This window comes from Streptomyces sp. NPDC088097 (genome assembly GCF_044741845.1).
Lineage (GTDB): Bacteria > Actinomycetota > Actinomycetes > Streptomycetales > Streptomycetaceae > Streptomyces.
The window spans coordinates 336,927-394,597 of the sequence record NZ_JBIUTJ010000004.1; the positions used below are offsets into that span (position 1 = coordinate 336,927).

36 protein-coding genes (2 of these 36 cut by a window edge) are annotated in these 57,671 nt (G+C 73.9%); 24 read left to right on the forward strand and 12 right to left on the reverse strand.

Annotated elements, in window-relative coordinates; translation table 11 throughout:
- Positions 1-788, reverse strand: partial view of a glutamate 5-kinase gene (gene proB, locus ACIOD1_RS15555; RefSeq protein WP_401903068.1) — the 5' portion only. 352 nt of this gene lie to the left of the window's left edge; the window shows 788 of its 1,140 coding nt (coding positions 1-788); it begins with the start codon at positions 786-788; its stop codon lies off the left edge, out of view.
- A 352-nt stretch (positions 789-1,140) separates the two neighbouring features.
- Here proB and ACIOD1_RS15560 point away from each other — a divergent pair, with 352 nt between their 5' ends.
- From ACIOD1_RS15560 to ACIOD1_RS15590, 7 genes are all read left to right on the forward strand, one after another.
- Positions 1,141-2,361, forward strand: a complete 1,221-nt coding sequence (locus ACIOD1_RS15560; RefSeq protein ID WP_401902676.1) for a Glu/Leu/Phe/Val dehydrogenase dimerization domain-containing protein — start codon at positions 1,141-1,143, stop codon at positions 2,359-2,361.
- On the forward strand, positions 2,358-3,818 hold the full coding sequence (locus tag ACIOD1_RS15565; protein ID WP_401902678.1) for an adenylosuccinate lyase family protein: 1,461 nt from the start codon (positions 2,358-2,360) through the stop codon (positions 3,816-3,818). The genes ACIOD1_RS15560 and ACIOD1_RS15565 overlap by 4 nt, the downstream gene beginning before the upstream one ends.
- 104 nt (positions 3,819-3,922) lie before the next feature.
- A complete protein-coding gene (locus ACIOD1_RS15570; RefSeq protein ID WP_401902680.1) occupies positions 3,923-7,912 on the forward strand; it encodes an amino acid adenylation domain-containing protein in 3,990 nt (1,329 codons plus the stop codon).
- Positions 7,909-9,216, forward strand: a complete 1,308-nt coding sequence (locus ACIOD1_RS15575) for an MFS transporter (RefSeq protein ID WP_401902682.1) — start codon at positions 7,909-7,911, stop codon at positions 9,214-9,216. The genes ACIOD1_RS15570 and ACIOD1_RS15575 overlap by 4 nt, the downstream gene beginning before the upstream one ends.
- A 92-nt stretch (positions 9,217-9,308) precedes the next feature.
- Complete coding sequence (locus ACIOD1_RS15580; protein ID WP_365627550.1) at positions 9,309-9,605, forward strand: phosphopantetheine-binding protein; 297 nt, start codon at positions 9,309-9,311, stop codon at positions 9,603-9,605.
- On the forward strand, positions 9,605-10,546 hold the full coding sequence (locus ACIOD1_RS15585) for a hydroxyacid dehydrogenase (protein ID WP_365627547.1): 942 nt from the start codon (positions 9,605-9,607) through the stop codon (positions 10,544-10,546). The genes ACIOD1_RS15580 and ACIOD1_RS15585 overlap by 1 nt, the downstream gene beginning before the upstream one ends.
- 227 nt (positions 10,547-10,773) lie before the next feature.
- Entirely contained in the window at positions 10,774-11,655 is an 882-nt protein-coding gene (locus tag ACIOD1_RS15590) for a helix-turn-helix transcriptional regulator (protein ID WP_365627544.1), read from the forward strand.
- 84 nt (positions 11,656-11,739) lie between these two features.
- On the opposite strand, the gene ACIOD1_RS15595 is transcribed toward ACIOD1_RS15590, so the two are convergent.
- From ACIOD1_RS15595 to ACIOD1_RS15610, 4 genes are all read right to left on the reverse strand, one after another.
- Positions 11,740-12,048 carry a hypothetical protein gene (locus tag ACIOD1_RS15595; RefSeq protein WP_365627541.1) on the reverse strand — a complete coding sequence of 103 codons (309 nt, stop codon included), beginning with the start codon at positions 12,046-12,048 and terminating at the stop codon, positions 11,740-11,742.
- Positions 12,039-12,257 (reverse strand): hypothetical protein, encoded by a 219-nt coding sequence (locus tag ACIOD1_RS15600; RefSeq protein WP_365627537.1) that lies wholly within the window; start codon positions 12,255-12,257, stop codon positions 12,039-12,041. Before ACIOD1_RS15600 ends, ACIOD1_RS15595 begins: the two co-directional genes overlap by 10 nt.
- A 177-nt stretch (positions 12,258-12,434) precedes the next feature.
- A complete protein-coding gene (locus tag ACIOD1_RS15605; protein WP_401902686.1) occupies positions 12,435-13,100 on the reverse strand; it encodes a response regulator in 666 nt (221 codons plus the stop codon).
- Entirely contained in the window at positions 13,097-14,059 is a 963-nt protein-coding gene (locus tag ACIOD1_RS15610) for a sensor histidine kinase (RefSeq protein WP_365627531.1), read from the reverse strand. The genes ACIOD1_RS15605 and ACIOD1_RS15610 overlap by 4 nt, the downstream gene beginning before the upstream one ends.
- 309 nt (positions 14,060-14,368) lie before the next feature.
- On the opposite strand from ACIOD1_RS15610, the gene ACIOD1_RS15615 reads away from it, so the two are divergent.
- On the forward strand, positions 14,369-14,839 hold the full coding sequence (locus tag ACIOD1_RS15615) for a TrkA C-terminal domain-containing protein (protein WP_365627528.1): 471 nt from the start codon (positions 14,369-14,371) through the stop codon (positions 14,837-14,839).
- Positions 14,840-14,847: 8 nt separating this feature from the next.
- A complete protein-coding gene (locus ACIOD1_RS15620; protein ID WP_401902690.1) occupies positions 14,848-16,101 on the forward strand; it encodes a cation:proton antiporter in 1,254 nt (417 codons plus the stop codon).
- Between the two features lie 77 nt (positions 16,102-16,178).
- Here the strand turns inward: ACIOD1_RS15620 and argG are convergent, their stop codons facing one another.
- The 4 genes from argG to ACIOD1_RS15640 form a co-directional block, all read right to left on the reverse strand.
- Positions 16,179-17,603 (reverse strand): argininosuccinate synthase, encoded by a 1,425-nt coding sequence (gene argG / locus ACIOD1_RS15625; RefSeq protein WP_365627522.1) that lies wholly within the window; start codon positions 17,601-17,603, stop codon positions 16,179-16,181.
- 150 nt (positions 17,604-17,753) lie between these two features.
- On the reverse strand, positions 17,754-19,853 hold the full coding sequence (gene fusA / locus ACIOD1_RS15630; protein ID WP_401902691.1) for an elongation factor G: 2,100 nt from the start codon (positions 19,851-19,853) through the stop codon (positions 17,754-17,756).
- A 403-nt stretch (positions 19,854-20,256) separates the two neighbouring features.
- On the reverse strand, positions 20,257-21,000 hold the full coding sequence (locus tag ACIOD1_RS15635; RefSeq protein WP_365627516.1) for a tyrosine-protein phosphatase: 744 nt from the start codon (positions 20,998-21,000) through the stop codon (positions 20,257-20,259).
- 108 nt (positions 21,001-21,108) lie between these two features.
- Complete coding sequence (locus ACIOD1_RS15640; protein WP_365627513.1) at positions 21,109-21,456, reverse strand: nuclear transport factor 2 family protein; 348 nt, start codon at positions 21,454-21,456, stop codon at positions 21,109-21,111.
- Positions 21,457-21,655: 199 nt separating this feature from the next.
- Between ACIOD1_RS15640 and ACIOD1_RS15645 the strand changes: the two genes are divergently transcribed.
- Positions 21,656-25,162 carry an AfsR/SARP family transcriptional regulator gene (locus ACIOD1_RS15645; protein WP_401902694.1) on the forward strand — a complete coding sequence of 1,169 codons (3,507 nt, stop codon included), beginning with the start codon at positions 21,656-21,658 and terminating at the stop codon, positions 25,160-25,162.
- Between the two features lie 19 nt (positions 25,163-25,181).
- On the opposite strand, the gene ACIOD1_RS15650 is transcribed toward ACIOD1_RS15645, so the two are convergent.
- Positions 25,182-25,403: a hypothetical protein gene (locus ACIOD1_RS15650; RefSeq protein WP_365627507.1), complete on the reverse strand. Its 222-nt coding sequence runs from the start codon at positions 25,401-25,403 to the stop codon at positions 25,182-25,184.
- A 289-nt stretch (positions 25,404-25,692) separates the two neighbouring features.
- On the opposite strand from ACIOD1_RS15650, the gene ACIOD1_RS15655 reads away from it, so the two are divergent.
- From ACIOD1_RS15655 to ACIOD1_RS15680, 6 genes are all read left to right on the forward strand, one after another.
- Entirely contained in the window at positions 25,693-27,204 is a 1,512-nt protein-coding gene (locus ACIOD1_RS15655; protein ID WP_401902697.1) for an AAA family ATPase, read from the forward strand.
- A 234-nt stretch (positions 27,205-27,438) separates the two neighbouring features.
- Positions 27,439-33,849: an amino acid adenylation domain-containing protein gene (locus ACIOD1_RS15660; RefSeq protein WP_401902699.1), complete on the forward strand. Its 6,411-nt coding sequence runs from the start codon at positions 27,439-27,441 to the stop codon at positions 33,847-33,849.
- Positions 33,846-34,652, forward strand: a complete 807-nt coding sequence (locus ACIOD1_RS15665; RefSeq protein WP_365616833.1) for an alpha/beta fold hydrolase — start codon at positions 33,846-33,848, stop codon at positions 34,650-34,652. The genes ACIOD1_RS15660 and ACIOD1_RS15665 overlap by 4 nt, the downstream gene beginning before the upstream one ends.
- Before the next feature lie 129 nt (positions 34,653-34,781).
- On the forward strand, positions 34,782-35,837 hold the full coding sequence (locus ACIOD1_RS15670; protein ID WP_365616831.1) for a TauD/TfdA family dioxygenase: 1,056 nt from the start codon (positions 34,782-34,784) through the stop codon (positions 35,835-35,837).
- Between the two features lie 5 nt (positions 35,838-35,842).
- Positions 35,843-37,765, forward strand: a complete 1,923-nt coding sequence (locus tag ACIOD1_RS15675) for an amino acid adenylation domain-containing protein (protein WP_365616829.1) — start codon at positions 35,843-35,845, stop codon at positions 37,763-37,765.
- An 11-nt stretch (positions 37,766-37,776) separates the two neighbouring features.
- A complete protein-coding gene (locus tag ACIOD1_RS15680) occupies positions 37,777-43,077 on the forward strand; it encodes a condensation domain-containing protein (RefSeq protein ID WP_401902702.1) in 5,301 nt (1,766 codons plus the stop codon).
- A gap of 415 nt (positions 43,078-43,492) precedes the next feature.
- Here ACIOD1_RS15680 and ACIOD1_RS15685 read toward each other — a convergent pair whose 3' ends face one another.
- Positions 43,493-44,029, reverse strand: coding sequence for a TetR/AcrR family transcriptional regulator (locus ACIOD1_RS15685; RefSeq protein ID WP_365616825.1), 537 nt, complete (start codon positions 44,027-44,029; stop codon positions 43,493-43,495).
- A gap of 26 nt (positions 44,030-44,055) precedes the next feature.
- Complete coding sequence (locus ACIOD1_RS15690; RefSeq protein WP_401902704.1) at positions 44,056-44,529, reverse strand: nuclear transport factor 2 family protein; 474 nt, start codon at positions 44,527-44,529, stop codon at positions 44,056-44,058.
- A gap of 743 nt (positions 44,530-45,272) precedes the next feature.
- Between ACIOD1_RS15690 and ACIOD1_RS15695 the strand changes: the two genes are divergently transcribed.
- The 8 genes from ACIOD1_RS15695 to ACIOD1_RS15730 form a co-directional block, all read left to right on the forward strand.
- On the forward strand, positions 45,273-52,367 hold the full coding sequence (locus ACIOD1_RS15695) for an amino acid adenylation domain-containing protein (protein WP_401902706.1): 7,095 nt from the start codon (positions 45,273-45,275) through the stop codon (positions 52,365-52,367).
- On the forward strand, positions 52,364-52,570 hold the full coding sequence (locus tag ACIOD1_RS15700) for an MbtH family protein (RefSeq protein WP_365616821.1): 207 nt from the start codon (positions 52,364-52,366) through the stop codon (positions 52,568-52,570). Before ACIOD1_RS15695 ends, ACIOD1_RS15700 begins: the two co-directional genes overlap by 4 nt.
- Before the next feature lie 172 nt (positions 52,571-52,742).
- The gene (locus ACIOD1_RS15705) at positions 52,743-53,171 is read left to right on the forward strand and encodes a cobalamin B12-binding domain-containing protein (protein ID WP_401903070.1); all 429 of its coding nucleotides are present in this window, start codon (positions 52,743-52,745) and stop codon (positions 53,169-53,171) included.
- A complete protein-coding gene (locus tag ACIOD1_RS15710) occupies positions 53,168-54,496 on the forward strand; it encodes a methylaspartate mutase (protein WP_401902708.1) in 1,329 nt (442 codons plus the stop codon). Before ACIOD1_RS15705 ends, ACIOD1_RS15710 begins: the two co-directional genes overlap by 4 nt.
- Before the next feature lie 104 nt (positions 54,497-54,600).
- Positions 54,601-55,584 carry an asparagine synthetase A gene (locus tag ACIOD1_RS15715; RefSeq protein WP_365616817.1) on the forward strand — a complete coding sequence of 328 codons (984 nt, stop codon included), beginning with the start codon at positions 54,601-54,603 and terminating at the stop codon, positions 55,582-55,584.
- Positions 55,581-56,858 (forward strand): glutamate synthase-related protein, encoded by a 1,278-nt coding sequence (locus tag ACIOD1_RS15720; RefSeq protein WP_365616815.1) that lies wholly within the window; start codon positions 55,581-55,583, stop codon positions 56,856-56,858. The genes ACIOD1_RS15715 and ACIOD1_RS15720 overlap by 4 nt, the downstream gene beginning before the upstream one ends.
- Positions 56,855-57,175: a hypothetical protein gene (locus tag ACIOD1_RS15725; protein WP_401902711.1), complete on the forward strand. Its 321-nt coding sequence runs from the start codon at positions 56,855-56,857 to the stop codon at positions 57,173-57,175. Before ACIOD1_RS15720 ends, ACIOD1_RS15725 begins: the two co-directional genes overlap by 4 nt.
- Positions 57,176-57,327: 152 nt before the next feature.
- Positions 57,328-57,671, forward strand: partial view of an MFS transporter gene (locus ACIOD1_RS15730; protein ID WP_401902714.1) — the 5' end (the start) only. Its footprint extends 952 nt past the window's final position; 344 of the gene's 1,296 nt are visible here — the first part of the coding sequence; its start codon is at positions 57,328-57,330; its stop codon lies off the right edge, out of view.

Genomic DNA, 57,671 nt, shown 5'->3' on the forward strand with positions numbered 1-57,671 from the left:
GTCAGACCGTCCGTCGCGGTCACGGGCATCAGGGGTCCTGTCGTCCCGCGCGGATGGAAGAGGGTGCCGCACGGCCTGCCCGCCAGGGCCTCGGCCGCGCGCGCGGTGGAGGTAACCCGGACGGCGATGCCGGCGTCGGCGGCGGTCCGGGCGGCTGCGATCTTGGTGGCCATGCCGCCGGTCCCGAGCCCGGATCCCGGCGAGGACAGGTCGAGGCCGTCGAGGCCGGCGCCGTGGCGGACCTCGGTGATGCGCCGACTGCCGGGCAGCCGCGGATCGGCGTCGTGGACCCCGTCCACGTCGGACAGCAGGATCAGGCGGTCCGCCCGCACCAGCCCCGCGACGAGACCGGCGAGCCGGTCGTTGTCCCCGAAGCGGATCTCGTCGGTGGCGACGGTGTCGTTCTCGTTGACCACCGGCAGCACCCCCAGCCCCAGCAGGGCGTCCAGGGTGCGGCGGGCGTTGCCGAACCGGCCGTCGTGGGCGACGTCGTCGTTGGTGAGCAGGACCTGACCGACGCGGATGCCGTGGCGGGCGAACGAGGCGGTGTAGCGGGCGATCAGGAGTCCCTGGCCGACACTGGCGGCGGCCTGTTGGTGGGCGAGGTCCGCCGGTCGGGTGCGCAGCCCCAGGGGGGCCAGGCCCGCGGCGATGGCCCCGGAGGACACCAGCACCAGGAGCTCTCCCCGGCCCCGCGCGGCGGCGAGGGCGTCGACCAGGGCGTCCAGCCGTTCGGCGTCCAGACCGCCGACGGCGGACGTCAGGGAGGAGGAACCCACCTTGACCACGGTGCGCGTCCGCTCCGGAGCCGGAACCCCACCGCGGTCCGGATCCGGGCCCCGACCGCGGTCCGGATCCGGGTCCCGTGCGTCCCCGGTCCGCGTGGTCGTCCGTACGACTGTCTGCACGACTGAGCCCCCTCAAGGGTGTTTCGTTTCGGTGGAGTTGGCCTGAACCCGGCCCTGCCGATTCTTTCTACCAGCGCACGCGCGACGGGCCCGGACGGCGGCTGACAGGAAACTGCACGGCCGGTGCAGCTTCCTGATCCGGCCGGATCTGTTTCCTTCGACCGGCCGGTGCGAGATTTCTTCCGTCGGCTCGACCGGCCGCCACATCCGGTGCGGAGGAAAGAGGGAAGTCGTGTCCACCACCATTCAGTACACCGACCCTGTAGAAGGCTTCAGCGGCTGGCTCGTCTACGACGGCCGCACCGCCGACATCTCGGCCGGCGGGTTCCGCGTCCAGCCCGGCGTCACCGAGGAACTGGTGGCTTCCCTGGCCTCCCGGATGACCCTCAAGCAGCGCGTCCTCGGCCTCGGCGTGGACGGCGCGAAGGCGGGCATCGACTACGACCCGGCCTCCCCGGGCAAGGCCGCCGCCGTCCGCCGCTTCCTGGACTTCCTGCGCGAGGAGCTCGCGGGCCGCTTCAGCATGGGGTGCGACATGGGCACCCGCTGGCACGAGCTGGAGGAACTGGCCGCCCTGGAGGGCATCCCCTCCATCAAGTACGTCGTGAAGAAGGCCCAGGGCCTCGACGACCGGGACTTCTTCGACCGGCTGCGGGCCCTGGACGCGCCGGTCGGCGCGCTCACCCTGGGGCAGCGCCGCGCCGGTCACGCCCTGGCCCACGCGGCGCTGGCCACCGCCCGCCGGCAGGGCCTGGAGGCATCCGCCCTGACCTGCTCCCTCCAGGGCTTCGGCAACATGGGCCGGGCCGCCGCGTACTCCCTGCTGGAGCACGGCGTGCGCATCACCGCGGTCGCCGACGCCCACGCCTGTGTCGTGGACCCCCGCGGCCTGGACATCGCGCGGATGTTGGACAGCGACCAGAACAGCGCCGTCGACACCCTCGCGCCCGGCGCACTGCGGCTGCCCCGCGAGAGCCTGTTGGACCTTCCCGCGGACGTGCTGGTCCTGGCGGCCGGGGAGAACGCCGTCAGCGCGGAGCAGGCCCGCGTCCTGCCCTGCCCGGTGGTCGTGGTGGGCTCCAACCACGGGCTGAGCGCCCCGGTCGAGGAGGAACTCGCCGGCCACGGGGTTCTGGTGGTACCGGACTTCATCGGCGGGATCGGCGGCTCCGCCTCCATCGACGCGCTGTTCGGCCCCACGGCCACCCCCACGCCCCAGGAGGTCCTGGACAGCGTCGCCGCGATGATGGACGACCTCCTCGACGACCTCCTCAGCCGTGCCCGCAACCTGCGCACCACCCCCCGGCAGGCCGCCCTCGACTTCGCCTCGGTGGCCGTCGACAAGCGCGGCCAGCGCCCCTACGGCACCGGCCCGTACTCCCAGAGCGCGCTGCGCCGCACCGCCCGTACCCGCCGCAGCGTCATCGGCGCCACCCTCGGAGAGAACCGTTGAGCACTCCCACCCTTCCCGCCCTGGACACCACCGGCCTCATGGACTTCACGGACGCCGACGACGTGCCCTGTACGCACGAGCGGGGTCACATCACCGACTCCCGCTTCTACGGACACATCTACGCCACCGAGACCAGTCGGGAGATCTTCTGCGACGTCTGCCGCTTCCAGAGCTGGCTGGACGTCGAGGCCCAACTCGCCCTCGCACAGGCCGAACTCGGCATGATCCCGCAGTGGGCTGCGGACCGCATCGCCGCCAGCGCCCACGTGGAACTCCTCGACCTGGACGGCGTCCGCGCCGAGATCCGCCGGACCGCGCACTCACTGGTCGGGCTGCTGCGCGCCTTCCAGACCGTGTGCGGTCCGGAGGCCGGCGAGTTCATCCACTTCGGGGCCACCACCCAGGACATCCAGGACACCGGTCAGGTGCTGGCCATGAAGCGGGTGCTGGACAACCTGCTCCAGCTGATCGCCGGCCTGGTGGAACGGCTGGTGGAGATATCCGAGGAGCACGACGCCACGGTGGTGCTCGGGCGCACCCACGCCCAGCCCGCCCTGCCGATCGGCTTCGGCCTGAAGGCCGCCGGCTGGATCGACGAGCTGCTCCGGCACGCCGAGCGCGTCGAGGCGATGCGTCCGCGCGTGCTGGCGCTCCAGCTCTTCGGCGGCGCCGGTTCCATGGCGGGCTTCGAGGGCCGCGGTCCCGAGCTGTTGGAACGGCTCGGGGAACGGCTCGGCCTGTCGGTGCCGAACACCGGCTGGCACGCGGCCCGCGACCGGATGGTCGAGTACGTCTCCACCCTCGCGATGGTCGCCGGCACCCTCGGCCGGATCGGCGACGAGATCCGCACGCTTGGCCGCCCGGAGATCGGCGAGGTGCGCGAGGCCTGGTACCTGGGCAAGGTGGGCAGCTCCACGATGCCGCACAAGCGCAACCCCGAGGGCTGCGAGCAGATCGTGGTGATGGCCCGGCTGGCTGCCGCCCAGGTCGGCACGGCGCTCACCGCGATGGGCGGCGACCACGAGCGCGACGGCCGGACGCTGCGCATGGAGTGGGTGTGCGTGCCGGACGTCTCGCACTACACCCTGACGGCCTGCGAGATCATGACGCGTGTGCTGAAGGGTCTGACCGTACGGTCCGACCGCGCGCTGGCCAACGTCCTGTCCGTACGCGACCAGGTCGCCACCGAGAGCCTGATGCTCGCCTTCGCCGGGCACGTCGGCAAGCAGAGCGCCCACGAGCGGATCTACCAGCTGATCCAGCGGGGCATCAGCGAGCAGCGGTCGCTGCGCGAGCTGATCGAGGCCGACGAGGAACTCGGCGGGGTGCTGTCCGGGCCCGAACTCGACGTCCTGTTCGACCCCGCGCGCTACCTGGGCGACTCCGTCCTCCTGACCCGGCGGGTGACCGAGCGGGCCCGCGCGTGGCTGGGCGGCCGGGCCGACGCCGCCGCCTGACACCCGGGGCCGTCCGACACCCGGGCCCGGCCCGCCGGCCCACGCCCCCACCGTCCCTTCCCCGCGGTCCGGCCGCGCCCGCTTCGCCTCCGAGGAATGATCCGATGAACCCCGTTTCCGCCACCGTCCCCCTCTCCCCCGGCCAGCAGTCGCTGTGGCTCGACGAATCGCTGCGCGGCGAGTCCGCCGTCTACAACGTCCCCGTCGCCTACGAGATCCACGGCGCCCTGGACACCGACGCCCTCGCCCGTTCCCTGAGCGCGCTCGTGGCCCGCCACCCGACGCTGCGCAGCCGCGTCCGGGTGAGCGAGGGCCGGCCCGAGCTGGTCACCGCCGGGGCGTCCGCGGTGCCGTTGGAGGTGCGGGACCTGCGGGACCGGCCCGACCGGGAGGTGGAGGCCGCCGCGCGGGAGTTCGCCGCCGAGCCGCTGTCGCTGTCCGCGCTCCCGCTGCTGCGGGCCCGGCTGCTCCGTACCGGCGACCGGGCGTCGCTGCTCGTCCTGGTCGTCCACCACGGTTGCTTCGACAGTTGGTCGTCCGAGGTGCTGCGCGGGGAGCTGACCGCGGGCTACGAGGCCGCCCTGGCCGGCGCACCGCTGCCCGAGGGGGAGCTGCCGGCCCACGCCGAGCAGCACCGGATCGCCCTCGCCGAGGCGGCGGCCGACCACGAGGAGGAACTGGCCTACTGGGCACAGCGGTTGGCGGGGGCGCCCGGGGAGAGCACCTGGCCGCACGAGCTGTCCCGCCCCGAGGTCGCCACCCAGCGGGGTGCGACGATCGGCTTCGAGATCCCGGGCGAACTGGGCTCCGCCCTGCGCACGGTGGCCCGCAGGCAGCGCACGACGCCCTTCGCCCTCTTCACCGCCGCCGTCCAACTGCTCCTGGCCCGGGTCTCGCAGGAGCCCGCGCACGACGACGGCACCGTCGACGTGGCGATCGGGACCCCGGTGGCCCGGAGGGAGAGCGCGGCGGCCGAGGAGCTGATCGGCTATCTGGCCAACACGGTGGTGCTGAGGCGCCGGATCTCGCCGGAGGAGTCCTTCGCCGCACTGGTCGCCCGCACCGGCAAGGAGCTGCGCGCCGACCTGGCCCGCTCGGCCCTGCCCTTCCCGGCCGTGGTCAAGGCGCTGGCGCCGGGGCGCGATCCGGCCCGTTCGCCCTTCTTCCAGGTGATGCTGGTGGTGGAGGACGCGCCCGAGGCGGAACTGCTCCTGGGCGCGGCGACCGGCCGCGCCGTGCCCCTGCACTCGGGCACCGCCAAGTTCGACCTGACCCTGACCCTGGTACCGGACGCGGCGGACGGCTACCGCGGCACGCTGGAGTACTCCACCGACGTCTACGGCCCGGCCGCAGCCGGGGAGTTCACCCGGGCGCTGCTCACCCTGCTGCGCGGCGGCGCGGCGGACCCGCTCGCCCCGGTGGGCGGGCTCGCGCTGACCCGGCCCGCGCCGCGGGAGGACCGTACGGACGAAGCCGGGAGCGGGGCCGTACGGCAGGCTCCGGCGCACGAGCTGTTCGACCGGACCGCCGAGCGGATCCCGCAGGCTCCCGCGCTGCGCTGGGACGGCGGCGAGCTGAGCTACGCCCGGCTGCGGCTGGCCGCGGACCGGCTGGCCCGCCGGCTCGGTTCCCACCGGGCGGTGGCCCTGTCCGCGCACCGTTCGCCCCAGCTGGCCGTCGCCCTGCTGGCGGTCCTCAAGAGCGGCGCCGGCTACGTGCCGCTGGATCCGGCCTACCCGAGCGAGCGCCTGGACTACATGCTCGCGGACAGCGGGGCCGAGCTCCTGCTGGTGCACTCCGACGTGGCCGGGACGATCACGGTGCCCGAGGGCGTGCACGTCCTGCTGCTGGACGACGTCCTAGACGGGCTCGACGACCTCGACGAGGACCTCGACAGCGGGGTCCCCACCGAGGTCCACGCGGGAGTCCGCGACGGGCTCGACGCGAGCGCCCCGGACGACGGCCTCGGCTACGTCATCTACACCTCGGGCTCCACCGGGCTGCCCAAGGGGGTCGAGATGCCGCACGGGCCCCTCGCCAACCTGATCGACTGGCAGGTGCGCCGTTCGGGCTCCGGGCCGGGCTGGAACACCCTCCAGTTCGCCGCGTTCAGCTTCGACGTGGCCTTCCAGGAGCACTTCTCCACCTGGGCGAGCGGCGGCACGCTGGTCCTGGTCGACGAGGCGGTGCGCCGCGACCCGGCGCGTCTGCTGGGCTACCTCGACGCCCAGCGCGTGCACCGGGTCTTCGCCCCCTTCGTCGCGCTCCAGCAACTGGCCGACGCGGCGGCCGAGACCGGGATCCACCCGGAGTCGCTGCGCGAGGTCGTCACCGCGGGAGAGCAGCTCCAGGTGACGGACGCGCTGCGCGCCTTCTTCACCCGGGTGCCCGCCTCTCTGGAGAACCAGTACGGGCCCTCGGAGACCCATGTGGTGACGGCGGAGCGCCTGACCGGCACCCCGGACACCTGGCCCGACCTGCCCCCCATCGGCGTGGCCGTGGACCGCACCCGGGTGGTGGTCCTCGACGACCGGCAGCAGCCGCTGCCGGCGGGCGTGCCCGGGGAGATCTGCGTGTCCGGAGCGGCCCTGGCCGACGGCTACCGGGGCAAGCCGGAGCTGACGCGGGAGCGGTTCGTGGTCCGGGACGGTCTGCGCCTGTACCGCACCGGCGACTTCGGCCGGACCCTGCCGGACGGGCGCGTCCAGTGCCTGGGCCGCCGCGACGGCCAGGTCAAGATCCGTGGCTACCGGATGGAGCTGGGGGAGATCGAGGCGCAGGTGCGCCGCCAGGACGGGCTGGTCGACGCGGTGGTCGTGGTGGACGACTCCCCCGGCCGGGCCAAGCGGCTCATCGCGCACTGCCTGCCCGCCCCGGGCGCCGACTGGTCCCCGCAGCGGCTGCGCCGGGCCCTGGGCGCGGTGCTGCCGGACCACATGCTGCCGTCGGCGTACGTCCGGGTCGACGGGTTCCCGCTGACACCGAGCGGCAAGGTCGACCGCAAGGCGCTGGCCGCCCGCCCGCTGCCCGGGGCGGCGACCGCGGCGGCCGGCGCGGGGGCCCGTGACGGGGTCGAGTTCGAGATGTGCGACCTGTGGGCGAAGGCCCTGGGCCGGGCCTCGGTGGGCATCGACGAGGACTTCTTCGACCTGGGCGGCGACTCCCTCACGGCGGTCCGTCTGATGGCCTCGGTGCGGGCTCACTTCGGATCGCCCCTGGAACTCAACGAGTTGTTCCGCGCGCCCACCGTGGCGGCGCTCGCCCGCCGGGTCCGTGACGGCTCCGACGCCGAGCCCGCCGGTCCGCTGGTGCGGCTCCAGGCGGGGGACGGGACGGCTCCGCTGTACCTGTTCCCGCCGCTGGCCGGCACCGTGGTGCGGTACGCTCCCGTCGCGCGTGCCCTCGGCGCCGGACGGACGGTGTACGGGTTGCAGTCGCCGGGCATGCAGCCGGGCGAAGAGGCCTGTTCCACCCTCGCGGACATGGCCCGCGTCTACATCGAGCACATGCGCAAGGTCCACCCGGGCGGCCCCTGGCACCTGGGCGGCTACTCGATGGGCGGGGTGATCGCCTTCGAGGCGGCCCGGCAGCTGAAGGCGGCCGGCGAGGAGATCGGGCTCGTCGCCCTGCTGGACACCAACCCGCGGATGGACCTGGACCCGACCGAGGACTACGCGACCCGGATCCTCGTCACGATGGGGCTCAAGCTCGACCTGGACCTCGTCGCGCTCGGGGAACTGCCCGAGCCGGAGCGGATCCGGCTGTTGCTGGAGCGCGGCATCGCCTCCGGGGCCCTGCCCGCGGACTACGACGAGGACCGGCTGCGGCGGATGCTGGAGGCGTACCGGCACAACGGCGACGCCCTGGAACGGCACGTCATCGAGCCCTTCGACGGGGACGTGGTGCTCTTCCGGGCCGAGGACCGCAGCGCGGACGTGGTCGAGGAGCCCTACGACCTCGGTTGGGACGCACGGTGCGGCGGCCGGCTGACCGTCCGGGACACACCGGGCACCCACTTCACGATGCTGGACGCGGGCGGTCCGCTGGAGACCCTGTGCGTCCTGGTCAACGCCGAGCTGGACGGCGGCCGATGAGCGCCGCGACCGACCCCGACACCGGTACGGGGACGGTGTCCCCCGCCGCGCCTGCGGTCGAGGAGGTCGCGGGATCCGGGAACGGTCTGCGGGCGCCGCTGCGCAGACGCCGGTTCCGGCTGCTGTACGCGGGCCAGTGCCTCTCCCGTACCGGCGACCTCGTCTTCCAGGTCTCCCTGGCCGGGTACGCCATCACCTCGGGCAGTCCGGCGCTGCTGGCCTACACCCTGTTCGGGCAGGCCACGGGCACGGTACTGATGCTGCTGGTGGGCGGCGCCCTCGCGGACCGCTTCGGCGCCCGCAAGGTGATGCTCTGGGCCGACCTGGCCCGGGTCCTGGCCACCGCCGGGGTGGCCGCCCAGGTGGCGGCGGGCGGGCGGAGCGTGTGGGCGATCGCCGCGTGCGGGCTGCTGCTGGGCATGGGCGACGGGGCGTTCGAGCCCGCCTTCACCCTCGCCTTCACCGAGTTGCTGCCCAAGGCGGAGCTGCTCGCCGCGAACTCGCTCCAGGCGATCGCCCTGCGGACGGCGGGCATCGCGGGGGCGGCGCTCGGCGGGGTGCTGTTGGCCACGGTCGGCGCCACCGTCTCGCTGGGCCTGGGCACGGCGGGGTTCGCCCTGGCGCTGGCTCTGGTGTTGCTCGCCGGGGCCTGGCCGGTGGCCCACCGCGCCGCGTCGGGCGACGGCCTGTTCAAGGAGGCCACCGGGGGGATCCGGTACGTCTTCGCCCACCCCTGGCTGTGGGTGTCCATCGCCAGCTTCGGCGTGAGCGTGGCGCTGGTGGTCGCCCCGGCGAAGGCCCTGCTGCCGTTGGCCTCGGCCGACGTGCTGGGCGGCGGCGCGAGCACCTACAGCCTGCTGGTCGGCAGTCAGGCCGCCGGCGCCCTGGTGGGCGGCCTGCTGGTGGGCCGGCTGCGGCGGATCCCGCCGGGCCTGCTGATCTTCGGCGGGATGGCCGTGGTCTGCGGCGGCTTCGTCGTGCTGGGGCTGTCCGGGTCGGTCCTCGCCTCCGTGGCGGTGGCCACCGTGGTGGGAGCCGTGTTGTCGGCCGCGACCGTGGCCTGGGCCGCCACCCTGCAGAGCCGGGTGCCCGGCGAGCTGATCGGCCGGGTCTCCAGTGTCGACTGGCTGATCTCGCTCGGCGTGTCCCCGCTGGCCCTGGTGGCGGTGCCGCAGTTGCTGGCGTACGGGTCCCCCGCGACCGTCCTGGTCACCGCCGCGGCGATCGCCCTGGTGGTCAGCGCGGCGACACCGCTGGTCCCGGCGGTGCGGCGGCTGGCCTGGCCCGCCGCCCGCGCCGCCTGAGCCCGGAGCCGGGCCCGCCCGCTCCCCCGCCCACCTCGCTCCCCCGCTCGATTTCGTTCACGTACGCATCCACATCTTTCCCGGAGGAATCCATGGACGACCGCATGCTGTTCACCGACGCGCCCGCCGTGCCCGCGGCCGACGAGACCGAGGCGGCCGTGGTCCGGCTGTGGCAGGAGGCGCTCCAGGTCCGTCCGGTCGGCCGCGAGGACAACTTCTTCGAGCTGGGCGGCACTTCGATGCTCGCCGTGCGGATCTGCGCCGGGGTGGAACGGTTCACCGGCACCCGGCCCTCCGTCCACGACCTGTTCGACACCGACACGCTGGCCGAGTTCGCGGCGCGCGTCGGCTCCCCGGCGCTCGCCCCGAGCCTGGTGCCGGCCGCGTGATGGCCCGGGTGCTGATGGTGGACCCGATCCACCCCGACGCGCTCCGTGACCTACGCCTGCGCCACCAGGTGGCCCTGCACCCCAAGCCGACGCCCGCACGCCTGGTCTCGCTCGTGCGGACCGCGGACGCGCTGGTGCTGCGGGCCGGGGTGCGGGTGACGGAGGAGGTGATCGCCGCCGCGCCGAGACTGCGCACCGTGATCCGGGCGGGGGTGGGGCTGGACAACATCGACCTCACGGCCGCCGCCCGGGCCGGCGTCGAGGTGCGCAACGTGCCCGGTGGCTCCGCGGACTCGGTGGCCGAGTTGGCGCTCGGGCTGATGCTCGCGGTGTGCCGCCGGATCGTGGTCGGGGACCGGCACACCCGCTCGACGGTGTGGCACAAGCGGGGGCTGGTGGGCAGTGAGCTGCGGGGCAAGACCCTCGGGCTGGTCGGCTTCGGCTCCATCGGGTCGCGGATCGCCTCGCTGGCCCAGGGGTTCGGCATGGAGGTGGTCGTGGCGGTGGCCCGGCCGGGCGGCGATCGGGCCCGGCAGCTCGCGGAGCGCGGGATCCGGCTGGCGCCACTGGAGGAGTTGCTGCCCGCCGCCGACGTGGTGTGCCTGTCGGTTCCGCTGACGGCGGCCACCCGGGGGCTGATCGGCCGGCGCGAACTCGCCCTGATGAAAGCGGACTCCTACCTGGTGAACGTGGCCCGGGGCGGGACGGTCGACGAAGCGGCCCTGCTGGAGGCCCTGCGGTCCGGGGCCCTCGCGGGCGCCGCGACCGATGTGCTCGCCCGCGAGGGCGTCCCGACCGAACTGGCCTCGCTGGACAACGTGGTGCTCACCCCGCACATCGGGGCGCTCACCGCGGAGGCCCAGCGGCGGATCGGGGAGCGGGTGGTGGAGCTGTTGGACGCGGCGCTGCTGCCGCGGGAGCGACTGCGCCTCTCGGCTTGAGGCCTCGACCGAATGGAATTCCACGATATGGAATTCCATCATGCGGAAATACTTATCCGAAAGAGACCCCCTGAGGTAGCCTTGCGGCTGAATTCTCAGACGTACCAGGGGGAGAACGCATCGTGAGTCTGATGAGTCTGGGGCTGAGTCGAGACGAGGAGTCGGTCTACCGGCATTTCCTTCGCACTCCGCACTTTCGTCCCGAATCGGTGGAACAGAAATTGGGAATGAGCCGGGAGGAAGCGGACTCCGCGCTGCTGAGCCTGTCGCGGCACAAGCTGGTCCGCGACACGGGCGAAGGGCAATGGGTCGCCATCGATCCCGCCCTCGGCGTGGAGCGACTGATCGAGCAGCGTCTCGGCGAACTCAACGAGCAGCTGAGGCTGGTGTCTTCGGCGCGCTCGATGATTCCCGAGTTGATGGAGGACATCCGCGCCGCCGAGCCCCGGGAGGGCCCGACGGGCGGGATCGAGCGCATCGACGGGCTGGGGGAGATCCGCGCCCGTCTCGATGACCTCGCCTTCTACGCCCGCGAGGAAATGTGCGCGCTTCAGCCCGACGGTCCGCTCACGCCCGCCTTCATGGAGGCCGCACGTCCCCTCGATCTCCGATGTATCAGGCGCGGAATCACCATGAGGACGGTGGTTCTGCGCACAGCCCTCGAAGATCCCGCCACCCGCGCCTATCTGTACGAAATGGCCGAGCTGGGCGCGGAATTCCGTACGGTCGAGAAGGTCATGGACCGGATGGTCATCTACGACGGCGCCACGGCCGTCGTACCCCTCGACCCCTCCGACAGCGCGCGCGGGGCGCTGCTGGTCCGCCAGAGCGGACTCCTCTCCAACATGGTCGCCCTCTTCGAGAAGGTGTGGACCTCGGCGGAACCCCTCCCCGGCAGGAGCGAGGACGCGACCGAGGCGGCCATCACCGGGATGGACCGCGAGGTGTTGACGCTCCTGGCCCGGTTCGACAAGGACGAGGTCGCCGCCCGCGAGATGGGGATCTCCATCCGCACCTTCCGTCGGCACGTCGCCGACCTGCTGCTGCGCCTGGGCGCCTCGAACCGCTTCCAGGCTGCGATGCTCGCCAAGGACCGCGGCTGGATGTAGCCGCTGCCACCGCATGACGAAAAGGGCCTGTCCACTGCGTTCAGTGGATCAGGCCCTGCCGTGCGCGCCGCCCCCGCCGCCGGCTCATTCGACCTCGCGGCAGGTCAAGAACTCCCAGCCGTTCAGGGCGGGATCGCTCAGGGCGCGCCGCGCCTGCGCGCAGGCGCGCGTCACCGGCACCTCCCGCTCCCGCGAGATCCGCAGGACGATCGAGAGACCGTCGTCGGCCAAACCGTGGAACTCCGTCCGCCACGCGGCGGGCAGCAGCGCGAGCCAACGCACCGCGCTCAACGCCGCGGCCTCGGCGACGGCCTCCGAACCGGCCCGTGCCACCAACTCGATCTGCCGGCTGCCCACGGACACGCGGTGGTCCAGGCCGGCGGTCACTGCCACCCGTTCTCGGGCTTGTCGAGGGGGGCCGCCGCCTGCCAACCGTTGTCCGCGAGGACCACCGTGGTCGGCGCCGTCTGCCAACCGTTGTCGGTCTTCGCCACGGACGGGCCGGCCGTCCCGCCGCCGAGCGTCACGCCGAGCGCGAGGGCCGTACAGAGGCCGATCAGGGCCGAGGCGGTCTTGGCGCGGTGGGTGAGCTGGGCGTTCATGGTGTCCTCCGAAGTGGCGGTCGTGCTGGTGACAGGTAGAAATCTGTCATCCGGACGACCCCGCACCAATGGCCGGCGCCGCCAGCAAACTGCCGTCGGCCCGGCAGTTTGTTGCCACGGGCCGCGCACGGGGGCGCGGCCGGGGCCACGAACCCGGCAAGATCCGAAAGAGACGGCCTAAGGCTCGATCAGGCCCACGCGGATCGCGTAGCGGGTCAGCTCCAGCCGGTCGCGCATGCCCAGCTTCCGGAGCAGGTTCGAGCGGTGGCGTTCGACGGTCTTGGCGCTGATGACGAGGATGTCCGCGATCTCCTTCGAGGAGTGGCCCTCGGCGACGAGCTTGAGGATCTCCTCCTCGCGGTCGGTGATCGTCCGGGCGGGCAGCGGTTCGCCGCGGCGGATCCGGTCGAGGTGGTTGCGGATGAGAGTGGTCTCGGCGCCGGGGTAGATGAACGGTTCGTCGCGGATCGCGGCCCGGCAGGCTTCGACCAGATCGCGGTCGGCGACGGACTTGGGGACGTAGCCGGCGGCCCCGGCCCTGAGGGCCTCGAAGAAGTACTGCTCGTTGTCGTACATGGTCAGGATGAGGATGCGCAGGCCCGGTCGCAGGCGCGACAGTTCGCGGGCGGCCTGGAGTCCGGTCATGCGGGGCATGGCCACGTCCAGGACGGCGAGGTCGACCTCCGTCGTACGGGCCAGGGCGACGGCCTCGGCGCCGTCCCCGGCCTCGGCGACCACCCTCAGGTCGGGTTCGGCGTCGAGGATGAGCCTGACCCCGCGCCGTACGAGTGCGTGGTCGTCGGCGAGCAGGACGCGGGTGGGCGCCCGTCCGGATGTGGTCACCGCCGCCCCCTTCCCTCGGGGGCGGTGGCCGGTACGTCCAGCCGTACGTCGGTACCGCCCCGCGGGGCGGGTTCGAGGGTGAGGGCGGCCCCGATCAGCAGGGCCCGTTCGCGCATGCCCTGGATGCCGGCGCCCTCGACGGCCCGGCCGGGACCCCGGCCGTCGTCGCGCACCAGCAACCGGATCCCGCCGCCGGGCCGGCGGGTCAGGCGCACTTCCACCGCGCTCGCCCCGGCATGGCGGGCGGCATTGGTCAGGGCCTCCTGGGCGACCCGGTACAGCACCAGTTCCGCGGCCTCGTCCAGGGCGGGCAGGCCCGGCTCGATGGAGTGCCGTACCGCCAGCGACCCGGTGGTGAACTCCGCGGTCAGCGCCCGCACGGCGCTGTGCAGGCCCAGTTCCTCCAGGACTCCGGGGCGCAGCCTGCGGGCGATGCGGCGGATCTCCTCCAGGCCGCCGCGGGTGGTCTCCTGCACCTGGAGGAGTTCCTCGCGCAGGGGTTCCGGGGCGCCGCCGGCGGCGTGCTTGAGCTGGAGGAGGACCGCGGTCAGGGTCTGGCCGACCTCGTCGTGGAGTTCTCGGGCGACGCGCCGCCGTTCTGCCTCCTGCGCGGAGAGGGCGCGGGCGCTGCTGGTGGCGCGCTCCGCTTCGAGGCGGCCGACCATGGTGTTGAACGCGGTGGTCAGCTCGGCCACTTCGCCGGGCCCCTCCACCCGCGGTCTGCCGCCGGGGCGCAGCAGGTCGACCGTGCCCATCGCCCGGGTCAGCCGGCCGAGCGGAGCCAGGCCGACGCGGAGCAGGACGGCGTTGGCGATCAGCATGGCGGCCAGTCCGGCGAGCAGGACGACGGCCTCCCCGAAGAGGACGGGAGTGGAGACGGTGACGGGGCCGAAGAGCAGCAGGACGGCGGTGACGAGGACGGCCGCGTTGAGGAGGAAGATCCGCCAGTACAGCGACACCGCGCCCCTCCCTCTCCCTCGTCCCGCATCCGGCCCGACACCCGGCGCGTCCGACACCCGGCGCGCCTGACGTCCGCCGCGTCCGACACCGGCCGTGACCTGCGGCGGGACCGGTGTCCCCGGTTCACCCTGTCGACTGTACGGGGCCTTGTCCATCCGTGCCGACACCCATGTCCGGGGCCCTCGCGGACGTGGCAGCATGACCCGCGCCGGAGCCGATCCCGCCACCCGGCGACCTCGCGCCGGCGCCCCGCGCCGTTCGACGGTCCACGCACGAGCAAGGAGGGAAAGGCTGTGCCCGCTCCACGGATGAGCACCACACCGCTGCCCGGTATCGGTGTCCAGTACGACCTCACCACGCGGGAGCACCGGCACCTGTCGGTGATCGCGCACCGGGACGGCACCCGGACGGTGAACGTCTACCGCGCCGACGATCCCGACGCCTGCGCCCGCTCCCTGCACCTGAGCGGCGCGGAGGCCGCCTCGCTCATCGACGCGCTGATGCCCGCGCACCACAGTCCGAACGTGCTCCACACGACGGACCTCGGGCTGGTCGCCGAACGGATCGTGCTGTCGGCGCACTCCCACTGGAACGGTCGCCTGTTGGGCGAGACCCGGATGCGGACCGAGACCGGCGTCTCGATCGTGGCCGTGCTGCGCCGCGCCGAGGCCCGGCCCTCCCCCGCGCCCGATTTCCGGCTGGCCGGCGGTGACACGCTCATCGTGATCGGGACCCGCGAGGGCGTCGACGCGGCGGCCTCGATACTCGGAAGGGAGTGAGGCGGCCCGTGCACTCCGCTGTCTTCCTGATCGAGTTCGGCGCGATCATCCTCGGCCTGGGCCTGTTGGGGCGACTGGCCGGCCGCTTCCACTTCTCCCCCATCCCGCTCTACCTGCTGGCCGGTCTCGCCTTCGGCACCGGCGGTCTGCTGCCGATGGGCGCGAGCGAGGAGTTCGTCGCGATCGGCGCCGAGATCGGCGTCATCCTGCTCCTGCTGATGCTGGGCCTGGAGTACACGGCGAGCGACCTGGTCTCCAATCTGAAGACCCAGTACCCGGCCGGTCTCGTCGACTTCGCCCTGAACGCCGTGCCGGGCGCGGTGGCGGCGCTGTTGATGGGCTGGGGGCCGGTGGCCGCCGTGGTCCTGGCGGGCGTCACCTGGATCTCGTCCTCCGGGGTCATCGCCAAGGTCATGGGGGACCTGGGCCGGGTCGGCAACCGCGAGACACCGGTCATCCTGAGCGTCCTGGTTCTGGAGGACCTGGCGATGGCCGTCTACCTGCCCATCGTCACCGCGCTGTTGGCCGGGGTCGGTCTCGCTGCGGGCAGCCTCACCCTGGCGATCGCGCTGGGCGTGGCGGGCGCGGTGCTGTTCGTCGCCGTCCGCTACGGGCGGCTGATCTCGCGGTTCGTCTCCAGCGACGACCCGGAGAAGCTGCTGCTGGTGGTGCTGGGGCTGACGCTCCTCGTCGCGGGCATCGCCCAGCAGCTCCAGGTCTCGGCGGCCGTCGGCGCGTTCCTCGTCGGGATCGCCCTGTCCGGCGAGGTGGCCGAGGGCACGCACACCCTGCTCAGTCCGCTGCGCGACCTCTTCGCCGCGGTGTTCTTCGTCTTCTTCGGCCTGCACACCGATCCGGCCAGCATTCCGCCCGTCCTGGTGCCCGCGCTGGCGCTCGCCCTGGTGACGGCGGGCACGAAGATCGCCACCGGGTACTGGGCGGCGCGGCGGGCCGGGATCGGCGTCAACGGCCGGTGGCGGGCCGGGGGGACCCTCGTCGCCCGCGGCGAGTTCTCCATCGTCATCGCGGGTCTGGCCGTCACGGCGGGCATCGAGCCCGCGTTGGGGCCGCTGGCCACCGCGTACGTGCTCATCCTGGTGGTGATCGGACCGCTCACCGCCCGCTACACCCAGCCGGTGGCGGCCTGGTGCGCCGCCCGGCGCGCGCCGGCCGAGCCCGTACGGGCCGCCGTACCCCCGCCGACGAACGCCCCCGAGCCCACCGGGACGGCCCCCGAACAGGACCCGGCCGGCCGGACTTGAGGGGCCCGGGACAACGCACCGGGCCGCGACGCGTGGTGACGCGCCGCGGCCCGGGATCGTGAGGCGGGACCGTCGGATCAGTCGGTGCCGGACTCGATCGCGGCGTGGTCCAGGGCGTTGGAGTCCACCGGTACGGACTCCGCACCGCCGCCGATCGCGGCGATGGTCTCGGCGCCGCCCGGGGGCAGTTCGCCGATGACGCTGCTCCAGGCGGCGAGGCGGCCACCGGCGGCGTACTGCTCCAGCTTGCTGCGCGAGTCGGCGATGTCGAGGTTGCGCATGGTCAGCTGGCCGATGCGGTCGTCCGGGACGAACGCCTGGTCCTGGCTGCGCTCCATCGACAGCTTCTCGGGGTGGTAGCTGAGGTAGGGGCCGGTGGTGTCCACGACCGAGTAGTCGGCGCCGCGCCGCAGGCGGACGGTGACGCTGCCGGTGACCGGGTAGCCCACCCAGCGCTGGAGGCTCTCGCGGAGCATCAGCGCCTGCGGGTCGAACCAGCGGCCCTCGTAGAGGAGCCGGCCCAGGCGGCGGCCCTCCACGTGGTACTGCGCGATGGTGTCCTCGTTGTGGATGGCGTTGAGCAGCCGCTCGTAGGCGATGTGCAGGAGCGCCATGCCCGGAGCCTCGTAGACACCGCGGCTCTTGGCCTCGATGATGCGGTTCTCGATCTGGTCGGACATGCCGAGGCCGTGCCGGCCGCCGATGGCGTTGGCCTCGCGGACCAGGTCGACCGCGGAGTCGAAGGAACGCCCGTTGACGCGTACGGGGCGGCCCTGCTCGAACTCGACGGTGACGTCCTCCGTCGCGATCTCGACCTCGGGGTCCCAGTAGCGGACGCCCATGATCGGGGAGACGATCTCCAGCGAGGTGTCGAGGTACTCCAGGCGCTTGGCCTCGTGGGTGGCGCCCCAGATGTTGGCGTCGGTGGAGTACGCCTTCTCCGCCGAGTCGCGGTACGGCAGGTCGCGCTCCGACAGCCACACGGACATCTCGTGGCGTCCGCCCAGCTCGGCCACGAAGGACTGGTCGAGCCACGGCTTGTAGATGCGCAGGCTCGGGTTGGCGAGCAGACCGTAGCGGTAGAACCGCTCGATGTCGTTGCCCTTGTAGGTGGAGCCGTCGCCCCAGATGGAGACCTCGTCCTCGCGCATCGCGCGGACCAGCAGGGTGCCGGTCACGGCGCGGCCGAGGGGGGTGGTGTTGAAGTACGTCTGCGCGGCCGACCGGATGTGGAAGGCGCCGCAGGCCAGGGCCGCGAGGCCCTCCTCGACCAAGGCCTCCCGGCAGTCGACGAGGCGCGCGCGCTCGGCGCCGTACGCGAGACCGCGTTCGGGTACGTCGGCCAGGTTCGGCTCGTCGTACTGACCGATGTCTGCTGTATAGGCATACGGGATGGCCCCGCGCTCACGCATCCACGCGACCGCGACAGATGTGTCCAAACCGCCCGAAAAGGCGATACCGATGCGCTCACCGACTGGAAGCTTATTCAAGACCTTCGACATGCATGCATTCTAGACCCCTCCTCCACGGGCCGAGAATTCGGCCATGCGAACGAGCCGTACGGGGCTCTTGGGTCTCACCGAATCTCCACCGCGTCTCACCGGGAAACGGCCCGCCCCGCCCCCCGGGAGGGGAGCGGGGCGGGCCGCCCGTCAGGCGCCGAGGACGCCGGCCGCCACCGAGGCCGGCACCGGGGCCAGACCCGCGGGCCGGGTGGTGAAGGTGCCCCGGCCCTGGGTGCGGCCGCGCAGGCGCGACGCGTACCCGAACAGCCCGGCCAGCGGCACCGTCGCCGTGACGACGGCGACGCCGGCCTCGGAGGTGGAGCCCGAAACCCGGCCCCGGCGGGCCGCGAGGTCGCCCAGCACACCGCCGACGCCGTCCTCCGGGACGGTCACCGTGATCTCCGCGACGGGCTCCAGCAGCTCCATCGCACAGGCGCGCAGGGCCTCGCGCAGGGCGAACCGCCCCGCCGCCCGGAACGCGAGCTCCGAGGAGTCCTTGGAGTGGGTCGCCCCGTCCCTCAGGACCACCCTGAGGCCCGTGACCGGATGGCCGCCGAGGGGGCCCTCGGCGAGGGCGTCACGGCAGCCGGCCTCCACGGCGCGCGCGTACTCGGCGGGCACCCGGCCGCCGACGACCGCCGAGCGGAACGCGAACCCCTCCCCCTGCGTCGGCTCCACGTCGATGACCACGTGCGCGAACTGCCCCGCCCCGCCGTCCTGTTTGACGTGGCGGTAGACCAGGCCGGACACCCCGCGCACCACGGTCTCCCGGTAGGAGACCTGCGGGCGGCCGACGACGACCTCGATCCCGTGGGCACGGCGGACCTTCTCCACCGCCACCTCCAGGTGGAGTTCGCCCAGCCCCGACAGCACGGTCTGACCGGTCTCCGCGTCCGTCCGCACCACCAGCGAGGGGTCCTCCTCGGCGAGGCGGGCCAGCGCGGACGCCAGCCGACCCGTGTCCGTGCTCCGCCCCGCCTCGACCGCCACCGACACCACGGGCGCCGCCACCGACGGCGGCTCCAGGAGCAGCGGAGCCGTCGGCGCGCACAGGGTCGTGCCCGGCCGGGCCGCCTTGGGCCCGATCACGGCGACGATGTCACCGGCCACCGCCTCCTCCCGTTCCTCGTGCCGGTCGGCCTGGACCCGCAGGATCCGACCGACGCGCTCCGTCCTGCCCGTACCGGCGTCCAGGACGGTGTCGCCCTTGCGCAGGGTGCCCGCGTAGATCCGCAGGAAGGTGAGCCGTCCGGTCGCGGTCGCCGTCACCTTGAAGGCGAGCGCGGTGAACGGCGCCGCCGGGTCGCGCGGGCGCTCCCGCTCGCCGCCGTCCGCCTCCGTGCCGCGTACGGGCGGCATGTCGGCGGGCGAGGGCAGGTAGGCCACGACCGCGTCGAGCAGCGGTTCGATCCCCCGGTTGCGGTACGCGGAACCGCACAGCACCACGACCGCGTCCCGGGCGAGGGTCAGCTCGCGCAGGGCCCTGACCAGCGTCTCCTCGGTCAGGGCGGAGGTGGCGCAGAACTCCTCCAGGGCTTCGGGGTGGAGTTCGGCGACGGCCTCCTCCAGCAGCCGGCGGCGCCGGAGCGCCTCGGCGAGCAGCGGTTCGGGAACGGGCACCGTCTCGTGGGTCCCGCCCGCCGCGCCGCCACCCGCGCCCCACAGGAGGGCGCGCATGCGCAGCAGGTCGACGACGCCGGTGAAGGCGTCCTCCCGTCCGATCGGCAGCTGGACGACCAGCGGGACGACCCCGAGGCGGGTTCGGATGGAGGCGACGGCCGTGTCGAGGTCGGCGCCCGCCCGGTCGAGCTTGTTGACGAACGCGAGGCGCGGGACGCCGTGCCGGTCGGCCTGGCGCCAGACGGTCTCGCTCTGCGGTTCCACTCCGGCGACGGCGTCGAACACCGCGACGGCCCCGTCGAGCACGCGCAGGGAGCGCTCGACCTCGTCGGAGAAGTCGACGTGGCCCGGCGTGTCGATGAGATTGACGCGGTGGCCGTCCCAGGAGCAACTGACGGCCGCGGCGAAGATGGTGATGCCCCGGTCGCGTTCCTGGGTGTCGAAGTCGGTGACGGTGGTGCCCTGGTGGACCTCGCCGCGTTTGTGGATGGTGCCGGTCGCGAACAGGATCCGCTCGGTGATGGTGGTCTTGCCCGCGTCGACGTGGGCGAGGATGCCGAGGTTGCGCACGGTCGCGCCGGCGGCCGTGGTCGCGGAACGGACGTGCTGCTGCTGGTTGGTGCGCATGGCCCGAGGCCTTTCGGTGGAGCTGAAGAGGGCTGCGCGATTCCCTGACGCGGGAGTTCCCCCCGATCCGCGCCGCCCTCGACGGGCGGGTGGCGGGAGATGGGCGGGGGTGGAAAGGCCGACCCGGGGGTGTGCCCCGGGGTGGGCTCAGAGGTGCGTCGCGGGCATACGGCGCCGGCCGCGCGGCCGGGACCGTACGGTGCGAGACACCGGGATCACGTCGTAACGGGACGGGGGAACGAAGGCGGCGGTGCGGTGCGCGCACGTACGCATGGCCTGGTTCCCCTTCTCTTCGCTCGGCTTCGGTGGACGCGGCGCCGGCGTGACCGGCGGCGCGTCAGCCCGAGTGTAGGGGCGTGTCCGTGACGGGGTCATCCGGTTTTCCCGGGGCCCCCGAGCGCGGTCAGACCAGCAGGCGTGCGCGCAGGCGGGCCGTGGTGTCCGGGGTGATCCCGACCGGGCCGGCGAGGTACGCGGACGGGGATCCGTAGCGGGTGGTGAGGTCGGCGAGGACCAGGGCCATGACGGTGGCGGGCGCTCTGCCGTAGGAGGGCCAGCGCATGACGCGACCGGGGTGGGCGGCCCGCCAGTCGGCGGCGAGGCCCTCGGTGGCCAGCTCGGTGAGGGCGAAGTCGTCCAGGATCTGTTCCTCGGAGACCCCCAGGAGGGTCAGCACCAGGGCGGCGATCAGGCCGGTGCGGTCCTTGCCGGAGGTGCAGTGGAAGACGGTCGGGCCGGGACCGTCGGCGATCAGCTCGACGGCCCGACGGATCTCCTCGGTCCCGTCCTCGGCGACCTCCGCGAAGCGGTCGGCGAGGTAGCGCCAGGGGTCGGTGTCGGGGTCGATCTCCGCTTGGTCGTAAGGACGGTGCTCGATGCTGAGGTTGGCGTACGCGAACCGTTCCGGCTCCGGAATCCGGCCCTTGGCCTCGATCTCCCACGGGTAGCGCAGGTCGATGACGGTACGGATGCCCAGCGCGAGGAAGCGGTCCCAGTCGGCGCCGGTGAGCTTGCCGAGCGAGTCCGCCCGGTAGAGGGCTCCCCAGGCGAGGGTGCGGCCGTCTTCGGTGCGGTACCCGCCCAGATCACGGAAGTTGTGCAGGTGGATGAAGTCGATGTGGCGTCGGCCCTGCGCGGCGTGTGGCACCGGTGCTCTCCTGGGTCGGTCGGGGCGATCAAGGCGATCGTGGCCCAGGATGCCCCAGTCGATGTCGGGAAAGGATCAGCTCCCGCGCCGGGGAGCGGCGCGCGGGATTCACCCGGGCGAAGGCGCCGCGGAAGCCGCGTAGTAGCGGGCGCACGAACGCAGCATCCCCTCCGGGGAGAGGGTGAACACGTCCACGAACTCCCTCTCTTGCACGCCGAGTCGGCCCATCGCGACCACGCAGTCCCCCTGGGCGACGATCCGGCTGATCCGGGGGCGGTCGCCGGGCCGACGGGGGTGTTCGAGGTCGGGACAGAGGGTGTCGCCCGCGTGCAGCAGGGAGCCGTAGCCGTCGAGGTCGCCGACGTCGAGGTAGTGGTAGGCGAGGCGCACGTGGTCGACGCCGGAATCGGTGACGACCCGACTGGACGGCGGTCGCCCGACGTACCGGCTGTTCATGGACGGGTCCTCTCGTTCGACCGCACCCCGTGCGGGTGCCGCCCCCTCCACGGTCGGGGTTCCGCACAACTCGCGGCTATCCTCCGCCTATCGCGTTCACCATCACGCAATCTCCACACCATGGACAACCGGAGAGGTGTTCGGGGAGACTGACCCCGCGCTCCGTCCGATCACTGGTGTGCCTCCAGCTGGGAGACTCATGACCGTTTCACCCGGCGGGGTTCCGCCCACCCCCGATCCGGTGGTCTTCCGCATCCTGGGGCCGTTACAGGTCACCGGCCGCGACGGGCCGGTCCGCGTACCCCCGGGGCGGCAGGAGGTCATCCTCGCCGCCCTGCTCCTCGAAGCGAACCGGGTGGTCAGCACCGATTACCTGGTCGACCTCATCTGGGACGACGAGCCGCCGGACACGGCGCGCACGCAGGTCCAGATCTGCGTGTCCCGGCTGCGCAAGCTCTTCACGACGGCCGGCATCGCCGCCGCCATCACCACCCGGCCACCGGGCTACGTCCTCAAGACCGAGGGCGAGGACCTCGTCGACGCGGCCCTCTTCGCCCGCCGGGTGGCGGATGCCCGCGTGCTGGGCAAGCGCGGTGAGCATGCCGGAGCGGTAGAACTCCTGCGCAGTGCGGGCGAGTTGTGGCAGGGCGACTGCCTGAGCGGGGTATCCAGCGAGACGTTGCGCAGCAAGGCGCTCCAGCTCGACGAGGAGCGGTTGACCGCCGCCGAGACGCGGATCGAGCTGGAGCTCGACCTGGGCCGCCACCACCAGCTGGTCGGCGAGATCCAGTTGCTCGTACGGGTACACCCGCTGCGGGAGCGGCTGCGCGGGCAGTTGATGCTGGCCCTGTACCGCTCGGGCCGGCAGGCGGAGGCCCTGGAGAGCTACCGGGTGGGGCGCGAGCTGCTGGTGGAGGAACTCGGTCTGGAGCCGGGCGGTGAGCTGCGCCGGCTGGAGCGGGCCATCCTCTCGGGCGACGTCCCCCCGGCCCCCTTCGGCGGCGAACCGGCCGGCCACCAAGGCGGCGGCTTCGGCACCGGCTACGGCGGGCTCGCGGGCACCACCACCCTCGGCTTCGCGAGCGGCGCCACGGGCGGCGGGGCGACCGGGCCCGGCGACGGCAGACCGGACGCCCGACCGGGCGGGACGAGCGGCTCGGGCGGCGGCTTCGGCAGCGCGGGCGGCTTCGGCGGCCCGTCCGGCGGCGCGGGCGGCTTCGGCGGCCGGCCCGGCGACCCCGTCGCCGGAGTGGTCGCGGCGGCTCCGGGTGGGGCCGTGGAGAGACCGGGGTACGGCTCCGGCGGCCACTCCGCGCCGTCCCCCGGCGTCGCCCCCTCCGGTCCGGCCGGCGCCACCCTCGCCGCCACGGCCTTCGCCGGGCTGGGCGGAGGCCTCGGCTCCGCGCCGACCCACCCCCAGGGGCATCCCCTGGGCCACGCCCACGTGCAGGCCCCGGCCGGGGCCCCCGCGCTCCCGCACGCCGGCGCCGCGGGCCGGATCCTGGTCGACGCGTCGGAGGCGGCTCTCGTACCGGGTGCCTCCGACCGGACCCCGGGGGCCGGCTTCCGTGAGGAGATCCCCCGGCAACTGCCCGCCGACACCTCGGACTTCGTGGGCGACGACGAGGACATCGTCCGCATCGAGCGGGCGCTGCTGGGCGACGGCGTGCGCCGCGCCGTCGGGCTCGCCGTGATCGTGGGAAAGCCCGGCACCGGAAAGTCCACCCTCGCCACGCACATCGCCCACCGGCTCGGCGAAACCGCCTTCCCCGACGGCCAGTTGTACTGCGATCTGCGCGGCACGGGCACGCCCGCCACCTCGGGCGAGGTCCTCGGACGGTTCCTGCGGGCGCTCGGCATCCCCGGACCGGTGATCCCCGAGTCCCAGGACGAGCGCGCCGAGATGTACCGGACCCTGCTCGCCGCCCGCCGGCTCCTGGTGGTCCTGGACGACGCGGCCTCCGAGAGCCAGATCCGGGCCCTGCTGCCCGGCAGCAGCACCTGCGCGGTGCTGGTCACCAGCCGGGTCCGGCTGACGGGCCTGCCCGGGGCGCACCGCGTCGAGCTGGACGTGATGGGCACCGAGCACGCCGTGGAGCTGCTGGTCCGGGTGATCGGCGAGGACCGGGTGGCCCGCGAGCGGGCCGCCGTGGAGGCGTTGATCCGTACGGTGGGCGGGCTGCCGCTCGCGCTGCGGATCGTCGCGGCCCGCCTGGCGGCCCGCCCGCACTGGACCCTGGCCTCGATGGTGCAGCGGCTCGCGAGCGAGCGCGGTCGACTCGACGAACTGACCCACGGCGAGATGACCATGCGGGCCAGCCTGTCCCTCACGCACGACGGTCTGGTGGAGAGCGACCGGCGCCTGTTGCGCCTGTTGAGCCTCGCGCAGGGGCAGACCCTGCCGGGCTGGCTCGCCGGCGCCCTCCTGGACGATCCGCGTCCCTTCGCCTCGGACCTGTTGGAGCCGCTGGTCGACGTACAGATGCTGGACGTGGTCGGCGTGGAGTCCACGGGCGGGTTCCGCTACCGCTTCCACGAGATCATCCGGGTCTTCGCCCGCGAGCAGCTCGCGGCCGGCGATCCCGTCGACCGGCAGGAGGCCACCGTCCGCATGCTGGGGGGCTGGATGTCCCTGGCCGAGCAGGCCCACCGTCGCATCTACGGCGGGGACTTCACCGTGCTGCACGGAAACGCGCCGCGCTGGCAGCCTCCGGAGAGCTGTGTGGACGAGCTGCTCGTGGACCCCTTGGAGTGGTTGGACAGCGAGCACGCGAACCTGGTGCAGGCCGTCGAACACGCCGCCCGGGAGCAGATGGACGAGTTGTGCTGGGACCTGGCCACGACCCTGGCCACGCTGTTCGAGGGCCGCGGCTACTTCGACGACTGGGAGCGCACGCACCGGCTCGCCCTGGAGTCGGTCCGGGCCGCGGGGAACACCCGTGGCACGGCGGCCCTGCTCAGCTCGCTGGGGGTGTTGCACCTGGCGCGCAGCCAGGGCGAGGAGTCCCGTACCGCGCTGACGACGGCCCTCGGGCTGTTCGAGGAGCTGGGCGAGGTCCAGGGCGCGGCGCTGTGCCACCGCGACCTGGCGCTGTTGGAGCGGATGCGGGGGAACGAGGACCTCGCGCTGTCCCTGTACGAGCGCTCGCTGCTCGGCTTCGACCAGGCCGGTGACGTGGTGGGGCGGGCCATCGTCCTGACGCAGAGCGCGCACATCTGGATGCGACGCGGGCAGACCACGGCGGCCCAGAGCCGGCTCGACGAGGCGCTCGGCATCTACCGCTCCATCGGCTACACGGGCGGTCAGGCCCGCACCCTGCGACGGGCGGGGCAGTTGCTCCAGGGGCAGGGGGAGCACGAGCGCGCGGTGCGCACCTTCACGGAGGTGCTGGAGCTGTGCCGGGACAGCGGGGACGTGATCGGCGAGGGGCACCTGCTGCGGGACCTGGGCCACGCCCACGCGGAGACGGGTCGGTCCGAGGCGGCGCGGGGTTTCTACGCGCAGGCCCTGTCGGTGCGGGAGCAGATCATGGACCAGGGGGGCGCCGCGCTGGTCCGCCTCGATCTGGCGAGGCTGCTGACGGCGAACGGCGGGGTGAGGGAGCGGTCCCGGTCGCGGGAGCTGTTGCAGAGCGCGGTACGCGCCTTCCGTGACCGGGGGATGGAGCCGGAGCTGGCCGAGGCCGAACGGATGTTGCGGGCCTGAACCCCGGCCGGGGTCGGCGTCAGTCCCACGGGTTGGTCTGCTTGGTGGAGGCGGTCGGGCTCGGGGAGGCGTCCGGGCCGGCGTTGGTGCCGTTGGCGCCGGCGCCTCCGTCGGTCACGGCGGTTCCGTTGGTGAGGGGGGCGGAGGGGCCGTCGGCCTGGGCGACCTGGGCGCCGAGGACCGCGGCGCCGGCGATGGCGACGGTGACGAGGGCGGCGCGCAGGGCGTGGGAGAGGGTCATCTCGGGTCCTTTCGTCGGTGCGCTCCGGGGGCTTCCGGGGCGCTTCCTTCTTGCTTGACCTCAACTTAGGAACCGCTGGAATCCCGCTACCGGCCCCGCTCCTATCCCCCCGCTATCACGGCCCGCTATCGCTATCGCCGATCCGTCGGGGCCGGTGATAGGGGCCGCCGAGCGGAGCACGAGCATCCGGTGATGCCCCCGCGATAGCGCCGTGCCGACGATGGAGATCAGGAACGGGACCGTGACCCCGGTCCCCGCTGTTCCCCCTCACCGTCGCCGGGAGCGCCCTGTGAACACTCATGCGAAGACCCTCGTCCACACCACCGTGCGCCCCACCCCGAGCACGGACCCCCTGAGCACGACCGCCACGAGCACGACCGCCACCGGCACGACCCCCTCGGGCTCGCAGGAGACCTCCCGGGTGGGAACCCTGATACGGGCCCACCGGCTGCGCATCGGCCTGACCCAGCGGGAGTTGGCGGACCTGTCGACCATCAGCGTGCGGGCCATCCGCGATCTGGAGCAGGGCAAGGCGAGACGGCCGCGCCCCGACACGGTGCGGCTGATGGCGGACGCCCTGCGGCTGGGACCGCGGGCGCGGACCGCGTTGGAGGCGGCCGCCCAGCAGGGCCGGAGCGTCGGCCAGGGCTGGGTGCACCCCCCGGCCCCGCCGACGGCGTTGCACGCCGCGCTGGGCAGGCAGGCCGAGACGGCGGTGCTGGAGCGGGAGTTGACCGCCGGGGCGGAGCGGCTCGTGCACGTGGTGGGGCTCGCCGGCGTGGGCAAGACCCGGCTGGCGCTGGAGGTGGCCGAACGGCTGCACGGCGCGGGGACTCCGGTGCTGTGGCACGCCTTCCCCGGGGCGACGGCCGACTACCTCTCCTACGGGGACGCCGTGTTGGCGGACCGGGTCGCCCGCGCCGCCGCCGAACTCTGGGGGGCGGACCCGACGGAGGTGGGCCCGGCCGGCGCCGAAGGCGGGAGCGCGGCAGCCGCCGGGACCGGAGCCGGTACCGCCCTCGGCTCGCTGGTCGACCTGCTCGGGGAGCAGCCGGTGTTGCTCGTCCTCGACGGCGCCCCGGCCGTACCTCCCCGGTTCGACCGGCTGACGGCGCTGTTGCGGTCCTGCCCCGGGCTGCGGCTGTTGGTCACCTCGGACCAGCCCTGGGAGGTGCCGGGTGAGCGGATCTTCCTGCTGTCCCCGCTGGAGGTCCCGGCCGAGGGGACGGCGGACGCGGCCGTGCCCTCCGTACGGCTCTTCCTCGACCAGGTCCGGCGGGTGCGCCCCGAGTTCACCGCCGGCCCGGCCGATCTGGAGCGGGCCGCGTGGTTGTGCGGGCGTCTCGACGGGCACCCGGGGGCGCTCGCCGCCGCCGCGTCCTGGCTGGTGGTGGCCGACCTGACCACCCTGTGCGACAGCCTCGACGCCGACCCCGTCGCCCTCCTCGACCACCTGGGCGCCGGCGCGGGCGCGGACCGCTTCCGCACCACCCTCGGCCGACGGCTGGACCGCCTCTCGCCCGGCGCCCGCGCCCTGTTGGACGCCCTCTGCACCCCGGACGGCGCCCCGAACGGCGCCCCGGAGGCCGGCGCGCGCCCCGCCGCCGCGTCCGCCGGGGCGGAATTCGGGCTCACCGATGTCACCGCCCTCACCGGGCTCGGCCTGCCCGAGTCGGGCCGGATGCTGCGCGAGCTGCTGATCAGCGGGGCCGTCCGGGCCGCCCACGAGAGCGGGGGCTCGCGCTTCCGGGTCCTGGGCCTGGTCCGCGCCGCCGCCCGGCGGGCTCCCCAGCGCGCCTGAGCACCGGGCGCGACCGCCCCACCGGTGCCCGCGAGGCACCCCGGGGGCGCCCGGCAGCACCCCGGCGGCACCCCACCGGCACCCGCCCGGAGCAACTGCTGCCGCAAGTGCCGGAGCAACTGCCGCCGCGGCCGACGGGCCGCGGGTTGTATGACGTACGGCCGGACGGCGCCCCTGGAGCGCCTCCGGATTCCCGATCCACCCCCGCCCTTCCCCTCTCCGAGGAGCCTCCGCATGTCTCCCACCGCGTCCGAACGGAGCAGCGCGCACGGGCCGGCCGCTGCGCGGCTGCCCCTGTCGGCGGCGCAGCGTGACATCTGGACGGCCCACGGCCTCGACGCCACCGGCAGCCGCTACAACATCGGGGAGTACCGGGAGCTCCTGGGCCCGCTGGATCTCGCGCTGGTGGAGCGGTCCTTCGAGCAACTGGCCCGCGAGGCCGACGCGTTGCGCATCCGGGGGACGGGGTCCGAGGAGGACGGCTCGCTGTGGCTGGAGCTGTGGCCCGCGGAGGCGGGGCGCCGGCTGGAGTTCGTCGACCTCGGCGCAGAGCCGGACCCGGACGCGGCGGGCCGCGCGTGGATGGCGACCGAGATCGCCCGGCCGTTCGACCTGGCGGGCGGTTGGCTGACCCGACACGTCCTGATCAAGGCCGGTGTGGCGCAGAGCGGTGAGCAGCGCTGGTTCTACTTCCACTCCTTCCACCACCTGGCCATCGACGGCATGGGGATCTCCCTGCTGGACCAGCGCCTCGCGGAGCTGCACGAGCGGGCGGTCGCCGGCGAGCCCTGGGGGCCGAATCCCTTCGGTTCCCTGGCCGAGCTGCTCGCCGAGGACGCCGGCTACCGGGCCTCGGCGGAGGGGCTCGCCGACCGGGCGCACTGGGCGGCGCACCTCGCGGCGCTGCCGCAGACCCCGCGCCTGGGCGAGGGCCGCTCCGGCCGTACGGCGCCGGGCGCGCTGCCCTTCGTACGCCGCACCGTGGTGCTGGCCCCCGAGCGGGTGGAGCGGCTGCGTGAGGTGGCGCGGGCCCGGCGGGCCCCCTGGACCATGATGGTCATCGCGCTGGTCGCCGCGTACGTCCATCGGGTGGGCGGAGGCGGGGAGTTGGTGTTGGGGCTGCCGGTGACGGGGCGGCGCACCGACCTGGCCCGTCGGACGCCCGGAATGCTGTCGAACGTGATCCCGCTGCGGGTTCCGGTCCGCGCGGACGGGACGACGGCCGAGCTGCTGGCGTCGGTGGTCGCGGAGACCCGACAGGGGTTGAAGCACCAGCGCACCCGGTACGAGGACATGTGCCGGGACCTGGGCCTGGGCGAGTCGGAGCGGCGCCTCGCGGCGCCCCTGGTCAACATCATGGCGTTCAACCCCGGGATGCGCTTCTTCGGTCTGCCCACGGTGCAGCACAACCTGACCAACGGGCCCGTGGAGGACCTGGCCGTCGGCGTGTACGACCTGGGTCCGGACGGCGGACTGCGGATCGACTTCGACGCGGCCCCCGAGGTCTGCGACCTGGCGGCGGTGGCCGGGCACCAGGACCGTTTCGTACGGTTCATGGAGACGGTCCTGTCTGACGTCGAAATACCGCTGTCAGCAGTGGAGTTGCTGGATACCGGCGAGCGCCGACAGGTGCTCCGGGAGTGGACGGGGCTGCGTACCGACAGCGCTCCGACCACCCTCGTCGAGCGGTTCGAGGAGCAGGCCCGGCTCCACCCGGACGCGCGGGCGGTGGTCTTCGGCGGTCAGGAACTGACCTACGGGAAACTCGACGCCCGCGCCAACCGCCTGGCCCACCACCTCAGCGCGAACGGCCTGGGACGCGGCGACCTCGCCGGGATCCTCCTCGACCGGGGCATCGACTTCACCGTCGCCCTCCTCGCCGTCGTCAAGACCGGCGCCGGATACGCCCTCCTCGACCCCGAGTTCCCCGACGAACGCCTCGCCGGGACGGCCCGTGAGGCCTCCCTCGGCGCCCTGATCACCGACGCCGGGCATCACGGCCGACTCCCCGAGGGATCCTGGCACACCACCCTGGTCGACTCGCACCGCGAGGTCGTCGCCACCCGTCCCGCCGGCCCGCTGAAGGTGTCGCTGACCTGGGACGACGTCGCCTGCGTGATGTTCACCTCCGGCTCCACCGGCCGCCCCAAGGGCATCCTCTCCTCACACCGCAACCTGGTCTCCACCCTCACCGACCAGACCTACGCCACCTTCGGCCCCGGCGAAGTCTTCCTCCAGTGCTCCCCCGTCTCCTGGGACGCCTTCAGCCTCGAATTCTGGGGCGCCCTCCTCCACGGCGGAACCACCGTCCTCCAACCCGGACAACGCCCCGAACCGGCGCTGGTGGCGGAGTTGTCGCAGCGGCACGGCGTGACCATGCTCCAGCTGTCCTCCAGCCTGTTCAACTACCTCACCGACGAGCACCCCGAGGCGTTCACCACCACCCGCATCGTCTACACGGGCGGCGAGCCCGCCTCCCCCACCCATGTACGGCGCCTCCACGAGGCCCGTCCGGGCCTGGTCATCACCAACGGGTACGGGCCGGCCGAGTCGATGGGCTTCACCACCACCCACACCACCGACCCCCACCACCCCACCACCGGACCCCTCCCCATCGGCCGACCCCTCACCAACAAACACGCCTACGTCCTCGACACCCACCTCCACCCCACACCCCCCGGAACCACCGGAGAGCTCTACCTCACCGGCGACGGACTCGCCCACGGCTACCTCGCCCAACCCACCACCACCGCAACCGCCTTCATCCCCAACCCCTACGGACCCCCCGGCACCCGCCTCTACCGCACCGGAGACCAAGCCCACTGGGACACCCAAGGCAACCTCCACTACACCGGCCGCACCGACACCCAAATCAAAATCCGCGGCTTCCGCATCGAACCCACCGAAATCGAAACCACCCTCACCACCCACCCCCACATCACCCAAGCCACCCTCGTCCACTCCGACGGGCAACTGACGGCGTACGTGGTCGCCGCGCCCGAGGCGCGGGGCGCGGCCCCCGCCCCCGACGCGTTGCGCGCCTGGCTGCGGGAACGGCTGCCGGAGCACATGGTCCCGGCGCGGTTCGCCGTGCTGGAGCGGCTGCCGCTGACCCCCAACGGGAAGATCGACAAGAGGGCGCTGCCGGCGGTGGAGGTCCCGCTCGCCGCCGCGGGTCGTCAGCCCCGCACCGAGGCCGAGGAACTGGTGCGGACCCTCTTCTCCGAGGTGCTCGCCGGCCCCGCGCCGCTGTCCATGGACGACAACTTCTTCGATCACGGCGGCCACTCCCTCCTCGCCGCCCGCCTCACCAACCGGATCGCCGCCACCCTCGGTGTCACCCTCACCCTGCGCGACGTCTTCCAGCACCCCACCCCCGCAGCCCTCGTCCGCCGCATCGACGAGGTGGCCGACCGGCCGGCCCTGCCGCCGCTGCGGCGGTCGGCGGCCCGCCCCGAGCGGCTGCCGCTGTCCTTCGCGCAGCAACGGCTGTGGCTGGTCGCGGGGCTCGGCGGCCCGGGCGCGACCTCGTACAACGTGCCGATGGCGGTTCGTCTGGAGGGCGAGCCGGACGTGGCCGCCCTGCGGGCCGCCTTCCAGGACCTGGCCGCCCGGCACGAGCCGCTGCGCACCCGGTTCGCCACCGCGGACGGGGACCCGTACCAGATCGTCGACCCGCTGCCCGCGCCCGCGTTCGAGCTGCGGACGGTCACGCCCGAGGCCCTCGACGGGGAACTCCTCGCCGCCGCCCGGCACGCCTTCGACCTGGCGACCGAACACCCCTTGCGGGTCACGCTGTTGCGCTCCGGAGAGGGCGCGCACACCCTGCTCGTCCTCCTTCACCACATCGCCACCGACGGGCAGTCCCTGCGCCCCCTGTTCGACGACCTTTCGGTGGCCTACGCGGCCCGGCTGGCGGGCTCGGCCCCCGACTGGGCTCCCCTGCCGGCCGAGTACGCCGACTTCGCGCTCTGGCAGCGCGGCGCGCTGACGGGCGCGCCGCTGGAGGGCCGGCTCGCGCACTGGAAGACGGCGCTGGCGGGTCTGCCGGAGGAGCTGGGGCTGTTGCCCGACCGGCCGCGCCCGCCGGTCGCCGGGCAGCGCGGCGGGGCGGTCCGGGTGGACTTCGGGACCGAGCTGCACAAGCGGGTGGTGGAGCTGGCCCGCGCCGAGCGCTGCACCCCCTTCATGGTGTTGCAGGCCGCGCTCGCCGCGACGCTGACCCGGCTGGGGGCGGGCACCGACGTCCCGCTGGGCTCGCCGGTCGCGGGCCGGCCCGACGAGGCCCTGTCGGGGCTCGTGGGCTTCTTCGTGAACACCCTGGTGCTGCGCACCGACACCTCCGGCAACCCGGCCTTCCGGGAGCTGCTGGCCCGGGTCCGCACCGCCGACCTCGACGCCTTCGCCCACCAGGACGCCCCGTTCGACCTGGTGCTGGAGGCGGTGAATCCGGCCCGCTCCCTGGCCCGGCACCCGCTGTTCCAGGTCTGCCTGGCGCTGGAGTCCGGTCCCGCGGTCTCCCCCGTACTGCCCGGGCTGCGGGCCGGGGAGGCGGAGGCGCTGGCCACCGGGGCCGTCAAGTTCGACCTGGAGTTCCTGCTGCGCACCGACGAGGGTTCGGGCCTGACGGGGGCGGTGCTCTACAGCTCCGACCTGTACGAGCGGGCCACGGTGGAGCGGATGACCGCGATGCTGCGGCGGACGCTGGAGCAGGCGGCGCGCGAGCCCGGGGTGCGGCTGTCGGAGCTGGAGCTGCTGGACGGGGCGGGCCGCCGGCAGGTGCTCCGGGAGTGGACGGGGGTGCGTACCGACAGCGCTCCGACCACCCTCGTCGAGCGGTTCGAGGAGCAGGCCCGGCTCCACCCGGACGCGCGGGCGGTGGTCTTCGGCGGTCAGGAACTGACCTACGGGGAACTCGACGCCCGCGCCAACCGCCTGGCCCACCACCTGAAGGCGAACGGCCTGGGACGCGGCGACCTCGCCGGGATCCTCCTCGACCGGGGCATCGACTTCACCGTCGCCCTCCTCGCCGTCGTCAAGACCGGCGCCGGATACGCCCTCCTGGACCCCGAGTTCCCCGACGAACGCCTCGACCGCACCGCCGCCGACGCCGCGATCACCACTCTGATCACCGACGCCCGTCACCAGACCCGGTTGACGGTCGGCCGCTGGTCGACGGTGCGCGTGGACGCCGATCAGGCCACCATCGCCGCCCGCCCCGACAGCGCCCTGTCCGTCGACCTGACCTGGGACGACGTCGCCTGCGTGATGTTCACCTCCGGCTCCACCGGCCGCCCCAAGGGCATCCTCTCCTCACACCGCAACCTGGTCTCCACCCTCACCGACCAGACCTACGCCACCTTCGGCCCCGGCGAAGTCTTCCTCCAGTGCTCCCCCGTCTCCTGGGACGCCTTCAGCCTCGAATTCTGGGGCGCCCTCCTCCACGGCGGAACCACCGTCCTCCAACCCGGACAACGCCCCGAACCGGCCCTGATCGCCGCCCTCGCCCAGCAGCACCGGGTCACGATGCTCCAGCTGTCCTCCAGCCTGTTCAACTACCTCACCGACGAGCACCCCGAGACCTTCGCCACCACCCGCATCGTCTACACCGGCGGCGAGCCCGCCTCCCCCACCCACGTGGAGCGACTGCACCGGCTGCACGCCCACGTCACGGTCACCAACGGGTACGGGCCCGCCGAGTCGATGGGCTTCACCACCACCCACACCACCGACCCCCACCACCCCACCACCGGACCCCTCCCCATCGGCCGACCCCTCACCAACAAACACGCCTACGTCCTCGACACCCACCTCCACCCCACACCCCCCGGAACCACCGGAGAGCTCTACCTCACCGGCGACGGACTCGCCCACGGCTACCTCGCCCAACCCACCACCACCGCAACCGCCTTCATCCCCAACCCCTACGGACCCCCCGGCACCCGCCTCTACCACACCGGAGACCAAGCCCACTGGGACACCCAAGGCAACCTCCACTACACCGGCCGCACCGACACCCAAATCAAAATCCGCGGCTTCCGCATCGAACCCACCGAAATCGAAACCACCCTCACCACCCACCCCCACATCACCCAAGCCACCCTCGCCACGCACCCGGACCACCACCGGACCCCGCAGCTGACCGCCTACCTGGTCACCACCGACCCGGACCTGTCCGGTCAGGACGTGCGCCTGTGGCTGCGCACCCTGCTGCCCGACCACATGGTCCCGGCCTTCGTGGTCCTGCTGGACCGGCTGCCTCTGACCCCGAACGGGAAGATCGACAAGACGGCGCTGCCCGCGCCCCAGGCGGTGACGACGGCCGGCGGTCGCGAGCCCCGCACCCCGCTGGAGGAGTCGGTGCGCACCGCCTTCAGCGAGGCCCTGGGCACACCGTCGCCGCTGTCGATCGACGACAACTTCTTCGACCAAGGCGGCCATTCCCTGCTCGCCGCCCGCCTCACCAACCGGCTCGGAACCGCGCTGGGCGTCACCCTCACCCTGCGCGACGTCTTCCAGCACCCCACCCCCGCCAGCCTCGCCCAGCACATCGAGACCCGGCTGCTGTCGCAGCCGACCGCGCCCCGGCGCGCCCGGCCCGCCCTGCGCCGCCGTACTCCCGACCAGGAACGGAGTTCCTCATGAGCACCACCGAGCAGTACCCGGCCGATTCCCTCGCCCCCGCACCCGACGACGTGGTCTGGGACCTGCCGGGCGACGGGCCGCAGCGCACGGCGCTGCTGGTCCTGCCGCACGCGGGCGGCAACGCCCACGCGTACGCCGAGTGGCGGGAGCACCTGCCCTCCGACGTGCGCCTGTTGATCGGCCAGTACCCGGGCCGGGGGGCCAGGTTCGCCGAAGACCTGCCCCGGGACGTCGCCGATCTGGCGGGCCCGGTGGTGGCCGCGCTGCCGGCCGGGGTGACCGAGGACCTGGTGGTGCTGGGCCACAGCATGGGCTCGCTGGTCGCCTTCGAGGTGGTGCGCCTGCTCGACGCGGCCGGCCGTACCCCCCGGGCGCTGGTGGCGTCCGCCTGCCGGGCGCCGTTCCTCGCGAACCCGTGCGCCGTGTACCCGGAGCGGTTGGACGACGACGAGCTGGTGGCGGCCATCAAGGAGCGCGGCGGCACCGACGACTCGATCCTCGACGAGCCGGAGCTGCGCGAGATCATCCTGCCGTCCATCCGGGCCGACTTCGCCATCGACGACGTCTACCGCTGCGAGGAGTCCGAGGCCCGGGTGGCCTGCCCGGTGACGGTGATCGGCGGGGACGCCGACCCGGTCGCCCCGGCCGCTTCGCTGGACCGCTGGGCGCAGATCACCGACGCCGGCTTCTCCTCGTACGTCCTGCCGGGCGGCCACTTCTACTTCCAGGGGCAACTGCCGGACTTCTTCGCGGTCCTGGCCCCGCTGGTCGGCGGGCGCACCGCCGCCACGGCCGCCGTCTGAGCCCGCCGCTCCGCAGGCCCGCCCCGCACGCCCGCGCCGCACGCCCGCGCCGTGCGTGGCGCACCGCGAATGGCGCACCGCACTTCCGGATCCACTCTTCCGAACTCCGCACCGTGTGAAGGACCTTCGATGACCACGTACGCAGAATCCCCCGCGAGCCCCGCCGCCGCCTCCACCGGCGTCATCGCCGTACGGGAGCCCGGCAAGCCCGCCGTCGTCCACACCCCGGCCGGTCTCGACCTCGCCGACGCGGTGGCCTGGCTGACCGAGCACCGCGCCGACATCCAGGCCGAGTTGCTGCGCGGTGGCGCCGTCCTGCTGCGCGGGCTGCCCGTCGAGGACGCGGCCTCCTTCGCCGCCGCACGCGACGCCCTGATCGTGCGGCGCGCCGGATACAAGGAGAAGGCCACCCCGCGCACCGACTTCGGCGAGGGCGTCTTCTCCTCCACCGACCTGCCGGCCGTCCAACCGATCCGCCTGCACAACGAGAACAGCTACACCCTGGACTTCCCGGGCGTGCTCCTCTTCGGCTGCGTCACCGCCCCCGAGGTGGGCGGCGCCACCACCGTCGGCGACATGCGCGAGGCGCTGCGGCTGCTGCCGCCCGAGCTGGTCGAGCGCTTCGAGCGGGCCGGCTGGCTGCTCGTGCGCAACTACTCGGAGCTGGCCGGGCTGCCCTGGTACAAGACCTTCGCCACCGAGGACAAGGCGGTCGCCGAGGCCTACTGCGAGGAGAACACGGTCGGCTACGAGTGGGTCGAGGAGGACGACTCGATGATCACCCGGCAGCGGCGTTCGGCCATCGTCACCCACCCGGTGACGGGAGAGCGGACCTGGTTCAACCACTTCGCCTTCTGGAACGCCCGCACCCTGGACCCGGACGTCCGCGAGGTGCTCGTCGAGACCTACGGCGAGGACGGCCTGCCCTTCAACACCTACCTGGGCGACGGGTCCCGGCTGACCGACGCGGAGGTGGACGCCGTCAACGCCGTCTACGACCGGGTGACCGTGCGCGAGACCTGGCAGCGGGGCGACCTGATGATCGTCGACAACATCCTGTGCGCGCACGGCCGCGAGGCCTTCAAGGGCGACCGGAAGATCCTCGTCGCGATGGGCGAGCCCGTCGCGCTCGCCGAGTGCGCGCCCGCCACCCAGCCGTCCACCACCGTCTTCGTCGGGGAGTGACCCTCATGACCGCCGTACTTCCCGAGCGCGTGCGCACCGCCCCCGCGCCCCTCGCCACCGCCGTCCCTTCCGCGTCCGTCCCTTCCGCGTCCGGCGCTTCCCCGTCCGGCTCCTCCGCGCCGGCCCCCGTCGACCTGCTCGCCCGGCTCGCCCTGGCGCCCGCCGGCCGGACCGCCGTCGTCTCCCGGGAGCGCGAGCTGAGCTTCGGCGAGCTGCGCGCCGAGGCCATGCGCGTCGCGGCCCGCCTCGCCGAGCGCGGGATCGGCCCGGAGAGCGTGGTCGCCCTGTGCCTGCCGCGCGGCGCCGACCTCGTGGCCGCCCTGATCGGGACCCTGACCGCGGGGGCCGCCTACCTGCCGGTGGACCCGAAGCTGCCCGCCGAGCGGCGCCGCTACCTCGTCGAGGACGCGGGCGCCGACCTGGTGGTCACCGCCGACGCCACCACCGCGCCGCCGACCGCGGGCGCGCCGCACCTGAGCGTGGCCGACCTGGTGGCGCCGGGCTCCGGGTCGACGTCCGGGGAGTCGACGTACGCGCCCGTCGCCGTGTCCGACGACACCCTCGCCTACGTGATCTACACCTCCGGTTCCACGGGCCGCCCCAAGGGCGTGGAGATCGGTCGGGCCGCGGCCTCCGCCCTCCTGGCCGAGCTGGAGGGCGCCGGCATCGCCGTCACCGACGGGGGCAGGGTCGGCTGGAACGCCTCGCCCTCCTTCGACGCCTCCGTGCAGCAGTGGACGCGGCTGTGCCGGGGCGACACCCTGGTGATGATCGACGAGGAGACCCGCGCGGACCCGGCCCTGCTCGCGCGCTTCGTCGACGAGCAGGCCCTCACCGACCTGGACATCACCCCCTCGCACGCCGACCCGCTCCTCGACCTCATCACCGCCGATGGCGGCCCGCGCCCGCTGACCCTGCTGATCGGCGGCGAAGCCGTCAGCCCCGCCCTGTGGGACCGGCTCGGCGAGCTGGGCGAGCGCGGGGTGCTGCGTACGGTCAACCTGTACGGGCCCACCGAGTGCACGGTGGACTCCACGGCCGGTTGGGTGGACCGGGCCGACGCCCCCCACATCGGCTCCGTGCTGCCGGGCCTGCGGATGCGGGTCCTCGACGGCGGCCTGAAGCCGGTCGCCGAGGGCGAGAGCGGCGAGCTGTACCTGGCCGGACCCCGTGTGGGCCGCGGCTACCGGGGTCGGCCCGCGCTCACGGCGGAGCGGTTCGTGGCCGACTCGGCCGGATCCGCCGAAGGGGCCGCCGACGGGGGCCGCATGTACCGCACCGGCGACCTCGTACGGCTGCTCCCGGGCGGCCGGCTGGGCTACCTGGGCCGGGCCGACGGTCAGGTCAAGCTGCGGGGCCACCGCATCGAACTCCCCGAGATCGAGGCCGCGGTGGCCGCCTTCCCGGGTGTCGCCGAGGCCGTCGTGGTGCTCCGCGAGGACGTCCACGGCGCGCCGGGCCTGGTGGCCTACCACCGTCCGGCCGACGCCGCCGGCACCGCCGTCTCCGAGGCCGCCCTGCGCGAGCACCTCGCCGCCGCGCTGCCCGCGTACATGGTCCCGGCGGCGTTCGTCGCGCTGGAGAAGTTCCCGACGACGGTCAACGGCAAGGTGGACCGGGCCGCGCTGCCCGAGCCGGTGCTCGCCGCCGCCCCGGCCGTGAACCCGGCCGCCGAGGGCCTCAGCGCCTCGCAGGAGCTGATCGCGGGCGTGTGGGCGACCGTGCTGGGCGCCTCGCACATCGGACCCGACGACAACTTCTTCAAGCTGGGCGGCCATTCCCTGCTCGCGATCAAGCTGGTCTCCCGGGTCCGCGCCCAACTGGGCATCGCCCTCCCGGTGAAGGCCGTCTACGCCAACCCGCGCCTGCGGGACCTGGCCGCCCATCTCGACACTCTGGTCGCGGCCACCGCGCGCCAGGACTCCTGAAGGACTCCCCCGTGATCCCGTTGTCGTACGCCCAGCGCCGGCTGTGGTTCCTGGCCCGGCTGCACGGCCCCTCCGCCACCTACAACGCCCCGGTGGTCCTGCACCTGGACGCCGAGCCCGACGCCGGGGCCCTCGCCCTCGCGCTGGCCGACGTCGTGGAGCGGCACGAGGTACTGCGCACCGTCCTGCCGGCCGGGGACGACGCGGAGCCCCGCCAGCAGGTGCTGGCCACGACGGCCGTCCCCCCGCTCACCGCCGAGGAGTGCGCGCCGGGCCGACGGGACACGGCGGTCGCCGAGTACATCCGGCGCCCCTTCGACATCACCGCCGAACCACCGCTGCGGGCCCGGCTGTTCCTCCCGGACGGGCAGGCCCCGACGCTGGTGCTGCTGATCCACCACGTGGCCACCGACGGCTGGTCCGTACGCCCCCTCCTGCGCGACCTCGCCCGGGCTTACACGGCCCGCCTGGCCGGGCGCGAGCCCGGCTGGGAACCGCTGCCCGTCCAGTACACCGACTACAGCCAGTGGCAGCACGAGCTACTCGGGGACCCCGCCGATCCGGACAGCCTGGCCGCCGAACAGGTGGCGTACTGGCGCACGGCCCTGGACGGCGCCCCGACGGTGCTGGACCTGCCGACCGACCGGCCCCGGCCCGCCGAGCCCTCGGGGCGCGGCGGCGCCGTGACCGCCCGGCTGGACGCCGCCTCGCACGGCGGGCTGCTCACGCTGGCCCGCGCCCACGGGGCCAGCCTCACCATGGCCGCCCGGGCGGCCCTCGCGGCGGCCCTGGCGGCGGCCGGGGCCGGGGAGGACGTGGTGATCGGCGCCCCGGTCGCGGGGCGCCCCGACGAGGACCTGTACGACCTCGTGGGGTTCTTCGTGAACTCCCTCGCCCTGCGCACCGACCTGTCGGGCGACCCGACCGTCGGGGAACTGCTCGGCCGGGTGCGGGACGCGGACCTGGTCGCCTACGAACACCAGGAGTTGCCCTTCGACCTGCTGGTGGAGCGGCTCAGCCCCGAGCGGGCCCTGGGCCACCACCCCTTCTTCCAGACCATGTTGACCGTGGACGCCGGCGACGCCGGGGCCCCGGTCGGCGTGGAGCTGGGCGGCGGGATCACCGCCCGCCCCGTCGACGTCGACCTGGACGCCGCCAAGTTCGACCTGACCTGGTACTGCGCGCAGCGACTCTCCGCCGACGGCCGGCCGGACGGCATGGACATCTCCCTCCAGTACGCGCGGGACCTCTTCGAGGAGGGCACGGCCCGGCTGCTGCTGGACACCTTCGTCCGGACCCTGGAGGGCTTCGCCGCCGACCCGACGGGTCGCCTCTCCGCCCTGACCCCGCTCCCCTCCGGCGCGGCGAAGGCCCTGGCCGACCTGCGGGCCGCCGCCACCCCGACCCCGTCCTCGGCGCGGGTCCCCGAGGCCCCCGTACGGCGCGACGTGCTCTCCCCGCGCGAGGAGATCCTGTGCGGGCTGTTCGCCGAGGTCCTCGGCCGGGACGCGCTCGACGCCGACGCCAATTTCTTCCGCAGCGGCGGCCATTCGCTGCTCGCGAGCAAGCTCGTCAACCGGATCCGGGGCGCGCTCGGCCTGGAGCTGGGCATCCGGGACCTGTTCCTCGCCCCCACCCCGGCCGCCCTGCACCGCCGGCTCGCCGCGGCGGGCCCGGCCGCCGCCGCGCGGCCCGCACTGGTCTCCGTACCGGCCGCCGAACGACCCCCGCGGCTGCCGCTGTCCGCGGCGCAACGGGCCCTGTGGCTGCTGGGCCGGATCGAGGGCCCCTCGGCCGCCTACAACGCCCCGCTGGTACTGCGCCTGGACGCGGTCCCCGACCGGGCGGCGCTCTCGGCGGCGCTGGGTGACGTACTGGAGCGGCACGAGGTGCTGCGCACCGCGTACGGGTCCGAGGGCGGGGAGCCGTACCAGCGGATCCTCACCACCGTCCCCGCGGACCTGTGCGAGCCGGTGCACTGCGCGCCCGGACAACTGGAGGGCCTCGTCGACTCCTTCGGCCGGGACCCCTTCGACCTGGACGGCCGACTCCCGCTGCGGGCACGGCTGTTCCTGCCCGGCGACGGGACCTCGGTGCTGGTGCTGCTGCTCCACCACATCACCACCGACGGCTGGTCCCTGGCCCCGCTGCTGCGAGACCTGGGCGAGGCGTACGAGGCCCGGTGCGCGGGTCGGGCCCCCTCCTGGACCCCGCTGCCGGTGCAGTACGCCGACTACGCGCTGTGGCAGCACGCGCTGCTCGCTGACCCCGAAGCCCTGCTGGGCCACTGGCGGACCGCCCTGGAGGGGCTGCCCTCCCGTACGGCACTGCCCGCCGACCGGCCCCGTCCGACGGAGCCCTCGGGCCGGGGCGCGACGGTGTCGGCCGCGTTGGACGCGGACGCCCACCGGGCCCTTTCCGCCGTGGCGCGGGAGCGCCGGGCGAGCCTGTTCATGGTGGTGCGGGCGGCCTTGGCCGCGACCCTGTCCGCCGTGGGCGCCGGCGAGGACCTGGCCATCGGCACACCGGTCGCGGGCCGCGGCGACCAGGCCCTCCACGAACTCGTGGGCTGCTTCGTCAACTCCCTGGTGTTGAGGGCGGACCTGTCGGGCAACCCGACGGCGGGCGCACTCGTGGAGCGACTGCGCGACACCGACCTGGCCGCCTTCGACTACCAGGACCTGCCGTTCGACCTGCTCGTGGAGGAACTCGGGGAGCCGGGGCGGACCTTGGGCGAGCATCCGTTCTTCCAGGTGATGCTGACCGTGCGGGAGGCGGCCGACGACCGGATCCGCCTCGGCGCGCTCACCGGCCGGGCCGGCAGCACCGACCTGGGCGCCGCCAAGTTCGACCTGTCCTTCCACTGCGCGGAGCGGCACACGGCGGACGGCGCCCCCGGCGGGCTCGACGTGCACGTGCAGTACGCCACCGACCTCTTCGACGAGGAGACGGCTCGGCTGCTCCTGGAGGTCTACGTCCGGGCACTGCGCGCCTTCGCCACCTCGCCCGAACTCCCCCTCGCCGACCTCGGGTTGCTGCGCGAACCCGAGGTCCGGGAGCTGGCGGAGCGCCGGTCCCGACGGGAGGCCCTCGACCTCGCCTCGGCCCCGACCCCGGCTCCGGCCCGGACGGGAGCCGCGCTCTCCCCGCGCGAGGAGATCCTCTGCGGACTGTTCGCCGAGGTGCTGGGCCGGGAGCGGCTGGCGGCGGACGCCAACTTCTTCAAGTCGGGCGGGCATTCGCTGCTCGCGAGCCGGCTCGTCAACCGGATCCGGGCCGTCCTCGGCGTGGAGGCCGGCATCCGCGACCTGTTCCTGGCCCCCACGGCGGCCGCCCTGCACCGCCGTCTGGGCACGGCGGACGGAGCCGGCCCGGTCCGGCCCCCGCTGGTGGCGGTGGCGCCGGCGGACCGCCCGGAGCGGCTGCCCCTGTCGTACGCGCAGCGCCGACTGTGGTTCCTGGACCAGCTGGAGGGGCCCTCCGCCACGTACAACATCGCGCTGGTGCGCCGGCTGGAGCAGCCCCTGGACCCGGCGGCGCTGGCCGGGGCCCTGGCGGACGTGGCCGGACGGCACGAGGTGCTGCGCACGGTGTACGGCGCCGAGGGCGGGGAGCCGTACCAGCGGGTCCTGCCCCAGGCGCGGCCCCGGCTGGAGCTGGGGTGGCCGACCGACGTGGCGGCGGCGGTGGACGAGGCCGCGGGCGAGGTCTTCGACCTGACGCGGGACCTGCCGCTGCGGGCCTGGCTGTTCCTGCCCGAGGGTGAGGGGCCGCAGACGCTGGTCCTGCTGCTGCACCACATCGCCGCCGACGGCTGGTCGACGGGACCCCTGCTGGCGGACCTGTCCGCCGCGTACGGGGCCCGGTGCGCGGGATCGGCCCCCGACTGGGAGCCGTTGCCGGCGCAGTACGCGGACTACACGCGGTGGCAGCGCGGACTCCTTGACGATTCGCGGGAGTTGCTCGACCACTGGCGCGGGGCGCTGACCGGGATGGCTCCCCTGATCGACCTGCCGACCGAGCGGCACCGGCCGCCCGTGCCCTCGGGCCGTGGCGCCGTCACCGCCTTCGAGGTGGCCCCGGACACGCACCGCGCGCTGACCCGGATCGCGCACGCCCGGGGCGCCACCCTGTTCATGGTGGTGCAGGCGGCGCTCGCGGCGGCCCTGACCCGGGCCGGCGCGGGCACCGACCTGGCCATCGGGACCACGGTCGCGGGGCGCGGCGACGACGCCCTGGCCGAACTCGTGGGCTTCTTCGTGAACACCCTGGTCCTGCGGACCAACACGGGTGGTGATCCGACGTTCGAGGAGCTGCTCGACCGGGTGCGGGAGGCGGACCTGGCCGCGTACGCGCACCAGGACCTCCCCTTCGACCTCCTGGTGGAGGCGCTCAACCCGCACCGCTCCTCCGCCCACGACCCCCTCGTGCAGGTGATGCTCCAGGTGAACCCGGCGCCGACCGCGGCCCCGGGGGGTCCACTGGCCGGCACCGAGCAGGCCTTCGCGGCCGGATCGGCGAAGTCCGACCTCACCTTCGCCCTGACGGAGCGGGCGGAGGGCGGCCTGGCGGGAGTGCTGGAGTACGCCACCGACCTCTACGGGCCCTCGGGCGCGGGCCGACTGACCTCGTTGCTCGTGGCGGCGCTGGACCGGTTCGCGGCCGACCCGGGGCAGCGGGTCACCGACCTGCCGGCCCCGCTCGACCGGCGCCCTGAGCGGCCGACGGCCGGGGGGTACCGGATCGACCTGGAGCGGGTCGATTCCGTCCTCGCCGCCCACCCGGGCGTCGCGTCGGCCCGGACCCGGGTGACGCAGGGCCGCCTGGTGGCGGAGGCCGTCCCGCTGGGCGCCCCCGTGACCGAGGCGGAGCTCCAGGCCTGGGCGGCGGACCGACTGCCGGAGTACGCGGTACCGGCGACGATCCTCCTGCCGTCGCCCGCCACGCCACCTACGGCCCCGGCGGCAGCGACGTCCGCGACGGCAGCCGCGGAGGCTGCGAAGGATGCGAAGGCGGCCGGGCGGGCCCTGGACGAGGCCCTGCTGCGGTTGTTCGGGGAGGTGTTGGAGCGGGGTCAGCTCGGCCCGGACGACAACTTCTTCAAGTCGGGCGGGCATTCGCTGCTCGCGGTACGCCTGGTGAACCGGGTACGAGCGGAGCTGGGCCGGGAACTGACCCTCCGCGAGGTCTTCCGCCACCCGACCCCGGCCAGACTGGCGGCCCTCCTCTCCTCGGCTCCCCCAACCCCCCCGACCCCACCTCCGCCCCTCCGCCGCCGCACCCACGCGGGAGCCCGCGTACGGCAGCCGTAGGGGGGGCGGGCGGGGTCGGGGGGAACCTCGGCGGGGCCTGTGCGGGGCGGTCTCTCGGAACGTTTGGGGGTTTCCCGCCAGTCCACTGTCCTTCCGTGCCGGTCCGGTCCCTCAAGGGCGCTCCCTGCGGTCGCGTCGCTACGCGATGGCCTTCGGCCACCCTTGACCGACCGGCCCGTCCCGGAATGCCAAAGACTGTCGGGAAGCCCCCAAAAGAACGGGCTGGTCTGAAGTGACGAGGAGCGGCTCTCTCAGGGGCCGCGGGGCGGGCGCTTCGGCGAGCCTGCCGGGCATTCGGGTCCCTCGCAGAACCTTTCAGGACTCGGCTCGGACTTCTCCACACCTGCGGTTGATCAGGACGGTGGACGGGACCACGGGCGGAACGGATCGCTACAGACTTCCGGCCGAAGTCGGGTCATCGAGCGGTGAGGACGTGTGCCCACGGCTCATCGATGTCGGCCAGACCCAGCACCGTGACCACGTTGTCGAGCATTCCGGCGCCGAACCAGCGCCGCACGGCGTCGTCGTCGCCCAGCACCTGCCGAACGGTGTCAACCTGCTTGGCGTAGCACCGGCGCACGGCCTCTGCCACTAGCGGCTCGCCGACGGCACAGTTCGCGTGCATGAGGAAACGCAGGACGTTCCGGTCCGCGACGAGCGCGGCGTAGGCGCCGCGCGCCGCATCCAGCGCCGCCTCGGCCCCGCCGGACGTCGGCGAGTGAGCGACAAGCGTTTCGGTCATGACGACGGACACGTGGTCGACCACCGCCGCGAAGAGGGCTTCCTTGTTCGGGTACAAGCGATAGAGATACGGCTGAGAGATGCCGACCCAGTCTGCGATCTCGTGCGTCGTCGTACCGTAGAAACCTTTTTGCGCGAAGCAATCGACCGCGGCGGCCATGAGGGTCCGACGTCGTTCGTCACTCTTCTTGCTGGTACCGGCGGCGGGCATGGAAATCAGTTAAACAGGCGCCCCCCTCAGCCTCCAAAAGTCACGCTGCGGTCAGGGTCGGACGGCACGTCGTGGGGTGTCAGCGCCTCGATCGCCACCAGCGGGTTCCAGTAGTCCAGGTAGTGGGTGATGCGCGCGTCGTCATCGGTCCGGACGACGGAGACGCACGTCTGCTCGTACGGCTTGCCGGTCGACAGCGCCGTGCCCGTCGAGCGGAACTCGGCGATCACCAGACTCGGATCGACCGTCTCGTGGAACACCAGGTCGACGAACTCCACGTCGAAGGTCTCGGGGAATTTGCTCATGTGCGCCACCAGTGCGTCTCGCCCCATTACCCGCTGCGGCACGCCCGCCGGCGCGTACGGGAACTCCAGCACCGCGTCCGTGGCGAACAGCTTCACCCATTCGTCGGTCCGTCCGGCGGCGGTGAGGCGCAGGTGCTCGGCCACGGTGTGCTGTGCCGTGGCGCGGCGGGCGGCGTCGCCTTCCTTGACTGTCATGTCCGCTCCTACGTTAGCGGTAGACCTATAACTTACCGGACGGCAGCCGTTGCGGATAGTCGAACAGAGGTAACTCCGTTGGATTCCGGTCCGGTTCACGTACGGGATGGCGTCCGGAAAAGAGTCCGACGACTCCCGGGTCGGCGATGGTTCCGCGCCCGGCCGCCCGCGAGTTCTGCGTGAGCTGGTCGTGACGGCAGGCGGTGATCTCCGAGGTCCGTCCGGGCCGAGCTGAGCCGAGTGGGAGGGGTCGCGACATGCCGCGTGGGCCGTCTCCACCGTCCTGAAAGGTTCTGCGAGGGACCCGGATGCCCGTCTGGTCGCCGAAGCGCCCGTCCCTCTGCTCATGACGGGGCCGCTCCTCGTCACTACAGACCAGCCCGTTCTTTTGGGGGCTTCCCGACAGTCTTTGGCATTCCGGGACGGGCCGGTCGGTCAAGGGTGGAGCGCAGCGAAATCGCGTAGCGACGCGAACGCAGTGAGCGCCCTTGAGGGACCGGACCGGCACGGAAGGACAGTGGACTGGCGGGAAACCCCCAAACCTTCCGAGAGCCCGCCCCGCACGCACCCCGCCGAGGTTCCCCCCGACCCCGCCCCGCCCCGCCCCCGGTGGCGGCAGTCCCTCCGGCAGTCCTCGTGGCCCTTAGCTGCCGGAGGGACTGCCCGCCGGGGAGGGGGCGGGTGCCTAGCTTGGGGGCACGGACTGCGGTCCGTTCCCACCCCCCTCGCCTGGAGGCCCCGCGATGCCCTCGACCGCCCCCACCGCCCGCGCCGTCCTGGACGGCGGCCCGGCGAGCGCCCCGGCCCCCGGGGTGCTCGACCGGATCGACGTCCAGGTGGCCGCCGGGCCCGGGCGGCTCGCTCTGGTGCACGGTGAGCGTCGCATGACCTACGGGCAGTTGGCGCTCGCGGTGGCCCTGCGCGCCGACGCCCTCGCGGCCGAGGGTGCGGGGCCGGGCCGGCTGGTCGCGGTGTGCCGGCCGCGCGGGATCGACGCCGTGGTCGGTGTGCTCGCGGCCCTGCGGACCGGGGCGGCCTACCTGCCCCTGGACCCTGCCGCGCCCGCCGCTCGTACCGCGGCGATCCTGACGGACTGCGCGGGCCGTGACCTCGACCTGGGTGAGGGCGAGTTCGCCCTGCCCGGTGCGGGTGTCCCCGAGGGGGCGGCGTACGTCATCTACACGTCCGGCTCCACGGGTACGCCGAACGGCGTGGTCGTCGGGCACCCGGCGCTGGCCCACTTCACGGCCGGGGCGAGCGAGCGCTACGGGATCACCGCCGAGGACCGGGTCCTCCAGTTCGCCCCGCTGCACTTCGACGCGAGCGTGGAGGAGATCTTCCTGACCCTGGGCGCGGGGGCCACCCTGGTCCTGCGCGACGAGGACATGCTGGACGTCCCCGGGCTGCTGGCCGGCTGCGCCGCCCACGGGATCACGGTCCTGGACCTGCCGACCGCGTACTGGCACGAGCTGGCCCACGCCCTGTCCACCGGCGTCGCCGAACTGCCGCCCACCCTGCGGACGGTGGTCATCGGCGGCGAGGCGGCGCTGCCCGAGCGGGTCGGGCGGTGGTGCCGGGCGGTGGACCCGGAGCGGGTCCGGCTGCTGAACACGTACGGGCCCACCGAGGCCACCGTCGTGGCCACCGTGGCCGACCTGTCCCGGTACACGGGCGGCCCGGTCCCGATCGGCCTGCCGCTGCCGGGCGTACGGGCCGCCGTGGTCGACGGGGAGCTGTGGCTGCTCGGCGGGGCCCTCGCCGAGGGCTACCTCGGGCGGCCCGAGCTGACCGGCGCCCGCTTCACCACCCTGGGCGGCGAGCGCGCGTACCGCACCGGCGACCTGGTCCACGTACGACCGGACGGTCAACTGGGCTTCCAGGGGCGGGCCGACGACGAGGTGAAGATCAACGGGCACCGGGTGGACCCGGCTTCCGTGGAGTCGGTGCTCACCGGACACCCGGGGGTGCGCGAGGCCGCCGTGGTGGCCCTGGAGGCGGCGGACGGGGTCCGCCGGCTGGCCGCCTTCGTGGCCGCCGACGAGGGCGTGGACGCGGCGGAGCTGCGCGAGCGGGTCCGTACCCGGCTTCCGGCGGCGGCCGTGCCCTCCTCCTTCACCCTCCTGCCCGCACTGCCCCGCACCTCCTCCGGGAAGATCGACCGCAAGGCGCTGCGCGCGGACGGCGCGGCGCCCGACCCGTACCGCGTCTTCGACGGCCCGGTCCTGCCCGCCGAGGACCGGGTGCCGCTGTCCTACGCGCAGCGGCGCCTGTGGTTCCTGGCCGGCCTGGAGGGCCCCTCGACCACCTACAACCTCCCCCTCGTGCTCCGCCTGGACTCCGTCCCGGACCGGGCCGCCCTCGCGCTCGCCCTCGCCGACCTGGTGGAGCGGCACGAGGTGCTGCGCACCGTGTACCCGGCGGTGGACTCCGAGCCCTACCAGCACGTCCTGGCCGCCCCGCCGGTCCCCCTGCCCGTGTACGAATGCCCGCCGGAGGAGCTGGCCGCGCGGGTGGCCGCCCTGACCGCCGGGACCTTCGACCTCTCCGACCAACTCCCGCTACGGGCCTCCCTCCTGCTGCCCGGTGACGGTTCCGCGACCCTGGTCCTGCTGACCCACCACATCGCCACCGACGGCTGGTCGGTCGGCCCGCTGCTGCGCGATCTCGGCGCGGCCTACGCCGCCCGGCTGGACGGGCGGGAGCCGCAGGCGGAGCCGCTGCCGATCCAGTACGCCGACTACACCCTGTGGCAGCGCGAACTCCTCGACGACCCGACCGAGTTGCTCGCCCACTGGCGCGGCGCCCTGGACGGCATGCCGACGGTGTTGGACCTGCCCGCCGACCGGCCCCGGCCCGCCGAACCCAGCGGGGAGGGCGCCACCCTCGTCGCCCGGCTGGACGCGACGTCGACCCGGCGGCTGACCGCGCTCGCCCGGGAGCGGGGCGCGAGCCTGCTGATGGCGCTCCAGCCCGCCCTGGCGCTCGCCCTGGCCGCCGTCGGCGCGGGGACGGACATCGCGATCGGCACCCCGGTGGCGGGGCGCGGCGACGAGGCCTTGGACGATCTGATCGGCTTCTTCGTCAACACCCTGGTGCTGCGCACCGACGTGTCGGGCGGGGCCTCGTACGCGGAGCTGATCGACCGGGCCCGCGACGCGGACCTGGCCGCCTACGCCCACCAGGAGCTGCCGTTCGACCTGCTCGTCGAGCACCTGCGCCCCGAACGGGCCCTGGCCGTCAACCCGTTCTTCCAGGTGATGCTGACCGCACAGGAGCAGGAGGGGGACAACCAGACCGTCACGGGTCCGCTCGCCGGCCGGTTCGTCGAACCCGGCCTGGAGGCAGCCAAGTTCGACCTGAGCGCCTCCTGCGTGGCCCTGCCTGACGACGGCGGCCTGGAGGTGTGGTGGCAGTACGCGGCGGACCTGTTCGACGCCGACACCGCCCGGCTGCTCCTGGACCTGTTCGTACGGGCCCTCGCGCGGGCCGCCGAGGATCCTGCCGCCCCGACCTCGGCCGCCCCCGGCTCCGAGCGGTCGCTGCTCACCGGGGAGGAGTCCCGGGCGGTGGCGGAGCGCCGGGCCCGCCTCGCCGGGGCCTTGACCCGGCAGGCGGCACAGCGGGCCGCCGAGGCGGCCGTCCCCGCCGCGGACGCGGGTCGCGGGGCGGACGTCGAGGAGGTGCTGCGGGCCCTGTTCGCAGAGGTGATCGGGATCGGCGCGCCGGTCGGCCGGGAGGACAACTTCTTCTCCGTGGGCGGCCATTCGATGATGGGGGTGCGCCTGGTGAACCGCATCCGGGCCGTCCTCGGCCTGGAGGCCCGGATCCGAGACCTGTTCCTCGCGCCGACCCCCGCCGCCCTGGCCGTGCGCCTGGCGCGGGAGAGCGCGCCCGCGGGCCGGCCCGCGCTGGTCCCCGTACCGGACGGCGAACGACCGGAGCGGGTGCCGTTGTCGTACGCGCAGCGCCGGCTGTGGTTCGTGGACCAGCTGGAGGGCCCGGGACGCTCGTACAACATCCCCTTCGCGCTGCGCCCGGACCGACCGCTGGAGCCGGCCGCGCTGGCCGCCGCCCTGGCGGACGTCGCGGAGCGGCACGAGGTGCTGCGGACCGTGTACCCGGCGGTGGAGGGGCAGCCGTACCAGCGGGTGTGCGCGGACGCCCGGCCCGCCTTGGACCTGGTGACCGCCGCGGAGGGTCAGGAGGCGGCGGCGATCGACGCGGCCTGCGGGCACGTCTTCGACCTGGCGGCCGAACTCCCCTTCCGGGCCTCGCTGATCGACTCGGCCGGCTCGCAGGTGCTGGTGGTGCTGGTGCACCACATCGCCGCGGACGGTTGGTCCGCCGGCCCGCTCCTCGCGGACCTGGCCACGGCGTACGAGGCCCGGTCGGCCGGGCGCGGTCCCGACTGGGAGCCGCTGCCGGTGCAGTACACCGACTACACCCTGTGGGAGCGGGCCGCCCTGGAGGGCGAGACCGCCGCCGCCCACCTGGCCTTCTGGGAGCGGACCCTCGCGGACGCGCCGCCCGTGCTGGAGCTGACCTCGGCCCGGACCCGGCCCGCCGAGGCCTCCCACCGGGGCGCGGCGACCCCCCTCTCGCTGGACGCCTCCGTACACGCCCGGCTGGAGCGTCTCGCCCTGGACCACGGAACCACTCTGTTCACGGTGGTCCAGGCGGCCTTGGCCGCCACCCTCACCCGGCACGGCGCGGGCACGGACCTGCCGCTGGGCACGGTGGTCGCCGGGCGGGACGACGAGGCCCTCGACGGGCTGGTCGGGTTCTTCGTCAACACCCTGGCGCTGCGGTGCGACACCTCCGGCGACCCGCGCTTCTCCGAGCTTCTGGACCGGGTCCGGGACACGGGCCTGGCCGCGTACGCCCACCAGGAGCTGCCCTTCGACCTGGTCGTCGAGCAGCTGAACCCGGTGCGCTCGACGGCCCACCACCCGCTCGTCCAGGTGGTCGTGCAGGTGGCGCCGGCCGAGCCGGTCGTCCCGGAGGGCGCGGCGCTGGCCGGGACCCCGTTGGGCTCCGACTCGGGGTTCACCAAGTTCGACCTGACCCTGTCCCTGCGGGAGACCCGGGACGCGGCCGGCGCTCCGGCCGGGTTGGAGGGGGTGCTGGAGTACGCCACGGACCTGTACGACGGGCCCACGGCGGCCTTGGTCGCCGGGCACGTGGCGCGCACCCTCTCGGCGGTCGCCGAGGACCCGGAGCAGCGGATCGGGGACGTGGAGCTGCTGTCGCCCGAGGAGGAGCTGCGGTTGGCGCGGTACAACGACACGGCCGTCCCGTCGGCGGCCTGCGGGCTGGTCCACGAGCGGTTCGCGGAGCAGGCGCGGCGCACCCCGGACCGGGTCGCGGTCTCCTTCGAGGAGGAGCGCCTGAGCTACGCCGAGTTGGAGGAGCGGGCCAACGTGTTGGCGCACCGGCTCGTCGAGGCCGGCGTGGGTCGGGACCAGGCGGTGGGGCTGTTGTTGGAGCGCACGCCGTACCTGTTGGTGGCGGCGTTGGCGGTGCTCAAGTGCGGCGCGGCGTACGTGCCGTTGGATCCCCGGCTGCCGCAGGCGCGGGTGGACATGATCATGGAGGACGTGGAGGCCCGGGTGCTCCTGGTCCGGGAGGAGCACGCCGGCCTGCCGCAGGTGCGCCGTCAACTGGACGCGGGCGTACGGGTGCTGTCGGTGGACACGCCGGTGAGCGGCTTCCCGCGGACCGCTCCAGAGTCCGCCGCCGGCGAGGACGCCCTGATGTACGTGATGTTCACGTCCGGCTCCACGGGCCGCCCGAAGGGGGTGGGGGTCACCCACCGCAACGTGGTGGAGCTGGTCACCGACCGCTGCTGGGACCTGGCCCACCACCGTCGGATGCTGGTCCATTCGGCGATCGGCTTCGACGCCTCCACCTACGAGCTGTGGGTGCCGCTGCTGAACGGCGGCCAGTTGGTGATCGCCCCCGGTGACGGCACGGACGTGGCGGAGCTGGACCACACCATCCGCACGCACCGGGTCAGCGCCGCCTACTTCACGATGGGGCTCTTCCACATCATGGCCGACGAGGGCCTGGACACCCTCAAGCTCCTCGACGAGGTGTGGACGGGCGGGGACGTGGCCTCCCCGAGCGCCCTCCAGCGGGTCCTGGACCACTGCCCCGACACGGTGCTGGTCCACTCGTACGGGCCCACCGAGACCACCTTCGCCTCGCACCGGCAGCGCTTCGGGCTCGACCAGCGGGTCGTACGGGGCGTCTACCTGGGCGCGGCCCTCGACAACACCCGGGTCCACGTCCTGGACGAGCGGCTGCGGCCGGTCCCGGCCGGGGTCGCCGGGGAGATGTACCTGGCCGGGACGCAGGTGGCGCGCGGCTACCTGGGGCGCCCCGGGCTGACGGCGGAGCGGTTCGTGGCCGATCCGTTCGCCGCCGACGGGGGCCGGATGTACCGCACCGGGGACGTGGTGCACTGGACGGCCGAGGGCGAACTGCGCTTCGTGGGGCGGGCGGACGGCCAGATCAAGCTGCGCGGCTTCCGCATCGAGCCCGGGGAGATCGAGGAGACCCTGGCCCGGCACCCCGGGGTCGGACAGGTCGCGGTGGTGGTCTTCGAGGAAGGCCCGGGCGGCAAGCGCCTGGTCGCGTACGCCGTCCCGCGCGCCGGGCACTCCCTCACCGAGGACGGGCTGCTGCGCTGGGCCGCCGGGGAGCTCCCCGAGCACATGGTGCCCTCGGCAGCGGTCCTGCTCGACGCGATCCCGCTCACGGTCAACGGCAAGCCGGACCGCAAGGCGCTCCCGGCCCCGGCCGCGGCCCCGCGCGCCGCGGGGCGGGCCGCGCGCACCCCGCGCGAGGAGGTGCTGTGCGGGCTGTTCGCCGAGATCCTCGGGGTGGAGGGCGTCGGCATCGACGACAACTTCTTCGCCCTGGGCGGCCATTCGCTGCTGGGCGTGCGTCTGGTGAGTCGGATGCGGACGGTGCTCGGGCTGGAGTGCGGGGTGCGTGACCTGTTCCGCACGCCGACCGTGGCCGGGCTGTTGGGCGACGAGCCGAGCGGCTTCGACCCGATGGGCGTGGTGCTGCCCCTCAACCCCCGTGGCGCTGAGCGGCCGTTGTTCGCCATCCACCCGGGGACGGGGGTGGGCTGGCCGTACGCCGGCCTGGCCCGGCACCTGGGCCCGGACCAGCCGCTGTACGCCATCCAGGCGCGGGCGCTCAGCGAGCTGGGCCACTCGCCCGCCTCGGTGGAGGAGATGGTCGAGGACTACCTCCCGCTGATCCGCGAGGTCCAGCCGCACGGCCCGTACCGCTTCCTCGGCTGGTCCTTCGGCGGTACGGTCGCCCACGCGCTCGCCGTCCGCCTGGCGGAGCTGGGCGAGCGCACCGACCTCCTCGCCATGATGGACGTCCACCTGCTGCCGACGGAGCCCGAGCGGCGCCGGATGACCCCGGCGCAGAAGCGGGACATGCTCGTCGGGGACGCCTCGGACGAGCCGGAGGACGCCCCCTTCGACGTGGACGCCCTGATCGGGCTGGTCCGGCTCAAGGACCCGGTGCTCGGCGCCTTCTCCGACGGGGAGATCCGCTCGGTGATCGGCGCCTCCATCAACCACGCCGAAATCATGAACCTGTACGCCCCGCGCCCGGTCGCCACCGACATGTTGTTCCTGGCGGCCCTGGAGGACGGGGAAACGGAGAACACCCTCGCCCCCCACTGGATCCCGTATGTCGAGGGCCCCGTGGAAAACCATGTCATCGGGGTTCCGCACACCAGAATGGGCGAACCGGCACCACTCGCACTGATCGGCCGCATTCTTTCCGAGAAATTGAGGAGTCTGTCATGACCAATCCTTTCGACGACACCGAAGGCACCTTCCACGTGGTGGTCAACGCCGAGGGACAGCACGCCCTGTGGCCCGTGTTCGCCCAGGTCCCGGGTGGTTGGGAGGTCGTGTGGGGCGAGGGTTCGCGGGCCGACGCGCTTGCCTACGTGGAGCGGAACTGGACCGACATCCGCCCCAAGAGCCTGGTGGCCCAGTACGCCTGAAAACGCCGACCGCCCCGTCACCGTGAAATGCCGTGCCCCGCCATGGGGCACGGCATTTCCGCGTCGGGGCTCGCACGCCGCCATTTCCGCGTCGGCTTCGCCGATACTGCCGCCCCAACTTCCCCTTCCTCGGCGTTCGAGTTCCTATATTCCTCTTATGCGACGACGGAATATGGACATCCTGCTGAGCGGAACGGCATCGGATTCCCACACCTGGAACCTGGTGTACCTCCAGCTCTTCCTGGAGGAACTGGGGCACCGGGTCCGCAATCTCGGCCCCTGTGTCACGGACGACCTGCTGACCGGGGCCTGCGCCGCCGGCCCCGCGCCCGACCTGGTGGTCATCAGCAGCGTCAACGGCCACGGCTACCGCGACGGCCTCGGCGCCGTGCGCGCCGTCCGCCGGGCGGAACCGACCGTGCCCGTCGTCATCGGCGGCAAGCTGGGTGTCGCCGGGGTCGCCGACCCCGAGCGCCGGGCCCGGCTCCTCGATGCGGGGTGCGACGCCGTCTTCGACGACGGGGACGTCAACGCCCTGCGGGACTACCTCCGCGCCCTCGCCCACGCCCGCGCCGACGGCGCCGTGCAGGCCGTGGCATGAGCGGCGGCGCCACCCTCCTGGCCCCCGGAGCGGTCCGGGGGCCGGCCGGCCCCGACATCTCCTTCGGGGGCTTCGTCGCCCGGGCGGCCGCCGCCGGACAGCTGGTCGTCCAGCCCCGCATGGGCTTCGGCGACCCCCGCCGGATGCGGGACGGCCTGGAGCGCACCCGGGCCGCGGTCGCCACCACGGTCGGCACCCTCACCATCGACAGCTACACCCGGGTCGGCGACCACGCCGCGGCCCGCGCCGCCGTCGCCGAGGGGACCCCGCTCAACGGCTACCCGATCGCGACGCACCCCACCGACCTCACCCGGTCCGTGCTGGACGGGGTGCTGGACCCCACCTTCCCCGTCCAGGTCCGTCACGGCTCCTCCCGCCCCGAGGGCATCGTCCGGGCGCTGGCCGCCGCCGGACTGGACGCCACCGAGGGCGGACCGGTCTCGTACTGCCTGCCGTACGGGCGCACCCCGCTCGCGGAGTCCGTGGAGAACTGGGCCCGCTGCTGCGAACTGCTGGCCTCCCTGGTGCCCGCCCCCCGGGTGCCGCACCTGGAGAGCTTCGGCGGCTGCATGCTCGGCCAACTCTGCCCGCCCGGGCTGCTGGTGGCGCTGAGCCTGCTGGAGGGCATGTTCTTCGTCCGGCACGGGCTGCGCAGCGTGTCCCTCAGCTACGCGCAGCAGACCGATCCGGCGCAGGACGAGGATGCGTTACGGGCCCTGCGCCGGCTGGCCGCCGAGTTCCTGCCGGCCGATGTGGACCGGCACGTCGTGCTCTACACCTACATGGGCGTCTTCCCCCGCACCGCGCCCGGCGCGACCCGTCTGCTGGAGGCCTCGGCGCGGTTGGCCGTACGGGCCGGGGCCGAGCGGCTGATCGTGAAGACGGCCGCGGAGGCGCACCGGATCCCGACCGTGGCGGAGAACGTACGGGCCCTGGAGACGGCGGCGGCCACGGCCGCGCTGACCGAGGCGCCGCACGCCGCGGCAGCGGCCGACGGCGAGGACAGCGAGGTGTACGGGGAGGCCCGCGCCTTCGTGGAGGCCGTATTGGAGCTGGGCGAGGACCTCGGCCGGGCCCTGCGCACCGCGTTCGCGCGCGGGGTACTGGACGTCCCCTTCTGCCTGCACCCGGACAACGCGGGCCGCTCGCGCAGCTTCCTCGACGCGGAGGGTCGGCTGCGCTGGTCCACGACCGGCTCGATGCCGGTGAGCCCGCACCGGCCCCGCCGGCGGACGCCCGCGCGCCCACCGATGACCGCCGACGGGCTGCTCGTGGCCCTGGGCTCGGTGGCCCGCCGCTTCGACGGACCCGAGCCCCGCACCTGAACGCCCGCGCGCCCCGCGCGCGAACGCCCTCACCTCCCCTTCAGACCTTGCGCCTTCGTCCCGTTCCCCCGTCCACCCGGACCCCACCCGACCCAGGAGTCGACATGGAGCTTCGAACCCCTCCGCCGCTCGGTGAGCACCTGCGCTCGGCGCAGCTGCGCTCCGCGATGCTCGTCCAACAGGAAGCCCTCCACGCCGCGCGGGAGTTCCTGCGCGGCGAGGACTTCGTGGAGCTGCTGCCCCCGCTGGTCGGACCGGTGACGGATCCGGGCGGCCGGGGTGCGAAGGCGCTGGACGTGGACTACTACGGACAGCCTTACAAGCTGATGACCAGCGCGATCCTCTACAAGCAGGCCTCCCTCAAGGGCTTTCCCCGGCTGTTCTACATCGCCCCGAACGTCCGGGTGGAGCCGCCGGAGACGGCGGGCACCGGCCGGCACCTGGTGGAGTTCCACCAGATCGACGTCGAGCTGGCCGGCGGCACCCGGCGTGACGCGCAGGAGATCGCGGCCGGGCTGCTGACGCACGTGGTCGAGCACGTGTGGACGACCGTCCCGGAGATCCTGCGCGAACTGGGGCGCGAGGAGCTGGACTTCGCCGAACTGCGGCAGGGCAAGTTCGACCGCCTGACCCACGAGGAGGCAGTGGCCCGACTCATCGGACGCGGCCACCCGCAGAGCCCGGACGCGGAGATCGACTGGGAGGGCGAGAAGGTGCTCTCCCTGGAGGCCGACCGACCGTTCTTCGTCGACGACTATCCGAAGGGCTCGCGCGGGTTCTACGACCGCGAGGATCCCGAACACCCCGGCGTACTGCGCAACTTCGACCTTTTGGTGCACGGCGGCTACGGCGAACTGGTCAGCGGCAGCGAGCGGGAGAACGACTACGCCACGATCGTGACCCGGATGCGCGAGAGCGGGGAGAACCCCGCCAAGTACGCCTGGTACCTGGAGCTGGCCCGCGAGGGCATCGAGCCGAGCGCCGGCTTCGGGATGGGCCTCCAGCGCCTGGTCCGCTTCCTGACCGGACTCGACGCCCTGTGGCAGGTCAGCGCCTACCCGAAGCTGCCGGGGGTGATCGCCCCGTGAGCGCCTCCACCGATGCCCTGGGCGCTCCCGGTTTCCCCGAGGGGGCCGTACGGGCCCGCGCGCGGGCCGGGACGGCCGAGGTGTTCCCGCCGGCCGGGGAGTACGGGTCCCGCCTGTTCGGGGCGGATGCCCCACCGGCACGGCCCGGGGACTCCCTGGACGAACTGCGCCTCACGCCGCCGGTGTTCATGCCCAGGCGGCTGGAGAAGCTGATCGACCTGGGCCGGGAGCCCTCCTACGAGGACGTGGACCTGCGCACCTCGGTCGGCGGCTTCGACGCCCGCCTCCCGCTCTACCTCTCGGCGTTCGGCTCCACCCGGGCGGGCAACGGCGACCTCGGCGTGGCCGCGGCCCGGCAGGCGGCCCGGCTCGGCGTCCCGATGGTGATCGGGGAGAACATGGTCCCGGTCCACGGCTACGGCGGCAGCTCCGCCCTCCTGGAGCGGGTGGCGGCGTACGCAGATGCCCTCGACCCGGGGGTCGGCGGGGTGGTGGTGCAACAGTCCACCGAGGACGCCGACTCCGAGGTGTGGAACCTCCTCTACAGCGACCCGGGCAGCCGCGCCCTGAGGGACTCCGGCCGGCTCGGCTTCGAGCTGAAGGTGGGGCAGGGCGCCAAGCCCGGCCTCGGCGGGATGACGGTGGTCGGCGCGGCGGAGGCCGAACGCCTCGGCGCGCAGTTCGCCGTCCGGGACCTCCTGGGCGACCCCGACGGGCGGCTGCTGCGCTGCGCCACCCCCGGGACCTTCACCGAGGAGATCGTCCGCCAGCAGCTGCGTTTCATGCGGAACAACTTCCCGCTGGCCCGCACCTGGGTGAAGTTCCACCCGGGCCGGGACATCGCGCGGGCCGCCGCCACCGCCTGGGCGGCCGGCGCGGACGCCGTCACGGTGGACGGCGCCGAGGGCGGCACCGGCTGGGCACCCCGGGTGTTCCTGGAGCAGGCCGGGCTCCCGCTCGGGGAGTGCCTGATCCGCATCGGGCGGCCGGCGGGGAACCTGCTCGCCTCGGGCCGGATGTGGGAGGGGGGCCGCGCCGTACGCGCCCTCGCCCTGGGCGCGACCGCGGTGGGCCTGGGCCGGGCCGCGCTGCTCGCCGTCGACGAGGATCCCGCGGAGGGCCTCGTACGGCTGGTGGAGGCCCTGGCCCTGGAGGTGCGGCTGCTGGTCAGCGCGGTCGGCAAGTACCGGCCCGGCGACCTGGACTCCGAGGACCTCTGGTCGCCGGGCGGCGCCCCGGCCGCCGCTCCCGTGCCCGTCGGGGAGCGGTCGTGACCCCGCGCCGCCCGGCGCGCCCGGCCCGGCCCGCCGGCGCCGCGCACCCCGTCCGGGCCGCCCGCGGGCCCCGCGTCGGCGGGCTGGTCCGGGCCCGCTTCCGGTTCGGCGAACTGCCCGGGGTCACCGCTCCCCCCGGGCCGGCCGGCCGGGCCGCCGGGGCCGCCGCCGCCCGGGCCCTGGCCGAAGCCGGCCTCGGCCACCTGGGCGGGCACCTGGACCTGCGTACGTACGGCCCCGCACCCCGGGGCCCGCGCCTCGCGCACGCCGCCCGCCGGGCCGTGACCGCCGCCCTGGCGGCCCGCCCCCACGACTGAGCACCCACGACCGAGCACCCGGACCGAGCACCCCGAGACCCGGCACTCCGAGGCCCGGCGCTCCGAGGCCGGGCGATCCGAGGCCGGGCGCCCGCCGGCCCGCCCCGCGCACGAACCCGCCCGTCACCCCCGACCGACAGAGAAGGTCCGCCATGGACACCCCCGCGCAAGACTCCCCCGTACCCGACGCACCCGTACGTCCCTCCCCGGCGACCCGCGTGCAGTGGGGCCGCGTCGGCTCCCTCGTGGGCGGGCAGGCCGCCGTCCAACTCGGCAGCTTCGCCCTGCTCATCGCCATGAACTGGACCGCCGTCGAACTCGGCGGAACCCGCGCCGTGACCGTCCTCATGCTGGCCGCGACCGTCCCCCGGGCCCTGATGCTGATCTTCGGCGGGGCCGTCGCCGACACCCTCGGGCCCCGCTTCGTCCTGCTGCGCACCACCGCCGCCCGGGTCGTCCTGCTCACCGTCGGAGCCGTGGTCACCGCGGGCGCCCA

Bases quoted from the DNA above. Each gene is read 5' to 3' on its own strand.
- ACIOD1_RS15570 (WP_401902680.1), top strand. From the start codon at position 3,923: ATGAACCCCGTTTCCGCCACCGTCCCCCTCTCCCCCGGCCAGCAGTCG.
- ACIOD1_RS15575 (WP_401902682.1), top strand. From the start codon at position 7,909: ATGAGCGCCGCGACCGACCCCGACACCGGTACGGGGACGGTGTCCCCC.
- ACIOD1_RS15580 (WP_365627550.1), top strand. From the start codon at position 9,309: ATGGACGACCGCATGCTGTTCACCGACGCGCCCGCCGTGCCCGCGGCC.
- ACIOD1_RS15585 (WP_365627547.1), top strand. From the start codon at position 9,605: ATGGCCCGGGTGCTGATGGTGGACCCGATCCACCCCGACGCGCTCCGT.
- ACIOD1_RS15590 (WP_365627544.1), top strand. From the start codon at position 10,774: ATGAGCCGGGAGGAAGCGGACTCCGCGCTGCTGAGCCTGTCGCGGCAC.
- ACIOD1_RS15600 (WP_365627537.1), bottom strand. From the start codon at position 12,257: ATGAACGCCCAGCTCACCCACCGCGCCAAGACCGCCTCGGCCCTGATC.
- ACIOD1_RS15615 (WP_365627528.1), top strand. From the start codon at position 14,369: ATGAGCACCACACCGCTGCCCGGTATCGGTGTCCAGTACGACCTCACC.
- argG (WP_365627522.1), bottom strand. From the start codon at position 17,603: ATGTCGAAGGTCTTGAATAAGCTTCCAGTCGGTGAGCGCATCGGTATC.
- fusA (WP_401902691.1), bottom strand. From the start codon at position 19,853: ATGCGCACCAACCAGCAGCAGCACGTCCGTTCCGCGACCACGGCCGCC.
- ACIOD1_RS15640 (WP_365627513.1), bottom strand. From the start codon at position 21,456: ATGAACAGCCGGTACGTCGGGCGACCGCCGTCCAGTCGGGTCGTCACC.
- ACIOD1_RS15645 (WP_401902694.1), top strand. From the start codon at position 21,656: ATGACCGTTTCACCCGGCGGGGTTCCGCCCACCCCCGATCCGGTGGTC.
- ACIOD1_RS15650 (WP_365627507.1), bottom strand. From the start codon at position 25,403: ATGACCCTCTCCCACGCCCTGCGCGCCGCCCTCGTCACCGTCGCCATC.
- ACIOD1_RS15660 (WP_401902699.1), top strand. From the start codon at position 27,439: ATGTCTCCCACCGCGTCCGAACGGAGCAGCGCGCACGGGCCGGCCGCT.
- ACIOD1_RS15665 (WP_365616833.1), top strand. From the start codon at position 33,846: ATGAGCACCACCGAGCAGTACCCGGCCGATTCCCTCGCCCCCGCACCC.
- ACIOD1_RS15670 (WP_365616831.1), top strand. From the start codon at position 34,782: ATGACCACGTACGCAGAATCCCCCGCGAGCCCCGCCGCCGCCTCCACC.
- ACIOD1_RS15675 (WP_365616829.1), top strand. From the start codon at position 35,843: ATGACCGCCGTACTTCCCGAGCGCGTGCGCACCGCCCCCGCGCCCCTC.
- ACIOD1_RS15685 (WP_365616825.1), bottom strand. From the start codon at position 44,029: ATGCCCGCCGCCGGTACCAGCAAGAAGAGTGACGAACGACGTCGGACC.
- ACIOD1_RS15690 (WP_401902704.1), bottom strand. From the start codon at position 44,529: ATGACAGTCAAGGAAGGCGACGCCGCCCGCCGCGCCACGGCACAGCAC.
- ACIOD1_RS15695 (WP_401902706.1), top strand. From the start codon at position 45,273: ATGCCCTCGACCGCCCCCACCGCCCGCGCCGTCCTGGACGGCGGCCCG.
- ACIOD1_RS15700 (WP_365616821.1), top strand. From the start codon at position 52,364: ATGACCAATCCTTTCGACGACACCGAAGGCACCTTCCACGTGGTGGTC.
- ACIOD1_RS15705 (WP_401903070.1), top strand. From the start codon at position 52,743: ATGGACATCCTGCTGAGCGGAACGGCATCGGATTCCCACACCTGGAAC.
- ACIOD1_RS15710 (WP_401902708.1), top strand. From the start codon at position 53,168: ATGAGCGGCGGCGCCACCCTCCTGGCCCCCGGAGCGGTCCGGGGGCCG.
- ACIOD1_RS15715 (WP_365616817.1), top strand. From the start codon at position 54,601: ATGGAGCTTCGAACCCCTCCGCCGCTCGGTGAGCACCTGCGCTCGGCG.